Genomic DNA, 57,671 nt, shown 5'->3' with positions numbered 1-57,671 from the left:
GAATATGATGAATGGGGAAATCCAAACAAACTAGAGTATTATAATTACATGAAGTCTTATTCACCTTACGACAATGTAGAAAGTAAAAACTATCCAAACATGCTAGTTACTACAGGTTTACATGATTCGCAAGTGCAATACTGGGAACCAGCAAAATGGGTTGCAAAGCTTCGAGAATTAAAAACAGACACTAATAAATTATTACTTTATACTGATATGGATTCTGGTCATGGTGGCGCTTCAGGACGTTTTGAAAGTTTGAAAGAAGTAGCCTTAGAATATGCCTTTTTATTAGATTTAGAAGGAATCCATGGTTAAGTAAAAAAAAAGTTTTACTTTTGTCAGGTTTTAAGTTACAAATATTTTCACTAATATTACAGTAACTTTCCTAAAAGGCATTTATGAAACACAGAAATCAAGTTTTTGATAATGTATTAGATTTAGTAGGTAATACACCACTTATTAAACTTAATAAAGTAGCTTCAAAATTTAAAGGAAACTTCTACGCAAAGGTAGAATCCTTTAATCCAGGACAATCTTCAAAAGATAGAATAGCAACCTACATAATAGAAGAAGCAGAACGAAAGGGCATTTTAACACCAGGTTCTACTATCATCGAAACAACATCAGGTAATACAGGCTTCAGCATTGCTATGGTAAGTATTATTAAAGGTTATGATTGTGTGTTAGCAGTAAGTTCAAAATCATCTGCCGATAAGATTGATATGCTTAAAACCATGGGTGCAAAAGTATATGTATGTCCTGCGCATGTTAGTGCAGACGACCCAAGGTCTTATTATGAAGTTGCAAAAAGACTGCACAGTGAAATTAAAGGTTCAGTTTATATTAACCAATATTTTAACCAATTAAATATAGATGCACATTACGCTTCAACAGGTCCAGAAATTTGGAAACAAACTGAAGGTAAAATAACGCATTTAGTTGCTTGTAGTGGAACAGGTGGTACCATTTCAGGAACAGCAAAATATTTAAAAGAACAAAATCCAAATATTAAAGTGATTGGTGTTGATGCTTTTGGCTCGGTAATTAAAAAATACCATGAGACTAGAGAATTCGACGAAAAAGAAATTTATCCATATAGAATTGAAGGTTTAGGAAAAAATTTAATACCTACTGCTACAGATTTTGATGTAATTGATGAGTTTGTAAAAGTAACCGATGAAGAAAGTGCACATACCGCTAGAGAATTAGCAAGAAGTGAAGGGCTATTTGTAGGTTATACTTCTGGAGCTGCAACACAAGCACTTAAACAACTAGGTGAACAAGGTGAATTTAAAAAAGATGATTACGTTGTAGTTATTTTTCCAGATCACGGTTCGCGTTATATGAGTAAAGTGTATAGCGATAAATGGATGCAAGAACAAGGCTTTTTTGATAGTAAAAATGAAGCCACAGTACAAAATATAGAATACATAAAATAGTATAAATATTACATAATAAAGAGATGACATTTGTTTTTATAGCAAAAAGTCATCTCTTTTTTTATTTTATAAATAATTGAACACTAAAAATTATGTACAAACAATATAAATATTTAATTTTGCCCGAACTGACTAGAAACTAATAAATCTTTACTTCATTTCTTTTTAAATAGAATTTAGTAGAAGTAGCACAGTAATACCATTTCAAGTTTAAGTTAGTTTTAATTTTAATAGCAACAAGTTAGAATAAATGAAAGATTTATTTGAAAGAATTCAAAACAATAAGGGACCATTAGGAAAATGGGCATCACAAGCAGAAGGTTATTATGTTTTTCCAAAATTGGAAGGCGATTTAGGCCCGAGAATGGAATTTCACGGTAAAAAAATCTTAAACTGGTCTATTAATGATTACTTAGGTTTAGCCAATCATCCTGAAGTTCGTAAAGTAGATGCTGAAACAGCACAACAATGGGGTGCTGCTTATCCTATGGGCGCTAGAATGATGAGTGGTCATACAAAATACCATGAACAATTAGAAAATGAATTAGCGGCTTTTGTAAAGAAGGAGTCATGCTATTTATTGAATTTTGGTTACCAAGGTATGGTGTCTATAATTGATGCTTTAGTAACTAAAAATGATATCATTGTTTATGATGTAGATTCACATGCTTGTATTATTGACGGTGTTCGTTTGCACATGGGTAAACGTTTTACCTATAAACACAACGATTTAGAAAGTATGGAAAAAAACCTGCAACGTGCTACAAAAATGGCAAACGAAACAGGTGGCGGTATTTTATTTATTACAGAAGGTGTTTTTGGAATGCGTGGTCAACAAGGAAAACTTAAAGAAGTTGTTGCCATGAAAGAAAAATATAATTTCCGTTTATTGGTTGATGATGCTCATGGTTTTGGAACACTTGGTAAAACAGGTGCTGGAGCAGGCGAGGAGCAAGGTTGTCAAGATGGTATTGATGTGTATTTTTCAACATTTGCAAAATCTATGGCTAATATTGGTGCTTTTGTTGCTGCCGATAAAGATGTGATAGATTATTTAAAATACAATTTACGTTCTCAAATGTTTGCTAAAGCGTTACCAATGATTCAAACAATTGGATCGTTAAAACGTTTAGAATTGTTGCGTAATTCATCTGAAATTAAAGATAAATTATGGGAAAACGTTAATGCGCTTCAAAATGGATTAAGACAAAGAGGATTTAATATAGGCGATACAAACACTTGTATTACACCAGTGTATCTAGAAGGTTCTATTCCAGAAGCGATGGTAATGGTGAATGATTTACGTGAAAACTACGGTATTTTCCTTTCAATTGTTGTGTATCCAGTTATTCCTAAAGGTATTATTTTGTTAAGAATGATTCCTACGGCTTCTCATACATTGCAAGATATAGAAGAAACGTTGGCGGCTTTTGAAGCAATTCGTGAAAAATTAGTAAACGGAACGTATAAAAAAATTGCTGAAGTTAGTGTTGAAAACGTAGGTTAATCAACAAAACATATAAAATTTAAAAAGGTCATTTATTTAGTAAATGACCTTTTTTGTTATAAATTCTTTCTATAAGTTACACGTCGCTTATATACTTCAGGATCAAAATGTTTCCAAATTTGATGAATAGCATAATTATCTTCTAATTCAGGAGTTCTTATACAATTTTGAATACCTTTTTCTCTAAACGTGTTATAATATTCATTAAAAATAACAGCATGCACACCTTTGTTTTGATAGTCTGGATGAATGCCAATTAAATAGAAAATAACATCTTTACTATGCTTTTTTGCTTGTAAAATATGCATAAAGCCAAAAGGAAATAATTTGCCTTTCATTTTTTGTAATGCTTTGGCAAAAGCAGGCATTACTACTGCAAAACCAATAAGTTTATCATCTTTGTCTACAACAAATTTGATGTATTCAGGGTTTATGAAGCTTATGAATTTCTTTTTAAAATATTCCTTTTGTATATCTGTAATAGCAACAAATGATGATAAGGACGCATAACTTTCATTAAATAAGTCAAACATTTTATCGGCATAAGGCATTACTTCCGATGTTTTAGTTAGGTTTAATGCCTTTAGTTGGTAGCGTTTTTTTATAAGTTCTTGCGCTTTAAAAAAGAATTCAGGCTTCACATTTTTAAAAGGAAACTTACTTTCAGAATACTTTTTTTCAACTATATAATTTGCGTTTTCATAATGCTTAATATAATACGGATAGTTGTACCATGTAATCATTGAAGAAATGTGCTCAAAACCTTCAGTCATCACACCAACTTTATCTAAATTTGAAAACCCAACAGGACCTTCAGCAAATTCTAAACCGTGTTCTTTACCAATAGTTTCAATTTGATTAAAAAGTGCTTTTGAAACTTCAAAATCATCAATAAAATCAAACCAGCCAAAGCGCATTTTTTTTATGCCTTGGTGTTTAACTTCTAATGAATTGATAATGGCAGCAACTCTACCAACAATTTCATTATGTTTGTAAGCTAAGAATAATCTAGCTTCGGCATCATTAAAAACAGGATTTTCTTTGGTGTCAAATGTTTTTAATTCTTCACTTATTATAGGTGGAACCCAATATTTTGAGTCTTTGTATAGTTTGAACGGAAATTTTACAAAAGCTTTTAATTCACTTTTTGTTGTTACTTCTTTTATTGAAATCATTATGTTGGTTGGCGTAAATCTTTTAATTGAAATTTTGATCTTTTCTTTTATGCTTTTTATTGTATTCTTCTATAACATCGGTGGTTTTTTTCGATTTGTTTTTTCGTCTTTCACCTTCATCTTTTGCTGATGTTCCGTTATCTATCTCTTTATCTTTATGAAAATCTAAACGGTACGACATACCAAAATTAACACCAAAAACTGATGGCGTATCTTTAGTATTGAATGTTACAGCGGTATCTAATTGAAAATCTTTAGTCCATAAATAACCACCACCAAACCTAAAAAGGTTATCGGCATAAAAATCACTTTTAATACCTTGGGTTTCGCCAAAAACAACCCATTTTGGGCTAAACGAATGCGTTAAGGTTAAAATATATTGAAAATCAGATTGGTCTGTGCCAATTCTGTCTTTTATTAAATTCATTACAAACACCCAACCACCATTAAAATTGTTTTGGGTTGCAATCATAACTTTTGGACTAAAACCTTCTATACCCTGTGCAGTATAAGGATTATTTTTAGTGTCGTAATTTGCGCCTGCATATATTGATACTGCTGGAATTAAAGTTTTCCATTTAAATTTATGGTTTGCTTTCCAACTGTATAAATTGGGCTTGTCTTCACCTTTTTTATAAGGGTCATAAATTAAATATTTAGCACCAATGGTAAGAAATTTAAAATTTGCACGTTTGTCTTCAGCAGTTATGCTAGAGTTATAGGTTTTAGTATCGCTTTGAAATGAGCCTTCAATATTAAGTTCTAATTCTTCCCAAAGTAAGCCATATCGTGTAGCAAAATCAACACCAAAACCATCAACTTCATAACTTGTAGCAGGCGTACGCTTTTCTTTTAGCATATATGGACCAACCTCAAATTGAGCAACATTGGTACCAACTGAAAAAGCGCTTCTTGAAACACCTGGTCTGTTTGAGTTTATAACATCGGTGTACTGTGCAAAGGCCAGAGATGAAATAAAACTTATAAAAATAAATAGGGTAGATTTGATTGGGTTCATAGTGGTGTTTTTAAGTTATCGTAAATTATTTTATTTACTGATGATTAAAAAAATAGTATATAAGGCTATTCAAATATAGATATTTTATACATTTTTTATCATTTTTGAACGTTTTTTAAGCAGATAGAATTGTATTTTTGTTAAAAAATATTTTTTATGTTACAACAAGCATCTGTAACTGGTCTTTTAAGAACGCTATTAATTATCCTGCTTATTTACTACGGATTAAAAATTCTTTCAAGGCTTTTTGCACCCTTATTACTTAAATATATTGCTAGAAAAGCAGAAGAAAGATTTGGCGGACAATTTGGTCAGTTTCAACAAAAAACACAACAAGACACAAGAAAAAAGGAAGGTGAAGTAACTATTGATAAAATGCCAAACACAAAAACTTCAAATAAAGATGTTGGCGAATATGTGGATTACGAAGAAATTGATTAATTTCACAACCATTGTTTTTTAATATACTTTCATGCAATTTTCAATAAAAAAAGCACTTCCGCACCTATTAGTTTTAATAGGTTTTATAATTCTATCTTTAGCGTATTTTAATCCAGTTTTAAAAGGAAAACAAATTTTTCAAAGCGATATCATGCAGTATATAGGCATGAGCAAGCAGCAAAATGATTTTAGAGAAGCTACTGGCGAAGAAACCTATTGGACAAATAGTGCGTTTGCAGGTATGCCAACATATCAATTAGGTGCAAAATATCCGCATAATTATATTAAAAAATTAGATTCTGTTTTACGATTTTTACCTCGTCCAGCCGATTATTTATTTCTGTATTTTTTAGGGTTTTACGTGCTTTTGTTAGTACTTAAAGTCGATTTTAAACTCGCCGCACTTGGTGCAATGGCATTTGGTTTTTCAACGTATTTAATAATTATTTTGGGTGTTGGGCACAATAGTAAAGCCCATGCTATTGCTTACATGCCGTTAGTTTTAAGTGGTATTTTACTAACGTTTCAAAAGCGTTATATAGCTGGTTTTTTACTAACAGCTATTGCAATGGGTTTAGAAATGGTAGCAAATCATTTTCAAATGACTTACTATTTATTGCTATTAGTTGGTGTTTTAGGTATTGCTTATTTAATTGATGCCTATAAAAAGAAAATGCTTCCTCATTATTTTAAATCGGTTGGCATTTTGGTTTTGGCTGTTGTTTTAGCGATAGGCTTAAATGCTACTAATGTACTAGCAACAAAGGAATATGTAAAAGAAAGTACCCGAGGAAAAAGTGAATTAACAATAAATCCTGATGATTCGCCAAAAGAGATAACTTCTGGTTTGGATAGAGATTATATTACCCAATTTAGTTATGGTTTTGCTGAAACTTTTAATTTATTCATTCCCAGGTTTATGGGCGGTGGTAATGGTGAAGATGTTGGTAAAGATTCTGCGACTTACGAAGCTTTTAGAAAACTAGGCGCCACTACAACCCAAGCAGCTCAAGAAGCTAAGCGAGCACCTATGTATTGGGGCGATCAGCCTATTGTTGAAGCACCAGCATATATTGGAGCTGTTGTATTATTTTTATTTGTTTTTGCGCTATTTTTAGTAAAAGGACGTTTAAAGTGGTGGCTTGTTGGTGGTTCTGTTTTTTCTTTACTATTATCTTACGGAAAAAATTTAGGGTTTTTAACAGATTTCTTTATCGATTTTGTGCCAATGTATAATAAGTTTAGAGCGGTAACGTCTATTCAAGTTATACTAGAATTATGTATTCCTGTTTTGGCAATTTTCGGATTGGTAAAATTATTTAATGAATTTGAAAAGAAAGAAGAAAAATTAAAAGCATTAAAATATTCAGCAATAATTACAGGTGGTTTAGCAGTGTTGTTTTTACTCTTCAAAACATCTTTGTTTGATTTTGTTGGCGGTAATGATGGTTTTTACAGTCAGAATTACGGAGAAGCCTTTGTTGATGCTTTACGAGAAGATAGAAAATCTATTTTCACTACAGATACTTTAAGAACTCTCATATTAGTATTGCTTTCTGCAGGTGCTATTTATATGTATTTAACAGACAAGTTGAAAGAGAAATGGGTGATTTTAGTTTTTGGAATTCTTATTTTGTTCGATTTAGTTGGCGTAGATAGACGCTATGTTAATAATGATGATTTTATTTCGGCAGTTGAAGTAAATAAACCTTTTAAAGCTACTGAAGTAGATAGCTATATACTAGAAGATAAAGGTTATTATCGTGTATTCGATTTGGTTGGTGGTGCTGCAAAACCATCTTATTTTCATAATTCACTTAATGGCTACAATGCTGCAGAGTTAAAACGATACAGTGAATTATTCGATTTTTATGTTGCTAAAAACAATATAAACGTGCTAAATATGCTTAACACAAAGTATATTATTGCCCAAGACAAAGAAGGTAATTTATTTCCTTATGAAAATGATAAAGCTAATGGACATGCTTGGTTTGTTAAAGAATTAAAGCGCGTTGCTTCAGCAAATGAAGAAATAAAAGCTTTGGATAGTTTAGATAATAAAAATAAAGCGGTTTATAATTCTGAGGTATATAAAAACTTAAAAACGAACTATTTGGTTGATTCTTTAGCATCTGTAAAATTAGTGTCATACAAACCAAATTACTTAAAATACGAATCCAATAATTCAAATAATGGCTTTATAGTGTTTTCTGAAATTTATTATGGTAATGGTTGGAAAGCGTTTTTAGATGGTAAAGAAGCAACTCATATGCGTGTTAATTACACTTTACGCGGTATGGAAGTTCCTTCAGGGAAGCATACCATTGAGTTTAAATTCGATCCTGATGTTGTAAAAACAGGAAGTAAAATAGCCTTAGCAAGTTCTGTTTTATTTGGGTTGTTATTTTTAGGTGGTTTATTTTACGAGTTTAAAAAGAAAGCAAAAGAAAGTGCGTAAAAAAGCACTCATAATAACTTATTATTGGCCACCAGCAGGTGGTCCTGGAGTACAACGTTGGTTAAAATTTGTAAAATATTTGCCAGATTTCAATATTGAACCTGTAGTTTACATTCCAGAAAATCCTAATTATCCGATACTTGATTCTAATTTAAGTTCGGAAGTTTCAAGTAGTCTTACTATTTTAAAACAACCTATTAAAGAGCCTTATAAGTTAGCGGGGTTGTTTTCAAAAAAAACATCAAAAACTATAAGTAAAGGCATTATTTCTGAAACTAAAACCCAGAGTTTTGTTGAAAAAATTATGCTTTACGTTCGTGGAAATTATTTTATTCCAGATGCTCGTAAAGCTTGGGTAAAACCATCGGTAGTATTTCTTTCAGAGTATATATCAAAAGAAAACATAAAAACTATTATTACTACTGGACCACCACACAGTTTGCATTTAATTGGTTTACAACTAAAAGAACAACTAGGAGTGAATTGGATTGCCGATTTTAGAGATCCATGGACAACCATTGGCTATCACAAAGCGTTAAAACTTACTGAAGCTTCAAAAGCAAAACATAAAGCTCTTGAAAACCAGGTTTTAAATGCTGCCGACCAACTAATTGTTACCAGTTTCACAACCAAAAAGGAATTTCAGAAATTAACAAATAAGCCTATTAGTGTTATTACGAATGGGTATGATTATGAGCCTGTTTTACCGTTTGAAATGGATTCTAAATTCTCTTTAGCACATATTGGGTCGTTATTATCAAAACGAAATCCAGAAAATTTATGGCAAGTTTTAAGTGATTTGATTATTGAAAACGAATCCTTTTCAAAAGATTTTCAGCTTAATTTAGTAGGTTTTGTTAGTGAAACTATTCTTAATTCAATAGAAAAACAAAATTTAAGTGATTATGTAAATAAAGTAGGTTATGTTTCACATAAAGAAGCTATTGTATATCAAAAAAAATCACAAATTTTATTACTTATTGAAATAGATTCCGAAGATACCAAATGTATTATTCCTGGTAAATTGTTTGAATACATGGTCTCTAACAGACCAATTATAGCTATTGGACCAAACGATTCTGATGTTGAAAAAATAATAAAGGAAACTAACACCGGAAGCTACTTTAGTTATAATGATTATGATGTTTTAAAAACCACTATCTTAGAGCATTATAACGCTTTTAAAACAAATTCATTAAGCGTATACCCAATTGGGTTGCAACAATATAGTAGAAAATCGCTCACTGAAGCATTATCTAAATTAGTATAATGGGTATTGTAACGTCGCAATCATTTAAAAATACAGTAACAACCTATCTTGGTTTTGGTATTGGTGCACTTAATACCTTGTTTCTATACACATATTTCCTTACTGATGTTTATTATGGTTTGGTTGCTTTTATTTTATCTACAGCTAATATCGTTATGCCTTTAATGGCTTTTGGAGCTAACAATACTATTATAAAGTTTTATTCATCTTTTAAAACAAAAAATTCGCTTAATAGCTTTTTAACACTTATGCTGTTTTTGCCTTTAGCAATGATTATTCCAGTTGGTTTAATAGGTTGTTTTACGTATGAAATCATTGGCGAATTATTATCTCAAAAAAACGAAATAGTTAAAGGTTATGTGTGGTATATATTCGTAACTGCAGTAGCTATGGCGTATTTTGAGGTGTTTTTTGCATGGTCTAAAACGCAATTACAAACGGTGTTTGGCAACTTTATGAAAGAAGTATTTCATCGTGTTGGTGTTATGCTTTTATTGTTTACAGTATATTTTAAATGGCTTGATGTAGAACAGTTTGTAGTTGGTGTTGTTTGGGTTTACATTATTAGAATGATTATAATGAAATTATATGCCTTTACTATAAAATTTCCTGTTTTAAAATTTAATAGAATTGAAGGTGTAAGTGCTATTTTGAAATATTCATCGTTAATTATAATAGCAGGTTCTATTGCTACTATAATTTTGGATATTGATTCGTTCATGCTTGGTATGTATATTCCAATAGAAGAAGTGGCTTACTATGGTGTTGCAATTTATATTGCTACGGTTATTGTTGTGCCTTCTCGTTCTATGCAGCAAATTCTTCAACCATTAACAGCACAATATTTGAATGAAAAAAACAAAGTTGCACTTAAAGATTTATATGTACGAAGTTCGCAAACTTTATTTATTATAGGTGGTTTTATATTTCTTATCATCATAATAAACATCAACACGATGTATCTTTTAATTCCTAATGAATTTAGTGGTGGACTATTAGTTGTTTTTCTTGTTGGTATAGCAAAACTATACGATTGCTTAATGGGGTGTAATAATGTGGTATTGTTTAATAGTGATTATTATAGAATAGTATTATTATTCGGTGTTGTTTTAACAGTATTAACGGTGTTTTTAAATATGCTTTTTATACCCATGTTTGGTATTAATGGTTCGGCATTTGCAACGTTTTTGGCTATTTCAGTGTATAATTCTATCAAAATTTATTTTGTAAAACTTAAGTTTAATATGATGCCTTTTAATAAAGATACAGCCAAAGTTTTAGGAGTAATTGCTTTAAGTACTATACTACTTTATTTCTGGGATTTTCCGTTTCATCCCGTAATTAGTATTGCTTTAAAAAGTATTTTGGCAACATTAATTTATGTGTTTGCTGTTTTAAAGTTGAATGTGTCTGAAGATATTTCTTTGGCTTTAAAGAAGTATTTAAGACTTAGGTAATAGTTTTAAGAATAATTCTGTAAAAACAGAAACCCCCACGATGTTGCTTTGAGGCAAACGTATCGCAGGGATTTCCAAACTAACCAACCAAACTTGTTATGATCGTCTTCTTGTTGGAGCTTCCGATCTTTTATTGTTATTATCAGAATTACTTCTACTTTGTGAAGCCATTGGTTTGCTTTGAGTAGATCTGGTAACTGTTCTACTTTCAGATGTTCTTGTAGTAGTACGTTGTGTTACCTGTGGTGTATTTCTGTTTGTATTATTGCTGTTATCATATGTACGAGAATTTGAGTTGTTTGGTTTTCTAACAACAGTAGTTTCTCTTGTACGCACATCGTTATTTCTTGAATTATCGTTAGATATTAGAGTTCTATTAACGTTTTCTCTTGTTCTTTTAGTATCATTTGCATCAGAATTATTTTTAGAAACCCTATTATTAGAATTATCATATCTAGTATCATTTCTATTTGCTGTTTGCGTATTTCTATCAGAATTTCTATTTGAATAGTTGTCATTTCGTCTAGAATCATTGCTGTTTGATTCGTATCTAGAACTTGAGTTTCTATTAATTTGAGTAACATTTCTAGAACTTCTGTTTACAGTAGCGTAATCTCTATTTCTTGAAATTATTTCACCACGTCTGCTTGCAATAGCTGTTGTAGGTCTGTAATTGTTATAAAATGGTCTGTTATAAACATAACGTACAGGTGTGTAATATTGTCTATACGGTCTATTATAAACTATACAGTGATTGTAAGAAGGAACGCTATAGTATCGGTGCCAAGGTCTGTAAACATAATGTCTGTTATATACATTTATATATCCTGTATAGTGTGAAAACACATTATAATTATTATAATGAACATATAGACCGCCAACTCTAGAAATATAACCACGGTTGTTATAATATATATTTACATTTCCTGCTTGAACAATACGTCCGTAATAATCATAATAAATAGGTGTGTTTTCAATTTGAATGATAGCTCCAAATTCATCGTATTGTACATACGCGTTATAATCATAACCAGAGTTGAAACTAATATTTACATGAGGCGACCCAATAGATACACTTAAATGTGAATTATTGCGAAGCATGTTGAAATCAAACTGTCCGTCAGGGAAAACTGAAAATTCAATACCGTCCTCTACAAAAATGAAAGAGTTTCCATAACCTCGGTTATAAATAGTATTGTTATCATGAGTATTTGTTTTGGCTGCATTAACGGTGAATCCTGTTAAGATTACACTTGCTAATAAAAATAAAAACTTTTTCATAATCTTATGTTTTAATTGTGATACGATTATGTATTTACAAACAGCGTGCCAAAAAAATATTTTACAATATAACCAGTTGTAAATGAATTAAATAATATTTATTTGGTTTTATTGCATAAAAAAGGAGGCGAATATATTCGCCTCCTTTTAATTATTTTTTAGTGTATTAGCTAAAAATTATCTGGTTAATAATTTTACGGCTTTTTCACCTTCAAAAGTTTTTACTGTAGCAATCCAAAGACCTGTTTTGAATTCAAAGTCTATGTCGCTGTTTGTTTTAAATGATTTTACCAAAGCACCAGTAATGCTATAGATGTTAACTTCTGTAGAAGATTTTACGTTAGATACATAAATTCTTTTTCCAACAGATTTAACGTTAGAAGAAACATTTGAAACTTCACCAGCTTTATCTATACCTAAAGTAAAATTAGGATTAGCAACTAGAGTTGAAGGAACTGATAAACCAGTTAGCATATAAGCTGCATTTCTCCAAATAGTTAAAGCTTGAGGGCTAATATTTGTACCATCACCCATAATGGTTGCACCATAACTAAAAGCTAATGCAACAGCATTTACATTAAGTTTGTCGGTTGTAGCTGTGCCTAATTGAGTGCCAGAAGGTAAATAGTTTATTACCATAGACGTAGCAGGGTTCGTAGCGTAAGATGTTGTAGCTAAACTTTCTCCGCCAGTTGTAATATCTAAGTCAATTACGGCATCAATAGATTTTGTGCCGCCACCAGCAGTACCATCATCTGAAGCAGTAGCAGCTCCAAAAATATTAAAAGTATTACCTCCTGTAAAGCTAATTCCTTTGAATAATGGACTAGTTTGATTAGCAGGTGCTACAGTTACAGTTACATCAGTTTGTCCATTAGGAACCGAAGCATTAGCATCAGTAACTGCTTTTCCGTTTCTAAACGCATAAGATTTGTTATAAATAATTGGAATTGTAACATCTTTAACTCCTAATTTTCCACCTGGTTTAAAAACAGCAGCGCCAGAACTAAAAGTTTCTTGAACTATCACTAAATCAAATCCAGAAAGAGCAGGTATTTGAGTGCCACTTTGGTCAGACTCTATATAAGTTACATTAAAGTTAGGGTCAGCTTCTAACATGGTAATAACAGGATCCGCACCTGGAGCAGAAGCACCAGCACCTTGTCCAACACCTATTTGATTTAAATAAAGAATTTCTTTAGGCTTAGCTTGTAATAAGTTATATGTTACTTCAACATAAGGTATAAAAATATCTGTACCTCCGTTAGTAGCATCAGCAGTAAGGACAAGATCTTGAGAATTTCCTGTAGTAGAATAAATATTGTATGCTAAGTCTGTAACAGTAGATGCAGTACCATCAATAACTAAATTAACAGCTACTGTAGAAGGACCATTATAGCTTACGCCATTGATTGAAACCCATGATTTACTGTTGATGTTAGGAACAGATAGTGCATAGTCAAGATTAGAAGCTGCATCTAATGGAACTCTAACTGATGCTGTTCCCCAAGTTTTAATATGTATTTTAGAGCCAGTTTTTAAGTTAAGTCCTCTTGTTGCGTCATAAAAATTATCACCATTAACATCATAATCTAGTCTAACATCTTTTGCACGAGCAAATACAAAAGGGTTTGCATCAGCATCAGCATAATATCTGTATTTAGGTGAAGCACCTGTTCCTGTTATGTCATTTAAAGCAAAAACAGGATTAGAATTTACAGAGTTGTGTACAATAGAAGATAATAATGTGTTATTTGTAGTTGTATTAATAAATGAACCATTTCTGAAATCGTATGTATAGGTGTGAGCAACCATTTCATAGCTATTTGCTGTAGGGTTTGCAATCATACCTGATGGAATAGTTTGACCAGTAAGCATGTAAGCTGCATTTCTCCAAATAGTTAAAAGTTCTGGGGTTATGTTGCCGCCGTCTTGTTTTACTGTAGCTCCCCAAGAAAAAGGTAATACTATGGCATCTTTAGCTAATATACCAGATGCATCAGTACCTAGTTGTGTATTGGTTGGAAAGTAGTTAATACCAACTGCAGTTTGACCAACACCTTGCGCTGTAATTTCAGGTACAGTAGCTAATAAGGTGTTTGTAGCACCAGATATTTCAAGACCATTGATAACATCAATTGCTTTTTGTCCTGACGCAATCCCATAGTCATCTGAGGTTGTTCTAAATAAAGGAATATTACTACCATTAGACACTGTAATACCTGTAAAGATTGGGCTTGTAGCATTTACCACTTGCATGGATAAGTTTTGCGTTGTGATAGATGTAGCTGTTGTAGAAGTAACTAAACTACCATTTTTAAAAAGAATCGATTTGGCATAAATAATAGGGGCTGTTAAGTTACTTGGAGCCAGAATTCCAGGTGTTGCACCTCCTTTGATGAAGTTGAAACTACCTGATACGTTTTCAGTAGCAATAATTAAATCAAAGCCAGCAGTATCTATGTTTCCGTTAACGGCAAGTGTATTGCCGCTAGGTAATCCTGCGCTTCCAACGGTAAGACTTGTAACTTTTGCTAAAGGTACGCTAGCTCCATTTGTTGCTGTGATATAAGTAACACTAAAATTAGAATCTGCTTTTAACATTTTTAAAACAGGGTCATTACCAAAAAGTGAAGATTTAGTAACTATTCCATAATTTTTATCAGAAGCATTTTTTCCATAATAGTTACCTGCAACTGCTACGGCATCGTCATTGTAAATTTTAACTCCGTCTGCCATTACATACAGAACGTGTTTTTGTGCCATCATTTGACTGGAGGTCAAAGCAAAAAGCAGCGTGAATAATAAAAAAGTAATTTGTTTTTTCATAATAAATAGTTTAGTTATTTTAATAAAAATCCTTAAATGAGGATAATTATTATAAAATTAATAAAATAAATAAAAAACAGGTTTAACTTTTGAACTGTGGTCGATTTTGTAACTTAGTGTAAGTATTATAAAAAAGTGTATAAAATATTTAGATTTCTTAAAAAGATCATGTAATGTTTTTAAGAAACCGAATAAAAGAAAATAAAGATACCAACGTCCATATACCTTCCAAAATAATAAAAGGCCAATAGTTTAAGAATATGGATGCTAAACAAGTCATGGCAGCACCAATTAAATTCAATATTATAAATGCCAAATGCTTATTGGAAATTTTCCCAAAAACATTTAAACAATAAGCGAGTAGTATTTGAAAAACACCTACAAATCCTATCCAATCAACTATTGTCATGTGTTTAATTTTTGTTTTTCTGGCTAGTAAGAATAAATTAAAATACTATTTCAATAAAAATGATTTTAATTCATTGTATGTAGAAATAACCACCGATACTTTATCTTTACCCATAACCGCTTGTATTTGTTCTGGTAATGGTTGTTTCTCTTTAATAACATCTTCAACAACATCTAAAAACTTGGTTGGATGTGCTGTTTCTAAAAACACACAATGTGCGCTTGGGTTGTTTTTTAAATAATCTTTACAACCTAAATAACCAACAGCACCGTGTGGATCTGCCACATAGTTGTAATTTGTGTACATTTCTAACATAGCTGCTTTAGTTTCTTCGTCGGAATAACTATACGATGTTAGATTTTCTTTTAATGACTCAAAATTATTTTTGTAAATTTCTTGAATACGAATGAAATTACTTGGCGCTCCAACATCCATGGCATTGCTTATGGTTTGTATCGATGGTTTTGGTTCGTATAATTGCGATATTAAATAACGAGTTACTACATTATTTGCATTATTTGATGCCACAAAATGATTGATTGGCAAGCCTAATTTTTGAGCCATCATACCTGCACAAATATTTCCAAAATTACCACTTGGTACTGAAAACACAATGTTTTTATGTTTTTTATGAAGTTGTTTGTAAGCAAACATAAAATAAAATAATTGTGGTAGCCAACGAGCTACATTAATAGAGTTTGCCGACGTTAATTGCATTTGGCTAGTTAGTTCTTCATCTAAAAAAGCGGTTTTAACCATATCTTGGCAATCATCAAACGTGCCGTTAACTTCTAGTGCTTTTATGTTTTGCCCCAATGTAGTTAACTGCATTTCTTGAATATCGCTTACTTTTCCGCTTGGGTAAAGTATTACTACATTTACACCTTTCACACCTAAAAAACCATTTGCTACAGCGCCACCAGTATCGCCAGATGTTGCTACTAAAACAGTAACTTCTCTATTGTTGTTTTTGTTGAAATAACCTAAACAACGCGCCATAAAACGTGCACCAACATCTTTAAATGCCATTGTTGGACCATGAAACAACTCTAAAGTTGAAATGTTTTCATTTAAATTTACTACTGGAAATTCAAAAGACAATGTTTCTTCTACAATTGTTTTTAAAACAGCATCTGGTATTTCGGGAGATACGAATTGTTTAATAGCTTCAAAAGCAATTTCAGTATGTGTTAAATGGTCTATGTTATCAAAAAAAGCTTTTGGTAATGGTGTAATTTGTTCTGGGAAATACAATCCTTTATCTGGTGCTATTCCTTTTACAACAGCATCTTTAAATGATGAGTTTGGTGCTTGTTTATTTAGAGAGTAGTAATTCATTATATTTAATTCAAAATCTTAATTCCTTGAATGTTTATTTTCGAAACATGAATATCAAAATCAATTCCTGTTTTTGAATATGTGTTTTTCATAGCATTTGCCACATTTTTAGCATTTTCCAATCCTTTACTTAAAGAAAAAATAGAAGGTCCAGAACCCGAAATTCCAGCACCTAAAGCACCTACTTTAAGTATTTCTTTTTTAACTTCGTTGTAATGGGGTATTAATTGACTTCTATATGGCTCTACAATCACATCGTTAAGTGAACGTTGAATTAATTCAAAATCACTTGTATGTAACGCGTGTATCAAACTACCAAAATTTGCCCATTGTGTAACGGCTTTACTTAAAGCAACATCTTTTGGAAGAATAGCTCTGGCCTCAGAAGTTTTTACTTCAATTTGAGGATGGATGATGGTAGCATACAAATCATTTGGTGTTGGAATTTGTAATATTTCTAAAGGAGATAAACTTTTTACCAATGTAAAACCACCAAACATGGCAGGAGCAAGGTTATCGGCATGTTCGCATTTACTAGCTAAAGCTTCACCTTTAATTGCAAATTCTGTAAGTTGTGTTTTGTTGCATGGTTTTCCTAAAAGTTCGTTCATACCAAAAACGCTACCTACAGCACTAGCAGCACTACTACCAATACCACTTCCTGGTTTAATTTTTTTATTGATTTCAATTTCAAAACCACAATTAGGTTTTAAAGCGTTATACATGGCAAGGGCAGAAACACCAGCAACATTTAATTCGGCTTCAAAAGGCAAATTGAAACCACCATCAATTTTAGTAATAAAAATACCTTTTTTATCGGTTTTTCTTATTACCATCTCATCACCAACACTATCTAAGCAAAATCCTAGAACATCAAATCCGCAAGCTACATTAGCTACAGTTGCTGGTGAAAATAGTTTTATTTCGTTCATTTCTTATTTAGATATAAGATTTTAGATAATAGACTTTAGATTTTTTCTAATATATAACGCCAAAAGTCTATCGTCTTAATTAATCATTTCCAATTCTAATAATATCTGCAAACAAGCCAGAAGCTGTAACATCGGCACCAGCACCAGCACCTTTTATAATCATAGGTTGTTCTGGGTAACGTTGCGTGTAAAACATTACGATATTATCTTTTCCTTTTAGATTGTAAAACGGATGATCGCTTGGTATTTCTTGCAAGCTAACACTTGCTTTTCCGTTATTAAATTGCGCAACATATTTTAATTGGCAGTTTTTTGCTTTGGCAGAAGCATATAAACTTTGATAATGTGCTTCATCTGTAATTAAGGTTTGATAGAAATCATCAACAGTATCACTTTCCATACCAGATTCTGATAAAAAAGGTGTGTTTTCAATGTCTTCTAAATTCATTTCAACACCACTTTCTCTAGCAAGAATTAATATTTTTCTAGCAACATCAACACCACTTAAATCAATTCTTGGGTCAGGTTCAGTATAACCTTCTGCAGCAGCTTGTTTTACAACATCGTAAAACTTGGTTTTGTCTGTAAAATTATTGAAGACAAAGTTTAAACTACCCGATAATACCGCGTGAATTGAAGTGATTTTATCGCCTGAAGCAATTAAATTTCCAAGTGTATCAATAATTGGTAACCCTGCACCAACGTTAGTTTCAAACAAAAATGGTGCGTTATATTTTAATGATAAACGTTTTAATAATTTATAGTTTTCAAAATCGCTAGAACATGCAATTTTGTTACAAGCTACAACACCTATACTTTGGCGTAAATAGTTAGTATATAAGTTTGCAACTTCTTTATTTGCAGTTACATCTACAAAAATACTGTTGCGAAGGTTTAATGCTTTAGTGTTTTCAAAAAAGCCTTCTAATGTTGCTTTTTCTCCTTTAGCTAATTGGTCTTTCCAAGTGCTTAAATCGATGCCTTCTTCATTAAAAATCATCGTTCTAGAATTAGACAATCCTGCAACTCTAAGGTTTATTTTTAAATTCTCTTTTAAATATTGACGTTGTTGTTTTATTTGTTCAACTAGCTTTTCGCCTACATTTCCAACACCAGTAATAAACACATTAAGCTGTTTTGTTTTACTTTCAAAAAACTGTTCATGCAAGGTGTTTAGCGCTTTTTTTACATCACTTTGTAAAATTACTGCTGAAATATTTTTTTCTGAAGCACCTTGTGCAATCGCTCTAATGTTAATGTTGTTTTTACCTAAGGTGCTGAACATTTTACCACTAATACCTTGGTGATTTTTCATATTATCACCTACTAAAGCGATGATTGATAGATCTTTTTCAACAATAATCGGGTCAATTTTATGCAATGCAATTTCGTTATCAAAAGCAGCATCAATGGCAGTTTTTGCTTTTTCAGCATCGGTTTCATCAATTCCTAAGCATATTGAATGTTCTGATGATGCTTGCGTAATTAAAATAACATTTATTTTTTCTTGAGAAAGAACTTCAAACAAACGTTTTGAAAACCCCGGAATACCAATCATGCCACTACCTTGCAGTGTTAATAAGGCAATATTTCCAATATTACTAATACCTTTTACAGGTGATGTAGATACAATTTCATCATTAGAAATTATAGTACCAACAGCTTCAGGTTGTAATGTGTTTTTTATGTGAATTGGGATATTTAAATCTAAAACAGGCTGCACTGTTGGTGGATATAAAACTTTTGCACCAAAATGCGATAATTCCATAGCTTCTTGATACGAAATTTCATCAATAGGGTAGGCTTGTTTAACTAATTTTGGGTTGGTTGTAAACATACCACTTACATCAGTCCAAATTTCTAATTGCTTCACTTTTAAAGCTGCAGCAACAATGGCAGCTGTAAAATCGGAACCACCACGACCCAATGTTGTTTGTTCACCTAAAGCAGATTTTGATATAAAGCCAGGAAGAATCGTTGTTTTTTGTGAAGCCGATTTAAAATAGTCTTGTAAATTTTTATTTGTGATTGCGTAATTAACTTCAGCTTTTGAAAAGTTTGAATTGGTAATTACCAAATCTTGTGAATTTTTATAATCGGCTGAAATACCACGATTTTTCATAGTTTCAGCAATGATGTATGCTGATAATAATTCGCCAAAACTCACTAATTTATCGGATGTTTTAGGCGATAATTCATTGATTAAGAAAATACCATCTAATAAACTTTTAAGTTCATTCAATTTAGAATCAGCATAATTTATGATAGATTCATTTTTATTAGGGTTTAATTCTTCAATAATTGTTAAGTGAATATCCTTAATCGTATTAAACGTTTCTGTAAAGCTGTTTTCTTTATTTTGAGCTTGTTTTCCAGCCAAAAGTAGCTTATCTGTAATACCACCAACTGCCGAAACAACGCATACAACCGAATCTTTTGTAGCATAATCTTCTAAAATGCTAATAACACTATTTATGTTTTTTGACGAACCTACAGAAGTTCCTCCAAATTTTAAAACCTTCATGTTTTAATGAATTGATAATTTAAAAAAATATTTGATGAGTTGTAATTATAAAAATTACAAATATAGTACGAGGAATATATAATTAACAACCCCAAAGGGTGGTAATACTAGTTGTAGTACCAAAAAAATATGCTGTTCCTTTTATAGTTAAAGGAGCTAATCTTACTGTATTTTGGTGTAAATATTTCATTATTTGTTGTAATAACAATTACTCAAAAGTATTACAATTAAGTTTATAAAAAAACTAAATTATTTTTTTTATGGTATTCTTATATGGAAGCTAATTTCTTTTAATAAAATGAACTTATTTGATTTTGAATTAAAAAAATGATAATCTGAATTTAGTTCTAACACTATTAATCTTCTATTACAATTCATCTTTTAAACTTATTCAAATCTTATTAAAAAGTAAGATATGTATTATATTTTATTTATTTTTAATCGATTAAATGTATATTTTATACGATAAAGTGTTGTTTTTTTAAAAAATATCTTATATTTGTGTGTCTCAAACCTAAAATCCTTCAAAATGAAACCTAAAATCCTTCAAAATACCTTATTGATAGTGCTTTTGTCAATTACTGTTTTTTCACAAGCACAGGAAACTAAATCTAAACGGCAAAAATCAAACAAAAAACTTATTACATTAGCTGTTATTAGTGGAAATGCGGTTTTAGATACTGAATTGAAGCAAATTGATTTAACAGCAGATATTATTAATAATGGTAACACAACTATTACAGAACGCGGTTTTGTTTATAGTTCAACTATAGAAATACCAACAACTTTAGATAATAAAATTGTAGTAGAAAGTGACGATTATATATTTAACTCAAAACTAGAAAATGTAATTCCAAACACTATTTATTATGTAAGATCTTATGCTATAAATGCCAGTGGAATAGCTTATGGAAACGTAAGTAGCATAGAAACAAGTAGTTTAGCAGATATTAAAATAGATTTAAAAGCTAGAATTAAAACATATCCCAATCCATCCACCAATTTTATTAGTCTTTCTGGTTTAGCCGAATCTAAAAATTATACTATTTATAGCATGCAAGGAAAAGAAATGGCTAGAGGAACTATTTCAAATGATAATAAAATTGATGTTAGGTTTTTAGCAAACGGGTTATATATTCTTAAATTAGAGAATCTAGAAATGGTGAAATTTATTAAAGAATAAAGTTGTTTATTTTCAAGATATTATATTAAAACACACATAAATCCTTAGTCAAAATGTAGCTAAGGATTTTTTTATTCCCTAAATTGTGGCTTTATTTTATAAATACTTTTTATTAATGAAGCTATTTTCAAAAGAACAAATTTATGAAGGTGATAAACTAACTGTTGAACGCCAAAGCATAAGTTCAACCGACTTGATGGAACGCGCAGGTGAACAAATTTTTAATTGGATGCATTTACGTTTACAAGGAGCGCAAGTACCAATTCATATTCTTTGCGGCATAGGTAATAATGGTGGCGATGGTTTGGTGTTGGCTAGACATTTAATTTTAGATGGTTACAACGTAAAAACCTATGTAGTAAATTGTAGCGACAAACGCTCAAAAGATTTTTTGATTAATTACGATAGAATTAAAAACGTTACCAAAAAATGGCCAACACTTTTAAGTTGCGAAGATGATTTTCCTGAAATTAATACAGAAGATATTATTGTTGATGCTGTTTTTGGTATTGGATTAAACAGACCTATTGATGCTTGGGTGAAAGCCCTTTTTGTTCATTTTAGAAAAACACGGGCATTTACATTATCAGTTGATATGCCTTCGGGTTTAAGTACAGATAGTATTCCTAAAGATGAAGATGCTGTGGTTTGGGCAAATTTCACCTTAAGTTTTGTAACGCCTAAATTAGTTTTTTTCTTGCCAGAAACTGCAAAATACACACAACAATGGGAAGTTTTGGATATTGGTTTTGATCCAGAATATTTATATAAAACAGAAACCGAAGCAATTTTAATAGGTAAACACGAAGTACTACCAATATACATACCCAGAACCAAATTTTCTCACAAAGGCGATTTTGGTCACAGTTTAATAATAGGCGGAAGCTACGGAAAAATTGGTGCAGTAACCTTAGCTAGTAAAGCAGCATTGTCTATTGGTGCTGGTTTGGTAACAGCTTATGTTCCAAAATGTGGTTATATTCCATTACAAACAGCTTTTCCTGAAGCTATGGTTATTACTGATGCAGATGAAGAAATAATAACCAATATTTCTTATGAAATTTTGCCTACCGTTATTGGTTTAGGTATTGGTATAGGTACAAATTCAAAAACGGTTGAAGCTTTTGAAACTTTTTTAAAAAAGAATAAAATACCTTTAGTAATTGATGCCGACGGTATTAATATGCTATCAAAAAACAACGATTTATTAAAATTATTACCAGAACAAACTGTTTTAACACCGCATCCTAAAGAATTAGAACGTTTAATTGGCAAATGGAAAAATGATTTTGATAAGCTTGAAAAAGCTAAACAGTTTTCAAAAAAACACCATATTATTTTGGTAATAAAAGGTGCAAATACAATTACTGTTTTTGATAACAAATTATATATTAACACAACAGGAAATCCTGGATTAGCAACAGCAGGTAGTGGCGATGTGTTAACAGGAATTATAACAGGTTTAATATCGCAAGGATATAAACCACTAGAAGCAACTATTTTTGGTGTGTATTTACATGGAAAATCGGGTGATATTGCACTTGAAGATTTTGGTTACCATAGCTTAATTGCAACGCATATTATTGAGTATTTAGGTGAAGCTTTTAAAGAATTATTTAAACATCCTGAACTTCAGCAAGAACAAGATGATATTGTTGATAATAACAAATAGCTAAAAAGCCACAAATACACTAATGTTAAATTATTTGTGTATTCGTGGCTAAATTTTATACTAAATTGAAAATTAAATATTTAAAGAAGTAAATAGTTCTATTAAACTTGCTTCCGATGGTCTTGGCGCATCAGGCGTTACAACATTACCATTTGGGTCTATTAAAATAAACCTCGGAATTCCATTAATTTTATAATCTAAAACAAATTGCGATTGCCATCCGTTTGGTGCAAATAATTGAATTCCAGATAATTGTTTATCAATAATCATTGCTTTCCAATTTTCGCGAGCTTTATCCCAAGAGCCACCATGACTTCTATCATCATCAATTGATAAGCTTACAAATTGAATGTTTTTTCCATGGTATTTTTTATCTAATTCCTTTAAAGCAGGAATTTCAGCTTTACATGGTCCGCACCAAGTTGCCCAAACATCAACATACACGTATTTTCCTTTTAAATCGGATAATGATGTTGTGCCTCCTTTATAGTTTTCATAATTTTCAAAAGCAGGTGAAGGCGAACCTTTTGCTAATAATGTTTTTAATGCTACAGTTTCTGCTAAATAATTTTTATAATAATTTAGCATTGGATCTAAGTTTTTATTTAAGGTATTTATTATGGAAGAATCTATAGCCTTGTTAGTATTATAAAACGCTGTTAATTTGGTTTTAATTTCTCCAAATTTTGATTCTAACCCAGCCATATCTAAATTACCTAGTGCATCTAAATCTAAAAGCTGTTCTTGCATTAAGTTATTTTTTGCTAAAAAGTTACTGTGTTCAGAACCTATTCCTGTGTATTTTACAGTTTCATCAAACTGTTTTGTATCTAAAGTAATGTCAATTTCAAAACCATTTTTAAGAAATAGTGCTGTAGATTCATTTCCATCAAAAAAATTATAAACACCAGTTTCAACTTTTAATGTATCTTTAAAAGTGCCGTCGGCATTTACTTTAATAGTTTTTGAATAGGTACGCGATCTAACTACTACCGAATCACTGCTTTTATCAATAATAGTTCCTGAAAGGGTAACATAATCTTTTGGTTCATTCTTACAAGCAATTATAGCAATGGCGGCAGTAAATAAAAGGAGTTTTTTCATAGTTTTTTTAATTTTTGAAATTCAAAAGTAACGGTTTAATAGTTTTTAGTTAATAGTTTTGAGAAACATTAACATTTTTCTAAAGTTTGTAAGTTAACTTTTCATAAGGAAGTGTTTCTGGAATAATATTTAAAGCCAATAATTCTTTTTGAATGGTTTTAACTGTTTTTTTATCTATTAATTTTTGCGACCATTCTGTAATGCTTAACCATTGTTGTACATCTTCAAGTTGTTGTTCGTAGCGGTTTGCTATGGTTTTATCAATACTAGGAATGTCTTTAAATTCAGAAGTTGTATTGTTTATTATTTCTAAAATAGTTTTTAAATCTGATTTGTTTGTTCCAATAAAATCCTCTCTCACAGCAATTACAAAACATGGCCAAGGTGTAGGGCAGTTGCCAATATTTCTAAATATACCATTATCAACTAAAGGTTTGGTGGTGAATTTCTCCCACATAAAATAATCTGCTTTGCCGCTTGTTAAACCTTCAATAGCGCCATTTAAATCGTTAATAACTTCAAATTTTAAATCTTCTTTTAAGTTCCAACCATTATTTTCAGCATTTATATAAGCCATTAAATGAGAACCAGAACCATATCTGCTTATTGCGGCTTTTGTGCCTTTTAAATCGTCAATTATTTTATAGGAAGAATTTTTGGCAACATGAATGCCCCAGTTTAATGGTGTTTGTACAAAGGTTTGTACAATTTTACTAGGGTTGCCAGCAATAATATCTTTAATAATGCCTTCTGTTAAAATTACAGCAATATCTATATCTTTATTTCTAAGCGCTTTACACATTGCGCCTGTTCCTTCAGGAAAATCTTGCCAGCGTAGGTTAATGCCTCTTTCTTTATATTCGCCATCTTTTAAGGTTAAATACCAAGCTAAATTAAAATGCTCTGGTACGCCACCTATTTTAACAGTTTTCATAGAATTAATTGTTTATTCAATAATTTTATTAAGGGTGTAGGTAATAAGGTTTTCAACCACTTGCGACGGATTTTTGCTAAAAGTACCATTGGCTCTATTGGCAATTATCGCATTTAATGAAACCGCATGATGACCTAAAAGTTTTGATAACCCATAAATAGCAGAAGTTTCCATTTCAAGATTTGTTATTTTTAAACCGTTAAAATTGAAAGTATCCATTTTGTGGTTTAGTGCTTCATCTTGAATTGCTAATCGTAAAACTCTACCTTGTGGTCCATAAAAACCACCAGCTGTTGCTGTTAAGCCTTTAAATGTTGAAGCACTTTCTAACTTTTTTTCTAATGAATGGCTATTTTTAATTACAATAGGTTGGCTTTTTTTTGAATACCAATTTGTATGATTTATAAAAGCATTTTCAATATTTGGATTGCAAATAGAATCTATTTGATAGGAGTGGAGCATGCCATTTAAATCTAATCCATAGGTGCTTAAAACAAAACTATCAACAGGAATTTCGGCTTGTAAAGAACCCGATGTGCCAACTCTTATTATTTCAAGGCTGGTAAGATTGCTTTTTGGTTGTCTGGTTTCTAAATCGATATTAAAAAGTGCATCCAATTCGTTTAAAACAATATCAATATTATCTGGACCAATACCTGTAGAAATAACAGTTAATCGTTTTCCTTTATAAGTGCCAGTATGTGTTTTAAATTCTCTTTTTTGTGTTTCAAACTCAATACTATCAAAATGTTTTGAAACTTTTTGAACTCTATCTTGGTCGCCTACCAATATAATGGTTGTAGCTACATGTTCTGTTTTTAAGTTTAAGTGATAAACACTACCATCAGGATTTAATATGAGTTCTGAAGCTTTAATTAGCATTATATACTGTTTTTATGAGTTTGTTTTCTTTTTTATTGAATTGATATTCAAATTTATTTACGCCACCAAAAACCATACTATTATCAATTTCTAATGAAAAATTATGCTGCCCTAACAAAGCTTCATGACCTTTTCTGTTCAATTTTATAAGGTTGTTTTCTTCATTAAAAAAGATGCTAAGTTTTTCCATAATTCTAGAAATTTGTAAATCGCCATATCCATAATAACCTTGATAATTAAGCGCATAGCCTAATAAATGGTGTTTAGATTTTATAGTGGTATCTCTAACTATTTCTAAAATATTACGTTCCATAACGTTTAAACCATCTTTAGTTTCAGGAAAACGCTCTAAATGTGCTTTTAAACAATTACTTAAATATTTAAATGATGATTTTTTTACAATAAAAGGCTTTAGCAAATTATGGTCTTTACCACAATAAATACCCCAAACAGTGGTTGCCATTTCAATATCATCGGGTTTTAATTCAATTTTATCTCTGTAATGTTTTAGAAGTTGTCCAGAATTAAGTTCTGTTAAGCCTTTTAAGTTTTTATTTCTGTCAACTTTTCCACTACAAACTAAGTGTAATGGTAATTTAATTTTCTTTTGCTGAATAAGACTTATTACAGCAATCATATTGATGTGGCAAAACAAATCGTATTCAAACCAAAGTATAATTTCTGAATAATTTTCGGTATGATTTAGCTTATCAAGAGCTGTTTTAATTTCAGAAATATTTAAATCGATGTCATAAAACTCATTAAAAAACGATTTTCTAAGTTGCGAAAATTCATCTGAATATACGTGTTCTAAAGTTGGACCTTCACAAAGCATTTCTTGCCATGTAATGATGTCGCCCTCAATATTTAACTCATGTAAATAGTTGGTAAGCACATCGCCATTTGTAATATGAAGTGGTAACTTATTCATAAATTAACCGCCAACACGCTTAACATTAAACCCTTTTTCTTTTAGCATTTTCATAATTTTATCACGATAATCACCTTGAATAATAATTTTATCATCTTTAAAACTACCACCAACACTTAGTTTGGTTTTAATTTCTTTTGCTAATATTTTAAAATCGTCTGTTGCACCAGTGTAACCTTCTAAAATGGTTATGGGTTTGCCTTTTCTTTTTTCGTATTTACAAATAATAGGATCGTTTTGCATCCAAATGCTAGATGCTTCATTTTGATTTTCAACTGGTTCTTCCTGAATATGGTCTGGAAAAAGGTTCTTTAGTTGGTCTTGTAAATCCATTAGTGTAATTTATTTGACTGTTCGAGCGTAATCGAGAACTATTAAAAGATCTTGACTAAACTAGATAAAACAATGACGTTATTTTTTAATTAACCCTAATTCTATTAAACGTTCGGTTAAAAACTCGCCAGCAGTAATATCATCAAATGCTTTAGGGTTATTTTCATCTATACATGCATCTAAAACATTAAGTTTCATATCGCTTATTGGATGCATAAAAAATGGAATTGAGTAACGTGAAGTACCCCAAAGTTCGCGAGGTGGATTTATAACACGGTGTATGGTAGATTTTAATTTGTTATTGGTGTGTCTAGACAACATATCGCCTACATTAATCATTAATTCATCTGGTTCTGCAATAGCATCAATCCATTCGCCTTTATGGTTTTGTACTTGTAAACCACGACCTTGTGCACCCATTAATAAGGTTATTAGGTTAATGTCGCCATGTGCGGCAGCACGAACGGCATCTTTAGGTTCTTGAGTAATTGGTGGGTAATGTATTGGGCGTAAAATGGAATTTCCGTTAAGTATATAATTGTCAAAATAAGTTTCTTCTAAGCCTAAATGTAATGCCAAAGCACGCAATACATACTTTGCTGTTTTTTCAAGCATTTTGTAGGTTTCTTTTCCAACCTTGTTAAATTCTGGCAATTCTTCAACTATTACATTTGCTGGATATTCTTTTTCAAGCTTCTCATTATTTTCTACATATTGACCAAAATGCCAAAATTCTTTTAAATCACCTTCTTTTTTGCCTTTGGCACTTTCTTTTCCAAAAGACACATAACCACGTTGACCACCAATTCCGGGAATTTCGTATTTCTGTTTGGTTTCAACTGGTAAACTAAAAAAGTTTTTTACTTCGGTGTATAGTTTTTCAACTAAAGCATCATTTAAAAAGTGGCCTTTTAATGCAACAAAGCCAATTTCTTCGTAGGCTTTTCCAATGGCATTTACAAATTGTTGTTTTTTTTCAGCATCTCCCGAGATAAAATCGCTTAAATCTACGCTAGGTATAATTGTCATGAGGAATAAATTAAATATGTTCTTTAACAAATGTACAAAAACATTATATAGTTTACCGCAAATAGTGGTTTATAGTATTCTATATTTTTGATTTACTGTGCGATGCTTTATTAAGCATAAAACTTTATGAAAAATTGATAATTAAAATAATTTTAAATAACTGATATGTAGTTTGTTAAAATGAAAAATTGTCAGTTTTTATAAAATTTTTTCAGTTTGTTTTAATTGGTATTTTATTTGCAATTGGCATAGTAAAATTATTGTTTAATTTAAAATATTTAATTATGAGTACTTTAATTCCAACAGTAAAAAGCAGTAAAAAACCTGCAGAAACTAATTTTAACTTATTACCGAGCTTACCATCTTGGTTTGATGATATCCTAGGTAAAGGTTTAGGGACAGAATTTATGTCTAATTTTAACACTGGTATTACATTACCTGCTGTAAATGTTATTAATTCTGATAATGAATTTTTAATAGATATGGCGGTTCCAGGATTGAAAAAATCTGATTTTGACATTAATATTGATAACAATATTTTGTCTATTGGTGTAGAATCAAAAACAGAATCAAACGTGAAAAAGGAAAATTATACACGTAGAGAGTTTGGTTATTCATCATTTAAACGAACATTTACAATTCCACATTCGGTTAATACCGATGAAATTTCGGCAGATTATGCAGACGGTATTTTAAAAATTCATCTTCCAAAGAGAGATGAAGCGAAAAGAAAACCAATAAAACAGATTAAATTATCTTAAAAAAGGAGAGCTAATTGGCTCTCTTTTTTTATTTCGTGTTTCCAGTATTACTAATTTTGTATATTTAGTTATAAATTTTAGTTGATGGATAGCAAAGTTTTTTTAGTATTAGGATTGTTTATTTTATTAGGATGCAAAAAGAAAGAAACACCTTTTGAAGAAAACTATACGTGGCATAAACTTAAAGTTACGGCTTCTGCATATAATTCGGTAAAAAATCAAACCGATTCAAATCCACACATAACGGCGTTTGGTGATAGTTTAAAACCGGGTTTAAATTACATTGCTGTTTCAAGAGATTTATTTCGAAAAGGTTTAAAGCATAACACACCTATTAAAATTGATGGTTTTGATAGTATTTATTTTGTAAAAGATAGGATGCATAACCGTTGGAAAAACAAAATAGATATTTATATGGGAACCGATGTGAAAGCTGCAAAAAAATGGGGACGAAAAAAAATTACCATTCATTACGGCATTCTAAAACCAGTAGATAGTATTTTGAAATAAGTTAGTTTTTTTCAGCTTCAATAAGTGTAAAAGGGTAGGCGTCTTTAACCAGTTTTAATTCTTCGTTGGTTAATTTATCTGAAGATTTTTTTAGCACTTGTTCACAATAATTAGTTCGTAATTCGTAATAAGCTTTTGTTAATTCATTTTGTACTGCTACATATTGTTTGTAGCTAGTTTGTTGTTCGTTTTCTAAAGAAATTACGGCTTTTTTTGGGTTTTCAGATAAATTTGAAGCAGTATCTCCGTTGCAATAAGTACAACTACCATCACCATTATTGTCAATAAATTTTTTGGTTGTTTTTTTTAATTCAGCAATGGGAATAATAGTTTCATTAACCATAATATCGTCGTTATTATTGATATGAATTTTTAGAATATTTCGCTCAATAAAAGGTTTAGAACAATCTATACCAGGCGGACAATCTTGAGGTAAAACCCTATTAATACCTTCATCTGAAGAAATTGTTGCTGTTACTAAAAAGAAAATGAGTAATAAAAATGCAATATCTGCCATAGAACCCGCATTTACTTCGGGCATTAATTTTGAATGTCTCATGTGTGAAAGTTTAAATGTTAATAAAAACTTAAATCACAAAAACAATACCACAATTTTATAACATTTTGAAAATTAGCTAGCTAGCTTGTATTGCTTATTTCCTTTTCGTTTAGATTCAAAATTTGTGTTTAAAATTTCGTTAAAGTAACAGATAGTTAAACTTTTTTCAAAAGAAAAAATTTGACGGTTTGGTATTTTGATAGTTGAATACATTGTTTTTTTTGATTGATTGATTGATTTTTTTTGAAAATAAAGACGTTACTATCTGTAACGTCTTTTACTGTTCCATGTGTGACTCTTTGTGTTTTTTAAAGTGTCTGATAATTGATTGGTGTTTAAAGTTCTCATAATTGTTTGTTTTTAATTGATTTATATAAAGTAGACGACAGCAATTAAAATTTGTTACAGTACTATGTATAACAAAGTAATAAATTAACATTTTTTAACTTTTGTAACCCAAAGTTGAGTAGGGAATAAGAAGAAGAAATATTTTTTTAATTGAATTCAGGAACGATTATTGTTAAAAAGAATGTAAAATATGTCTATTTAAATGCTAGATTTAAGATAAAAAAATATCTTTGAAACTAATTTGAGTTTTTAAGTAGTACGGAAAACCTATTTAATACGCATTATGAAATTTTTTTTAACTTTTATAGCAACGTTATCGTTAGTATTTGTTACCAATGCACAAATTGATAGTAACAATAAAAAATCTACAGCTATTCCTGCGGTTGAAAGTAAAAAAGAAACTAACGAAACACCTAAAATCACACCTTCGCAACCAGAAAAAACACCTGAAACTTATGGAAGTTTGAATGTACCAAACCTTTCAACAGGTGTTGAAGCACCTAAAAAAGAGTTTAGCTTGTTTGGTGAAAAATTTGGTAATCCTGGAGAACTTTACCAAAAACAAATAGATAAAAATATAGCCAATATGAAGCTTACTCCAGAAGAAGTTGAGCAACTAAATGGTAGTTTAACCGACCAATATTTTGGAGATTTTAAAAGTAAAGCAACATCGGTTAATATTTCGTACAGAGATCATGGTTATGTTGATGGCGATTTAATTCAAGTTAGAGTGAATGATGATGTAGTGCAAGCAAGTGTTTTTTTAAACGGTGGTTTTAGCGGTTTTAAACTCGATTTACAAAAAGGATTTAATAAAATAGATTTTGTAGCTTTAAACCAAGGCGAATCTGGACCAAATACCGCAGAATTTAAAGTAATTGACGATTTAGGTAACTTGGTATCTTCAAACCGTTGGAATTTAGCAACTGGTGTGAAAGCTACTATTATTATTGTTAAGGAGTAGTTTTTTAAGAAACTATTTTATCAATCAAATCCAATTCTTCCTTACTAAACTGTAAATTATCTAAAGCTTTTACGTTTTCTTTTAATTGATTTGTAGAACTAGCACCTATTAAAACCGATGCTACTTGTGGTTGTCTTAAAATCCAAGCAAGTGCCATTTGCGACAATTTCTGATTTCTGTTTTCAGCAATAGCATTTAGTTTTGTTACCTTTTCAATCGTACTATTTACAGTTTCAACATTTAAAAATGTTAAGTCTTTCGCTGCTCGCGAATCTTTTGGGATGCCTTTTAAATACTTATCTGTTAACATACCTTGTGCTAACGGCGAAAAAGCAATACAACCAACACCGTTGTCTTCCAAGGTGTTTAAAAGTCCATTTTCAACCCAACGGTCAAACATAGAATATCGTGCTTGGTGCAATATAAAAGGCACATTTAAGTGTTTTAAAATTTGGGCAGCTTCTTGCGTTTCTTTGGGTTGGTAATTAGAAATACCAACATATAATGCTTTTCCTTGGCGCACAATATCAGCCAAAGCACCCATGGTTTCTTCTAAAGGCGTATCTGGGTCTGGGCGATGATGATAAAAAATATCAACATAATCCAATCCCATACGCTTCAAACTTTGGTCTAAACTAGAAATTAAATATTTTCTGGAGCCAAAATTACCATAAGGACCAGGCCACATATCATAACCTGCTTTTGAAGCTATAAATAGTTCATCTCTATAATTTTTGAAATCTTTTTTTAGAATAGTTCCGAAATTTTCTTCAGCAGAACCATATGGTGGTCCGTAATTATTTGCTAAATCAAAGTGGGTAATACCCAAATCAAACGCACAGCGCAACACGTTTCTAGCGTTTTGAATACTATCAACAAACCCGAAATTGTGCCATAAACCAAGTGATAACGCTGGTAAAAGAATACCACTTTTTCCTGTTCTATTATAAGTCATGGCATCATAGCGTTGCGAATTAGCTAAGTATTCTTTGGTTTCAGATTTATCGTTAATTTGCATATTCAGAAAATTTATAGTTCAAATATAGAAATTACTTTTTTAAGGAATTAAGCTTCTTTAATCTTTAATACAAAATTTTAATAAAATAAAATTTCATAGAAATTTTACAGCAAACATGCGGTATAAACCCTTTAAAGATGTTATTTTTGCACGCCTTATATTAAGAGATACATGTCTATATCAAGAACAGAACAAGAAGAAAGAAATACTGGTAAAGATTTATACAGCTACCAAAAAGGAGCTATTGATAAAATTTTTAAAGCATTTGAAGAATCGCCAGACGACTATCATTTACTATACCAATTGCCTACGGGTGGCGGTAAAACCGTTATATTTTCTGAAATTGTAAGACAGTATCTTAAACATCACAAAAAGAAGGTGTTGGTAATGACGCATCGTATTGAGTTATGTAAACAAACCTCAAACATGCTTACAGAATTTGATGTTGTTAATAAGGTTATTGATAGTAAAGCAGATTTAAGTGATCAAGCCAATTATAGCTGTTTTGTGGCAATGGTTGAAACCTTAAATAACCGTTTAAATGATGATAAATTAGATATTTCTGATATTGGTTTGGTAATTATTGATGAGGCGCATTACAATTCATTCACCAAATTATTTAAGTTTTTTAGTCAGTCGTTTATTTTAGGTGTAACAGCAACACCTTTAAGTTCTAGTATTGATTTGCCTATGACCGATAATTACGATGAGCTAATTGTAGGTGAAAGCATTGAATCTTTAATAGACAATGGCTTTTTGGCTCGTGCCGAAATGTTTACATATAATGTTGGTTTAACTTCGTTAGTAGTAGGTGCAAATGGTGATTATACTGTTAAATCTTCGGAAGATTTATATACAGCCGATGATATGCTTTCTAAACTTATACAAGCTTATGAAGAACGTTCAAAAGGCAAAAAAACCTTAATATTCAACAACGGTATTAACACCTCATTACACGTTTATGATACGTTTAGACGTGCTGGTTATCCTGTTGCTCATTTAGATAATACAAATACCAAAAAAGAACGAGCCATGATACTTAAATGGTTCAAAAAAACACCCGATGCTATTTTAACATCGGTAAGTATTTTAACTACTGGTTTTGATGAACCTACTGTTGAAAGTATTATTCTAAATCGTGCTACAAAATCGTTAACCCTTTATTATCAAATGATTGGTCGTGGTTCACGTATCCTAAAAGATAAAAAAACTTTTTCGGTAATAGATTTGGGTAACAACTTTCATCGATTTGGCCCTTGGGGTGATAATTTAGATTGGCAACGTATATTTAAATCGCCAAATTATTACTTAGATTCTATTTTAGGTGATGAAGAATTAGAAAGCAATTTTAGATATGAAATGCCTGATGAACTTCGTGCAGAATTCTCAAAATCTAGAGATGTGTATTTTGATATTCAAAAAACCTATGTAGATTCTATTAGAAATGGCGAATCTTCAAAAGTAGTTCTAGAGCGTTCTATTGAGCAGCACGGTAAAATTTGTGTTGAAAATAGCGAAGATGTGTATGATGCATTAGCCTTAGCAAAAATGTTGGGTGATGATATCGATTTCAGAATTCAACGATACACAAAATGCATCAGCAAAAGTACTTACAACTTTGTGGAATGGTTAAAAGATGATTACAGAAAGAAATTGAACGCTTATTTACGTGCTAATTTTGATGAAGTTTTTGAAAGTATTCATGGATATCCACCAGAAGATTAATATTTTTTTTGACATCAATTACACGAATTTTTACAAATTCTAAAATCGTTAATCGTTAATCTTCTTCGTTAATTATTTTCATTGTTAATTATCAATTATTAATTATTCATTCAGTAAAATAAGGCGTACCTTTGCAGCATCGTAAAAACAAGTATGCCAACATTTTTAGAATTAGGAGTTCAAAAAGACTTTATAAAAGGCCTTAAAGAATTAAATATAATAACTCCAACTAACATACAAGAACAAGCAATTCCTGTTTTGTTAGAATCTTCAACCGATTTTATAGGATTAGCACAAACAGGTACAGGTAAAACTGCAGCCTATGGATTGCCTATTTTACAACATATTGATATCGCTTCAAACGATGTGCAAGCACTAATTTTAGCACCAACACGCGAATTGGTTCAACAAATTAAGAAGCAATTATTCAAATTCACTAAGTATTCCGATTCTAAAATATTTGCTGAAGGTGTTTATGGTGGCGAAAAAATAGACAAGCAAATTTCAGCTTTAAGACGAACAACACACATTGTTATTGCAACACCAGGACGTTTGTTGGATTTAATAGAACGCGATTGTGTAAACATAAAAAACGTAAAAACCTTGGTGTTAGACGAAGCCGATGAAATGCTAAGCATGGGTTTTAAAGAAGATTTGAATAAAATATTGAAGTATAACACAGGAAAACGCCATACATGGTTGTTTTCGGCTACCATGCCAGAAGAAATTCAACGTATTATAAAAACATACATGTCGCCAAATGCGGTTAGAGTAGAAGTGAACAAGGAAAGTTTGGTAAATGCCAACATTTCGCATCAGTATATTTCAACAACTATTAAAGAAAAATTCAATATCTTAGTAACATTGTTAGGAAAACAAAAAAATGATAGAGGTATTATTTTTTGCAGAACAAAAGCTGGTACTAAAGATTTAACCGAAAAATTACAAGACGAAGGTTTTTCAGTAGGCGCTTTAGAAGGCGATATGCAACAAAAAGAACGCGATAAAGTAATGCGTGCTTTTAAAAATGGCTCGTTACAAATTTTAATTTCAACCGATGTTTCAGCAAGAGGTATTGATGTTGATAATTTAGCATTTGTAATTCATCATCAACTTCCAGAACAGCTTGAATATTACACACATAGAAGTGGCAGAACAGCACGTGCAGGAAAAAAAGGAAATTCCATAGCTTTAATTATCCCTGGCGAATTACAAAAAGTACTTGATATTCAAAAAGCATTGAATATTCAATTTAAAGAAATAATTATATAACTAATTTAAAACCCGCTACTGTAAACAATGGCAAAATCACAAGTAACCTTTAACAAAATTGAAAAGGAAAAAAAGCGCTTAAAAAAACGAGAAGAAAAGCAAAAAAAGAAAGAAGCTCGTAAAGCAGAAGCAAAAGAAAACCCACAAGGTATTCAATTTGCTTATGTAGACCATAATGGAAATTTAACCGATACGCCACCAGATCCTTCAATGAAAGTTAAGGTTGATGCCGAAAGTATTGAATTGGGAATTCCTAAAAAAGAAGATAGAGGCGAAGAAGAATTTAAGCCTAATGAAGGCAAAGTGTCGTTTTTTGATACTTCAAAAGGCTTCGGATTCATTATTGACAACAACAATCAAGAAAAATATTTTGTACATGTTAGTGGGTTGTTAGAGCCAATACAAGAAAACGACAACGTAACATACGAATTAGAGCGTGGTCAAAAAGGTATGAACGCCGTTCGTGTGAAAAAAATTTAGTTATATAATTACATTAGTTTATTTTATAAAAATTTATGAGTATTCCTCGTAAAACCTTTCTTATCATATTAGCTTTTTTTGCTATTTATGTTATTTGGGGTTCCACGTATCTACTAAATAAAATAGTTGTTACCGAAGTTGCGCCTTTATATTTAGCATCTATTCGTTTTTCAACAGCTTCAATTTTAATATTTATTATCTCTAAAGCTTTAAAATTCAAACTAGTAATAAGTAAAAGACAATTTTTAAATAATGTTTTTGCTGGTTTTTTATTTTTAGTTTACGGTAACGGTGTGTTTGTTTGGGCGTTAAAGTATGTTGATAGTGGTTTTGGTGCTTTAGAAGCATCCATACAACCATTAATGGTATTAATAATGATGCGTTTGGTTGATGGAAAAAAAATAAAAACCAGTTCCATTATAGGTATTTCGTTGGGTGTTATTGGTATGTACTTATTGGTAAATCAGCAGCAAATAACATTTCAAGAAAATAGCTTTATAGGTATTATCATGATTTTCACATGTGTTATAAGCTGGAGTTGGGGTAGTTTATTTGTAGCTAGAGCAGAATTAGGTCCTAATTATTTTGTAAATACTGCCTACCAAATGTTATGTTCTGGTATTATTCTTTTTATAGTTAGTTTTCTGTTTGGTGAAACGTGGTTGTCGCCATTTCAATGGAGTGCATCAGCACAATTTTCAATGGTTTTACTTATTGTTTTTGGTAGTATAGTGGCATTTACAGCGTTTAATTATTTACTTAAAGAAGTTTCAACCGAAAAAGTATCTACATCTGCCTATGTAAACCCAGTAATAGCCTTAATTTTGGGTTGGTATGTTTTAGATGAACAAATTACAGGACAATCCATACTTGCAGCTATCATTTTATTAACAGGCGTGTACTTTATAAATTCAAAACGCACCATAAGACCACGAATGAATGGACGTTAGAAATGCTATAAAATTTATGATTATTAGTGCATTAGCATTTGCTTGCATGAATATTATTGTGAAACATTTAGAGAATGTTAATTCGTATCAAATAGTGTTTTTTAGATCGTTAGGATCATTGTTTTTTACATTTGGTTATCTTATTAAAAACAAAATTCCTTTTATTGGTAATAAAAATAAACTGCTTATTTTAAGGTCGTTAGTTGGTGCTGCATCTATGGTGTTTTTCTTCATGTCTTTAAAATACCTTTCCGTTGGTACGGCAGTTTCATTACGATACATTGCACCTATTTTTGCTGCTATTTTTGCTGTTTTCATTCTTAAAGAAAAAATAAAACCGTTTCAATGGGTATTTTTTATAGTATCCTTTATTGGTGTGCTTGTTTTAAAAGGATTGGATACGCAAATTGATACACTTGGCTTAATTTATGTGTTAATTGCCGCTATTTTAAGTGGTTTAGTTTATATAATGATTAACCAAATTGGGCAAACCGAACATCCTGTGGTAGTGGTAAATTACTTTATGTTTACTGCCATGGTTTTAGGCGCAGTACTTTCAATTGGTAATTGGGTAACACCTAAAGGTATGGAATGGCCTTTACTTTTAGGATTAGGTGTTTTTGGATATTTTGGTCAAATTTATATGACCAAAGCGTTTCAAACAGCATCAACAAATATTATTGCACCTTTAAAATATGTAGAAGTGGTTTTTTCAATGCTTTTAGGTGTCGCTTTATTTAATGAAGTTTATACATTTTGGAGCATATTAGGAATTTTATTAATTATTACAGGTCTTATTTTAAACGTTTGGTACAAAGGAAGGCTTAAGCAATAATTTATAGATTTAGCTATACCAATTAGTGTCTAATTTGTAATTTGCACAGCAAATATTTTTTAAATTAAATATATATTATGGGATTTAAACAACGCATCAATCAGGTTAGAAGACGATTAATGCACCAAATTACCAAACGTATAGGAAGTACACATTCTGAGCCTAAAATAAAGCCTGGTGAACACGTTAATATTAAAAAAGTTTTAATTATTCGTCCTAACCACAGATTAGGTAATCAATTGCTTTTAACGCCATTGGTTCAAGAAGTTATAAATACCTTTCCAAATTGCACAGTCGATTTGTTTGTAAAAGGTGGTGTAGCTTTTCCTGTTTTTGAAAATTATAAACAGGTTAATAAAATTATACAACTACCAAGAAAACCATTTAGCAACTTATTTAAGTACGCTAAAGGCTGGATATCTATTAAAAGTACTAAGTACGATTTGGTAATTAATGGCGATAAAAACTCGTCATCTGGACGTTTATTAACACAAATAGCCAATGCACCATACAAGGTTTTCGGAGATGTTAATGAAGAAATTCAAACGCTATTTGCAGACCATAAGCATATTTCAAAATACCCAATTTACAATCTTCGTTATTACTTAATGAAATTAGGATTACCTAAAAATGAAAGTGAATTACCATTGTTAGATATCAAATTAAGTGAATCTGAATTAGCTAAAGGGAAAATTATACTAGATGATATCATTAAAAATGATAAGAAAACCATTTGCATTTATACCAATGCTACAGGCGATAAATGTTATTCTGAATCGTGGTGGGAAACCTTTTATGCGCGTTTACTAAAGGAATATCCAGAATACAATATTATTGAAATGCTTCCTATTGAAAACATTTCAAAAATAAACTTTAAAGCTCCTAATTTTTATAGTAAAGACGTTCGAGAAATGGGTGCTATTATAAAAAACACAGCCATTTTTATAGCTGCAGATAATGGTGTAATGCACTTAGCAAGTGCATCACTTACACCAACTGTTGGTTTCTTTTCGGTAACCGATGCTGATGTATATGAGCCCTACGGCAACGGTAGTTTTGCTTTAAATACGAACAACACTACAATTGATTATTGGATACAACAAATAAATACAATTCTTAAATAAGCAGCAATGTTCATAAAAGTTGAAGGTAATCAGTTTTTAAAAGCTAATAAACCCTATAATTTTATAGGCACTAACTTTTGGTACGGAGCGCATTTAGCGGCAAAACAATCGGGTGATAGAGTAAGACTACTAAAAGAGTTAGACACCTTACAAGTACATGGTATTACCAACTTAAGAATTATGGCGGGTTCGGAAGGTGCAAACCATTTGCCTTACAGCATTCCTATTGCCATGCAACCCGAATGTGGTGTTTATAACAACGATATTTTAGAAGGTTTAGACTTTTTACTTGTTGAAATGCAAAAACGAAACATGCATGCCGTGGTTTGTTTAAGTAATTTTTGGTATTGGTCTGGTGGATTGTCTCAATACCTATCATGGGTTACGGGTGAAAATATTCCGTATCCAAATGATACCGATAACTGGGAAAAATATATGCGATTTACAGCTAAGTTCTACACAAATAACGAAGCAATTTCAGCTTATTTAAACCACGTTAAAACTATTATAATGCGTGTTAACTCTATAAATAACAAACCTTATTTTGAAGATTCAACCATTATGAGTTGGGAATTAGCCAATGAACCTTATGCCATTCAAAACCAAGTTGAATACTTAAAATGGATTGAAAACGCAAGCGTGTTTATAAAAAAATTAGCACCAAATCAATTAGTTACTATTGGTGGCGAAGGTAATACACCATTTCCGTGGTTTACAAATAACAATAGTTTAACCGATTATTGTTTGGGTTGTTTAGATTATATAACCATACACATCTGGATTCAAAATTGGGAATGGTACAACCCAAATAAACACGATAAAACCTATAAAAATGCTTTAAAGAAAGCCGAAAACTATATTAATGAGCATTTAGCTATTGCAAATACATTAAATAAACCGGTAGTTTTAGAAGAGTTTGGTGTTTCAAGAGATAATGCAGGTTATACTAAGCAAACATCTGTAAATAATCGTGATATGTATTTTAAAGATATATTCAATCTGCTTTTAGAAAGCGTTAAAAACAATAGTAATTTTGTAGGTTGTAATTTTTGGGCTTGGGGTGGTTTTGGTAATGTAAATACACCAGGTACAGTATCTAACAATCAAATGGAATTTATTGGCGATCCAGCGCACGAACCACAAGGTTGGTATAGTGTTTTTGAAAGCGATACCTCAACCTTACAACTCATTAAGCACTACAATGAAGCCTTGAGTAAGCAAAATAAAAGTATTCTGTAATAGTAGTATAAAAAAGCGGTATAAAATTTACTATCTTCATTTTAACTTTTTGTTATTACTTTATTTTACAGGTATTTAGTAACTTAGTTATATGTATATATGTAATTAAAATGAAGTTTTTTTATCTTTTTTTAAGTCTTAGTTTTTTAACTATAGTATCGTGTAAGTCACAAAAAACCGTTATTACACAAGCTGAGTTAGATGGGTTCAAAACAATGGTAAATAGTCAACATTTTTTCATAGAATCAAGTTGGGCGTATCCGCTTAATACGAATGCTATGCAGCAAGTTTTAAATTCAGGATTACTACAACCTGGAAATAGTTCTGGTAATATTAGTTTAGTTGGTAATTATAACTTTTTAAAAGTAGCAGGCGATAGTGTAACATCACATTTACCATATTATGGCGAACGTAGAATGCAGGTTGCTTATGGTGGTACAGATAGTGCAATAGAATTTAACGGTATTGTTAAAAACTACAAAGTACAGCAAAATAAAGATGCTAGTTATACCATTTCATTTGAAGCCAAAAGTAATACTGAAAACTTCAATGTTTATATTAAACTATTTTCAAATAATAAAAGCGATATCATACTAACGAGTGCTTCTAGAAACTCTATTAGTTATTCTGGTGAAGTTAAACCAACCAAACCTTTAGAATGAGTTTTTTATTTATAACTAGTTATTGCTTTATAAATTTAAATTGACTTGTTTGTGTTCCTATTTGAACTTTTAAAAGATAAACACCTGTTTTGTATTGTTCCGTAGCAATACGAATTTTTCCATTTTCAAGGGTATTACTTTTTAGATCAAGCGTTGTTAATTTACTTCCTAAAATGTTGTAAATAGATATTTTAGCATCTTCAATATTGTTTGTTCCTAAATTGATAAACAATTCAGAGTTTACAGGATTAGGATAGTATTTTATATCCAAACTATTACCAGTTTCTAGTTCATTCACAGCCAAAGTAGTATCCGTTTGGTTGTCGCTAATACCTGCAACAAGGCTGTTAATATAAACTTCTACGTTTGTGTATTTTGGGTCTAAGGTATACGTTATACCATCCGCAGCATTGTTACTGTTTAAACCTTTTGAAGCTTCCCAGTCATCTGGCATACCATCATTATCTGTATCAGTAGGAGCAGTGGTGCTATTATAAATTGGCCAACCTCCAACATCACTTTGTGTATCAATTAGTCCGTTTGTACTTCCGTTAGAGCCTGTAAACGTGTAAGTACCTGTTTGGGTTTCGTTTACAATTCTAGCATCTACAGCATCTCTTACTAAACTAGCGCCTACATAGTTTAACACTTTATCATAAGCAACGGCTGCTGTACTTGTTTTTGTAGAACCTGCATTAAATTCGGTATCCGATTTTAATTCGCTTTTACTTTTAGTTGATGGGTTTGGGTGTATACCAACCCAATTATCGTTTGTAACAGTAGCATTTCCATTCATGTAATTGCCACTTACGTAAAATGTACCCCAAGTACCTGCTGGTTGCGCATTGCTACCATCATCTGCATTAGGTGAAAATATTCTAGAGCTAACCCCAGATTTTGTTGCTGGACCAGGTTTGTAGTAGTTGTTAACCATATCGTATCTACCGCCTTCGCCTGCATAACCGCTGTTTCCACCCCAATTATAAAGCACATTATTACGAAAATCTATAAGTTCAGCTCCTGGTTGATTAGAATAGCGACTACCACAAAAACGCGGATTTCTACTATCATGATGCGCTAATAAGTTATGGTGAAAACTTGCACCTTTGCCACCCCAAATACCGCCATAACCATGTGTGCCTTTTGCGTGTACAGATACTCTTAAACTTTCAGACAGTACACACCATTGCATAGTAAAGTTTGTATTATCATAAAATGAAGCACACTCATCAGTACTCCAACTCATTGAACAGTGGTCTATAATAATATTGCTTTTATTTCTACCATTTATTGCATCATTTTCATTAATAGTTTCATCACCCATTCTAAAGCGCATATATCTAATAATTACATTATTTGCATTAACTACAACGGTATAATTTTTTATGCAAATACCATTACCAGGTGCTGTTTGTCCTGCTATGGTAATATTATCATTATTAATGCTAATATTAGAGTTAAGCGCAATAATACCAGATACCTTAAATAGTACTATTCTTGGTCCACTAGCGGCAATAGCAGCTCTTAAGCTACCAGCACCAGAATCGTTAAGGTTAGTTACATAAATTACTTGACCACCTCTACCACCTGTCGTATTTTTTCCATAGCCATCTGCAGTTGGAAATGCCAATGAAGGTGTAGCAACAGGTACATCATTAACCGTTATCGTACCACTTTTGCTAGTGTTTAAATTACCACCAACGGTTGTAATGGTATATGGAAATACGCCTGCTACCGTGGGTGTACCACTAAAAGTAACACTACTTTGACTTGTATTAATAACTACCGATATACCTGCGGGCATGCCAGTTACTGTTACAGTAGTTGCATTTTCCCAATTATAATAAAAACCAACAATTGGTGAACCTAAATTAATGGTTTGCGATGAACTGCCTGAACCATGTTTTATTAATACAGCATCAACAACTGTGGTGCTTGCATTAACTGTTAGTCCAAAAAAAGCAACTAAAATATAAGGTAAAAATGATTTCATGGTATTCGTTTAATGGTATTAAGTTTATTGGTTTTCAAATATATTCCAAAAAAGAATAACATGGCTAAAAACAACTAAGTTATAGTCCTAATAAATAGGCAGTTTATCGGAATTTTTATGGTTTTATACATCTCAGAAATCCGTTTATCGTTTATTTCAATAGTTCATATAGTTTTTAGGGTGGTTTTATTCTAATTATTTAGTTTTGAATTAATTAAAAAATATAGCCCTATGAAAAATCTATTAACCTACAGTTTTCTTATTGCTTTTGTGAGTACTTGTTTTACAATACAAGCACAAGAGTTTTCAAGCATTTTAGATGATGTGCCAAGTAATTATAAAAAACAAAACCCCATTTATAATATTGCAGAGCATCATTTAAACAATGTAGATACGGTTCCCGATTTTAAAATAAAACTAAATAAGCTTAAAATAACAGGTACTATTTTTCAAAGTGATGGAAAAACACCTGCTAAAGATGTTGTATTGTTTATATATCAACCAGATGAAGAAGGCAATTACGAGATTAAAAAAGATGCTAACCGTAATCGTTATGTGTATCACCGTGCTTGGATAAAAACAGATGTCGATGGAAAATATACCTTTTATACTTTTATGCCAGGGAAATATTTGCGCAATAAAGAATTAAAACAAATACACCGCGTTATTAAAGAACCCGGAAAAGCTGAGTATGATATGGCTTCGTTTTTCTTTAACGACGACCCATTACTACCCGACTTAACACTTGCTTGTCGTGCAAAAGCAGTACAAAGCATGCTTAGATTGGAGAAAGAAGGCGATATGTATGTAGCTACCAAAAACATTACACTTAAAAAAGATTTACCAGCCTACGAGCAATAACACAATACCAAATAGGTGTTGAAGGTTTATTTTAATTACATTTGATGTAAATCTTTAAACACACTTTATGGAGATAGTTTTATTAATCGCGATTCTAGTAATCGTTATTATGATTTTTAACAGAATCAATGCACGTTTTGAAGAAATTCAAGAAAGAATTAATTTATTACACCAAAAACTAAATACTTTAAAAGTTGAGCAGAAACCTGCTGAAATTCCTATAAAACAACCTGAAACAGCACCTATAAAACCTGTTGAAGTTCCAAAACCTATCATTACTGTTGTTCCGCCAGCACCTATTAAGGAAACTATAGTACCAAAACCAGAACCCATCATTATAAAACCTGCGGCACACGCTATTAATACACCAAAAGCTGTGCAGGTTCCTAAAAAGTCGTGGTACGAAACCTTTAAAGAGAACAACCCAGATTTAGAAAAATTTATTGGCGAAAACCTAATCAATAAAATAGGGATTCTTATCCTTGTGTTAGGGATTAGCTTCTTCGTTAAATTCGCTATTGATAAAGATTGGATTAATGAACCCGCCCGTGTAGGCATTGGCGTGTTATGTGGTGCGCTTGTTATGGGTATTGCTCACAAACTCAAAAAGAACTATGCAGCCTTTAGTTCGGTGTTGGTGGCTGGTGCTATCAGTATTTTTTACTTCACTATTGCTATTGCATTTCATGAATATCAGTTATTTAGTCAAACCGTTGCCTTTGCTATTATGGTAGTTATTACGGCATTTGCGACGTTGGTTTCGGTGTCTTATAACCGACAAGAACTAGCCGTTTTATCACTTATCGGTGGCTTTGCAGTACCGTTTATGCTAAGCACGGGCGAGGGTAATTATATTGTATTATTCACCTATATAGCCATTTTAAATGTGGGTATTCTTGCAATTTCCTACTTTAAAAAATGGAAAATAGTTACTGTTTTGGCCTTTGCATTCACCAGTTTACTGTATGGCTCTTGGTTAGGTATTGAGTTATGGGATAAGAAACTACCACATTTAAACGCCCTACTATTTGCAACCCTATTCTATTTTATTTTCAGCGTTACCATTGTACTACATAATATTAGAAACAAAGGCGCACTTTCCGTTATTGAATACATCATTTTAATAGCTAATACCTTCTTATTTTTTAGTGTTGGTATGACGATTATCCATAGTTGGGGTAGCAACTTTAAAGGATTATTCACACTGCTATTGGCGTTCTATAATATGATATATGCGTTTATTCTGTATAAGAAATTCGGCTTAGATAAAAACGCTATTTATCTGTTAATTGGTTTAGCACTTACCTTCGTAACTTTAACTATACCTATTCAGTTTGAAGGCAACCAAATAACCTTATTTTGGGCTGCGGAAGCGGTACTACTATTTTGGTTATCTCAAAAATCCAAAATCAATTCCTTTAAATTTGGTGCTATTGTTGTACAAGGCTTAACGTTATTTAGTTTGTTAATGGATTGGGGTAAATATGCCTATCCAGAAAAACCACTAAGCATCCTATTAAATCCGTTATTCATAGCAGGTATTGTGGTATGTGCATCCTTAATTTTTACCCAATTCGTTCTTAAAAAAGAGGAGGGAAGCTCTAAAATTTTCGGCATTGCCTTCAATCCATCGTTATATTCAAAAGCGATAGGTATAGCTGCTATTTTGGTTGGTTATATCACAGGTATTTTAGAAATTACCTATCAAGCAAATCAATACCTATCCAATAGTGCTTCGGCATTGTCGTTTTCAGTTGTCTATCATTTTGTGTTTTCCACAGTGCTATTGTTTGTTGTTTCTAAACAAAACAAGCGTGTTTTTACAGATTTAATGCTCATGGTTGGCATCATCAACTTAGTGCTTTATATAGGGTACATGTACAAGTTGCCTAATACTGAATTGGTAGAAAACATTGTAGAAACTTCAACCACAAAATACGCCTTTTATTTCCATTACATCATTTTAGCTTGTTTGGTGTATGTGGAGTATCAACTATTCAAACGCACACAAATAACACCTAAATTAAACCTATTGCACCTTAAAATTATGCCTTGGCTTTTTGCATTTGCCATTGTGTATGTGTTAAGTAATGAAGTGATGCTTCATAGTTTAAATTTTACAAGCAATGTGGTTAATAACACCGAACTTGCGAAGCAATTCCCAAATGAAAATGCCACAGATTACTATTATAATCTAGATAAAACCGACTTTATAGAAGCCCAATACTCAAGCGTAAAAAGGCAAATCATTAAAATTGGCTATCCTATTTTATGGGGTGTGTTTGCCTTTGTTTTTCTAATAATAGGTATTAAACGCCAATGGAAAACCCTGCGTATTATAGCATTATCCTTATTAGGTTTAACCATTGTAAAGCTTTTTGCTTATGATATAAATAACGTTTCTGAAACTGGAAAAATAATCGCTTTCATCCTTTTGGGTGTTTTAATTTTGATTATTTCATTCGTTTACCAAAAAATCAAGAAATTAGTTGTTGATGAAACGCCTAAAAACACCGAACCTAATGAAAACTAGTCTAAGTATATTTATTGCCATTTTCACATTGCACTTGGGGTTTTCACAAAGCCATAAAGGCACTATAAACCCAGTTACTGAAAGTGGTTTACACAAAGTATTGGTATCGCCAGAAATTCGTTCTGCAAGTAAGGAAAACACAAGTCATTTTCGAATTTTAGATGCAAATAACAAGGAAGTGCCTTATGCAGTATTAAATACTGAAGATGCACAAGTATCAGAATTCATCTCTTATATAATACAGTCTCACGTAGTTATAAAAGATTCTGTAACGTCTTTGATGATTGCTAACGATGCAAAACGAATTCAGAACAAATTAGTATTACAAATTGCGAATACATCTGTAAATAAACACTACGATATTAGTGGTAGTAATGATGCAAAACAATGGTTCGGACTCGTTTCAAACGCGACATTAATCAATTTAAACAACCCAGATAGTACCTTTGTTGAAAAAACTATCTCGTTTCCTTCAAACCAATATCAGTATTTACGTATTGATTTTAAGGATAAAAAATCCTTACCTATCAATGTGCTTGCTGTGGGTGAGTACAACAATACTTTGGTAGGGCAACAGCCTATCGTTTTTAAAGGATTTAAGTACATTATAAGTGAAAACGCTAAAGAGAAAGTAACAACCATAAACTTTAAAGCTGCAAACGCTTACCAGATAGACGGCATTGCTTTTAACATCAAAACACCGAGTTATTTTCGAAACGCACAATTGCTAGTTAAAAATACACAATCCATTAAAAATAAAGAAGTTACTTATGATGATGTGTATGTAAACTTTCAGTTTAATTCAGCAGAAAGTAACATTATAAACCTAACCTATTTCACACAAAAACAGTTCAGCATTACTATTGAAAATAAAGACAATCAACCTTTAGAAATTACAGATATCATTTTATTCCAAAACCCCTTGTACGTGGTTACCAACTTAAAAGCAGACCAAAATTATACTGTGGTAGTAGATAGCACCTACAATAAACCGTCCTACGATTTGGTTAATTTTATACCAGCTACCACAAACAACCTACCCGAAGCACGTATTAAATCATTCACGAAAGTTAAACAAGCAACACTACAAGCCACCCAAAAAGCCTTTTGGCAAACCAACGCCTTTATGTGGGGTTGTATTAGTATTGGCGTTTGCGTGATTGGGTATTTTGCTATGGGCATGTTAAAAGATATGAAAGGGTAAAAACACAACGCATAAAGATACTAATCAACAAAGCAATTACTCATTTTTTATCAGTCCATTTCCAAGCAACAAGTCTACTTTGCTTATTACCTTGTTCCATGGTAATGGTTTTATAAACAGCCTTTAGTTTATCTAATTGCTTGTAAATTGCCGCTAAGTTTTCTTTTTTTGAAACCAGCGTGGTGAACCAACCTACCTGTGTTTTAAAAGCAACACTCTGTTTTATCATCCGCTTAATAAACAAAGCTTCACCGCCATTACACCACAGTTCATTGGCTTGTCCGCCAAAATTAAGAACAATCTCTTTTTTGTTTTGTGAGGAGGTTAGCTCTCCAAGGTTTCGCAATTTCCGCAACGTGCCTTTTATAGCATCTTCTTCTGAATTATGAAACGGCGGATTACATGCTGTGAAGTGAAAATAATCATCCTTTTCTATAATGCCTTCAAAAATATTGGCATTGTTCACTTGCTGTCTTATTTCAATAGCCTCTTTTAGTCCTTTAGTGGCGTTTACATTGCTTTTGGCAGATGTAATGGCTGCTGGGTCAATATCAACACCTACCATATGCCAATTATAAATACGGTTTGCAAGAATAGGGTATATACAATTAGCACCAACACCAATGTCCAACCCTTTAATGTTTGTTTGTACACCTGTTTCCGTAAGCAAATCATGGATGTAATGAATATAATCAGCACGACTAGGAATGGGCGGGCAGAGGTAATGCGGTGGAATATTCCAATCGGTTACCCCGTAATAATGTAGTAATAAGGCTTTGTTTAAATGCAATACAGCCTCGGCATCAGTAAAATTTATGGTATGTACATCTGCTTTTCCTAAATAAACAAATGTGCTTAAAACAGGATGTGCTTTTATTAAAGCATTAAAATCGTAATTGGCATTGTGTATGTTGTTGGGATGCAAAATGGTGTTTTAATTAGTTGTGAAACTACAACTTTTGAAACAGTTTTTTGAAATTAAATATCGATAAAAAACAATAAAATAATATACAACTGATAAATCTCATATTTGGTTGTAAAATATGCGTTTACTTTTAAACTCTTAATCAAACCTTTTTTTAGAAAGTAAATTTTAGCATATGATATTTTTTAAAATTAAAACCACTAGTATTTTTTTAATACTTGTAATAAGCTCGTTTATAACTTCTGCACAAACTAAAGACCTAAACTCCATAATAACCATTGGTGGTTACATAAGTACCGATGCTAGTTTAACCACACGCCAAACGGTAAACGCTAGGGAAGAGGCTATACTGGTTTTAGTACCAAAACCTGTTGTGCTTGACAATGAAGGGAACGATATAAACAAAACACCATCCTATAATTTTACGGGTATAAACTCCAGACTTAACTTAAAAATTAGTGGTCCAGATGCCTTTGGTGCAAAAACATCAGGCTTTGTTGAAGGCGATTTTTTAGGTATTAGCAACGAAACAAAATTTAGTTTTAGGTTGCGTCATGCCTATGTAAAACTAGATTGGGAACAATCGCAACTACTAGTAGGTCAATATTGGCATCCAACCTTTATTACCGATTGTTTTCCGGGTATTGTTTCATTTGGTGCTGGTGCGCCATTCAATCCGTTGTCCAGAAATCCACAATTTAAATTCACCTACAAACTAGGTAAGGTAGCATTAAGTTTTACGCAATTAACCAACGGACATTTTGCCAATGTAGGTGCCGCAGATTCGCAATTAAACGCCTTAGTACCAGAACTACATTTACAAGCCAACTATAAAAGCAATCGGTTTATAAGTGGTGTAGGTATTGGGCATAAAATATTACGCCCAAAAATAGTAACCGCCAACAATTATGTAACCAAAGAGCGCGTACATAGCAATACATTATATGCCTTTGCTAAATATACAACCAAAGCACTAACTTATAAAACCTATGGTATTTATGGACAAAATAACGATAACCTTGTTATGATGGGTGGTTATGCCGCTTTAAATAAAAACTATACTGCAAGCCAACTAACCAAAGGCATTGTAGAGTATACACCGTATAATAACCTGTCGTCGTGGGTAGATGTTTATACCAACGGTACAAATTTTATAGCAGGTATTTTTGCAGGGTATTCCGAAAATTTAGGCGCTTCAAAGCCTGTAGATGTTAGTAGTTATACAGGCAGATGGGGCAATGTAAAAAACATGATGCGTATTTCTCCTAGATTGGTATTTGTATCAGGCAAAACCAGTATAGGTACCGAAATTGAATACTCGTTAGTTCATTACAACAAAGCAAACCCTAATGGACAAACACCCGAAGCACAAACGGGGTACGATGCTTATGGTAAAGTTACAAACTACCAAGCCGCTAATAACCTAAAGTTTTTATTAAATGTAACGTATTATTTTTAGTTTAAAAATTATAGTAAAACAAGTAAGTTACACCACAAAACTACCCAAATACTTGCTGGTAGCCGTAATTCCCAAATCGGTATTAGTAAAGGTAGCCCATAAGTGAACCGTTTCGCCAATAAAAACATTGGCAAAATCTAGTGTAACGCTATGTGCATTGCGTTGGCTATTGGCTATAAAATAATCAAAATCGTTTAAAGAAGGCGCATAAGCAATTACCAACAACTCATCGTTTGGGTATGCCAAACCTTGAAGGCTATTATCATCCCAAGCCAAATTAAGGGCATGTGTAGCAGTGCCATACACTACGGGGTTATCAATACTACACAAACCACCCATGCCAATTAGTACTTTATTATACGCCATAGCAAACCCTGTATTAGTTATACTTACTGCCTGTTTCATGTGGTAAGACATGGCATTGTTAAAAGGTGTTTTGCTGCCAGTGTTAGCACCAAAAGTTTCGGTAAGAATACTTTTTAAAGGCGTTAAAAACTGCAACACAAATTTAAATTTATCGCGTTGTAGCTGTTGTGCGGTACTTATAGGTTTTTTAGATTTACTTGGTACAGACCGTATAATGCTTTTACCACGCCAGTTGCTACCTATTACAGGGCCAACCTTACCCGAAAAACTACCTAAAATACCATCGTTATATGTTCCCATAAGGCTTCATTTAAAGTCTTTAACAGGTGCTAATATAATAAAAAAAACAACGTAATATCGATTAAATGTATGTTTTTATCGATTAAATGTATTATTTAATTCGTGCCTTATTCGAGATTTCTTCGAGGATTCTTCGGGAATCCTTCGTAAAATGGGGGTTTTTAGGGAGAATCCTCGAAGGAATATAGGAGGAGAGTGGGAAGAAACCTGATAATAAGGTATCGATAAACGGTAGATAGGTGCTACAAGAAAACTAGATTTTGTAAGTTAATATTTATTATATTCGTGAATGAATAAAAAAATGAATATAAGCTATTGTTTATATTTTGAAGTTAATGGTAATTTTAAATAATACCAGCAGTTAAATGAACCAAATTGAAATTCAACTTAAAAATTGCTTTGGAATTGGAAAATTTGACCAAAAATTCGACTTTGGACAATTAAAAAGCAATTCCATTCTTATATATGCGCCCAATGGGACAATGAAAACCTCATTTGCAAAGACTTTAGACCTTATTGCTAAAAATGATACAAAATCAATGCCTTGTGACAAAGTATATGGAAATAGAATAACCTCACATATTATCAAAGTAGATGGAAATACTATTTCAGATAAATCAATTTTAGTTGTAAATGCTGAAGACAATAGCTATGATTCTTCAAATAAAATTAGTTCGTTTATTGCAAGCCAAGACCTAAAGAAAAAATATGATGATATTTATTCAGAATTAGAAAAACAAAAAAGTGAATACATTAAAAAATTAAAACTAGTCTCACAAAGTTCAGATTGTGAAGCTGAATTTGTTAATACTTATAGCCAAACTCCGAAAGATACTTTTTTAGAATTGTTGCTTAAAGTTTCCAAATCATTAGTTTCTAAACCTGAAACTCATAAATTTAGGTATAATGATATTTTTGATAAAAAAGGAAACGTAAAAAAATTTCTAGAAAAAAATCAAAAACTTTTAACAGAGTATGTTAGCAAATACGATGAATTGTTAACTAAATCCAAATTCTTTAAAAGTTCTGAAAATTCTTTCGGAACATATCAAGCAAATGAATTGTTTAAATCAACAGAGGACAATTCTTTTTTTGATGCTGGACATAAATTTACTTTAAGTGATAATGTTGAAATCAAATCAGCAGAGGAATTAAAACTTTTACTTCAAAATGAAATCACTGCAATTGTGAATGACGAAAAGCTAAAAAAATCTTTTGACCAAGTTGACAAATCAATAGGAGCAAATGTAGAATTAAGGTCATTTAAATCAGCTATTGAAAAGGACAATCTTTTACTAATTGAGCTTGAAAAGTATGAAGACTTTAGAAAAAAAATATGGTTAAATTATATTTCATCATTAACAACTGAAACTCAAGAGCTTGTCAAATTTTATGAAAGTAAAAAAGCAGACCTTGAAAAAATAATAAATGATGCAAAAAAAGAATTTGCAATTTGGGAAGAAATTATAAAAACTTTTAATGAGCGATTTTATGTTCCTTTTGAAATAAAACTTGTAAACCAAGAAGATGTTGTTTTAAAAGAGGAAACCGCAAATCTTGAATTTGATTACAAAGACCAAAATGAAACTCCTGTAAGAAAAGATAAAAATTCATTATTATTAATTTTAAGTAAAGGAGAGCAGAGAGCATTTTACATTCTTCAACTTCTATTTGATATTGAATCACGCATACAGCTTAATCAACCAACATTATTAGTTTTAGATGATATTGCTGACTCATTTGATTATAAAAATAAGTATGCAATAATTGAATATCTCAAAGAATTACATAACAACTCAATTTTCAGGCTATTAATTCTTACCCATAATTTTGACTTTTACAGAACAGTTGCTTCAAGGCTTTCTTTAAATAGGAAAGCTTCATTTATGGCAACTAAAAATGGTAATAGAGAAATTCAGTTATCAATTGGTCAATATCAAAAAGACGTTTTTATTTATTTTAAACAGCATATTTCAAATCCAAAGATTTTTATTAGTATTGTTCCTTTTCTTCGTAATATAATTGAGTATAGAGAAGATAGCTCTTGTGCGAATTATTCTTTATTAACTTCGTGTTTACACATTAAAACCGACACTAGTTCAATTACTTGTGACCATATTTTTAAATTAGCACAAAATAACTTTCAATCTACTGCAAATCAAAATATTTCATTTAAAGCAAAAGCAATAAAAGAATTAATTTATGAAACAGCGAATTCAATCGAAAACGAAAACCCAATAAATGAAATATTGCTTGAAAATAAAATAACTTTATCTATTGCTATACGATTGAAAGCTGAAGAATATATGTTGGCTAAAATCCCTAATTCCGCAACATTGGTAATTACTTCAAACCAAACTTCAGAACTTTTGAAACACTTTAAACTTAACTATAATGATAAAGAAATCATATCAACTTTAGAAAGAGTAAACTTAATAACACCAGAAAATATTCACGTAAATGCCTTTATGTATGAACCTTTAATTGATATTTCAGTATTCCACTTAGTTGACTTGTACAAAAAAATAAAAACGTTAAATTAAAAATATTAAACAAAATCTTAATTGAGTAATATAAATTAATATATAACAACCTAATACATCTTTTGTACTATAATTAATATTATGTAAAATAGAATATTTACAACCACCTCTATATTAATCACATAATAAGTTCGTATAACTTTTTTAAAACCGATATAATCTATATCCCCTTTTTGTTCGTAACTATAATTAAACCCAAATAAATTATATTATGAAAAGAATTTCGTTAGTAGTATTAGCAACCATTGTATTATCAGCATGTGTATCAAAAAAGAAATACATGGCTTTAGAACATGAAAATGGCGAAGTAAAAAGCGCATTAGCTAAAACACAATTTGAAAAAGAAGAATTAGAAACCAAGTTTGCAAAAATTGAAGCACGTGTTGAGGCTTATAATGCAAAAATAAATGCCTTAACCGATGAAAACGACGTAAAAATGGAAACTGTTGGCGATGTGGCTGTTATTTCGAACGAAACCAAAAAGCACATGCGTACTACCTTAACAAAGGTTGACCCAAATAAATTAAAACAAGCTACTACCCTTAAAGATTCTATGAATTTGGCGGTGGCGTACAACTTGCAAAAGTCGTTAGATACCAGTACCTTAAATGAGGACGAAGATATTGCTATTGATATTGATGAAACGGTGGTAATGATTTCAATTTCAGATAAAATGCTATTTGATACCGCTAGTTACCGTGTAAGCTCTAAAGCAAACAACATCCTTCAAAAGTTGGCAAACGTTATTAATTCGGAGCCTAGTATTGAAGTTATGGTTGAAGGTCATACCGATGCACGTTCTATAAATACTGCTAAAATTGCCGATAACTGGGATTTAAGTGTACTACGTGCAACATCGGTAGTTCGTGCGTTACAAAACAAATACAATGTAGCGCCAGAAAAGTTAATTGCCTCTGGTAGAAGCAGCTACTCGCCTGTTGCAGGAAACGACACTAAAGAAGACCGCTCTAAAAACCGTAGAACGCGTATTGTTATTTTACCAAACATTAATAAATTTTTCGCGCTTATGGCTTCGAATGAACAATAAAATCCCTCTAAATTAATCCATTAAAAGGCTGTTTGTATTTCTATAAACAGCCTTTTTTCGTTTACTAATAAGGTGTTTTTGCAATTATAAACAAGTGTTATAATATTATTAAAATTGGATAATTTACAGAGCTAAACCTTTATTTTAGGTTATCTTTGTGCTCTCAAAAAAAGACGCTATTTAATGAAACCCAAGTCGAAATCCAAAACAGAAAAAAAGCGCTGGAAGCTATTGCACCAGTATTATAGCTATACGGGGTTTTATAATTTTGTATGGCAAGCGGTAAAAAAAGCTTTACCGTTTATTATACTTATTGTGGCGGCTATATATGTGGTAAACCATTATTACGATATAAATGCAGCTTTAGTACACCTTACTGAAACACTACCAGCTTATGGTGTGTTGGGGTTTTTCTTTATTTCTGAAACTATTTTAGGTTTAGTACCACCCGAAATATTTATTGCTTGGGCTGGTAAAATGGATTATCCGTGGTTGTTTTTAGGGTTGTTGGCAAGTTTATCGTATTTAGGTGGTTTGGTATCGTATTACATAGGTCATATAATTACCAAAATACCAAAAGTGCATAATTACTTAGAAGTAAAAATGGCGAAACAACTAAAAAACTCTAAAAAATGGGGTGGTTTCCTTATTGTAGTTGGTGCTTTGTTGCCACTACCCTTTTCAATATCATGTATGGCAGCAGGTATTATAGAGTTTCCGTTTAAAAATGTGGCATTGTACGGTGCGTTACGCTTTTTACGATTCTTAATTTACGGACTGGTAATTTTTCATGTGTTTTAATTAAAAAAGAAATTTATATATGTTTTCATTCCTTAATATTTTCAGAATTACAGCACTTTTAGAAGGTGTATCGTATATTTTATTACTGTTTATTGCAACACCAATTAAATATCTTTTAAACGAGCCTCAATACGTAAAACTATTAGGTATGCCACATGGCATCTTATTTATGGCGTATATAGTTATGGCAATAATGCTTAAAAAAGAATTAAACTGGAATACCAAACAGTTTACTGAAATAGTTTTGGCTTCAATTATTCCGTTTGGTACGTTTTATATAGATAAGAAATATTTAAAACCATTGCGTAATGGCTAATGTAAAACACCTTACTTACGAGTATCTTTTAACTTTAGGAACTACTGAAAGTGTTGCAAAATATTTGAATATGTTAGGCTTACTAATAGCTTTACTAATCATTATTTTTTGCATCGATTTTATTATTAGAAAACTACTTATTGGTGTGTTTTCGCAATTCGCATCACGTTCTAAAACAAATTTTGACGATTTATTAGTCGCCAATAAAGTACCTAGAAACATTGCACACATTATTCCTTTACTAGTTGCATTAGAGTTTATTTCTGATGTATTTTATGATTTCCCAGATTTTGAAATGGTAGTAGAACGTGGCTTAAAAGTATTTGCCATTGTACTTACTTTATGGATTGTACGCAGTATTTTAAACACCTTAAAAGACTATTTTAAAACCTTACCAAATTTAAAAGACAAACCTATAGATAGTTACATTCAAGTATTCATGATTTTTGCTTGGGTAATTGGTGTGCTTTCGGCCATTGCTATATTAACACGAACACCGTTTATACATTTTTTAACTGGTTTAGGTGCTGCATCGGCTATTATTATTCTGGTTTTTAAAGATACAATTTTAGGGTTTGTAGCTAGTATTCAAGTGTCTATAAACGATATGGTTCGCATAGGCGATTGGATTACCTTTCAAAAATACGGTGCCGATGGTGATGTTATTGAAATAAACCTTGCCACAGTAAAAGTGCAGAATTTTGATAAAACCATTACTACCATTCCAACCTATGCCCTTATTTCCGATTCGTTTCAGAACTGGCGTGGTATGACCAATTCGGAAGGCAGACGTATAAAACGTGCATTATTTATTAAGCAAAGCGGTGTTAAATATTTAACAGAACAAGATGTTGAAGATTTAAAGAACATACAACTTTTAAGTTCATATTTAGAAACGAGACAATCTGATATTAAATCGTATAACGAAACCAATAGTATTAATAAGGAACTTTTGTTAAATGGAAGAAACCTTACCAATTTAGGAGTCTTCAGAAAATATATTGATACCTATTTAAAGCACCATTCAGCCATCAATAAAGATATGATGATTATGGCGCGTCAATTAGCACCAACCACACAAGGCATTCCTATGGAAATTTATGCCTTTAGTAGTGATAAACGTTGGGAAAATTATGAGTATATCATGTCCGATATCTTCGATCATTTATTAGCAGCACTACCCTACTTCGATTTGGAGGTTTTTGAGCTGCCTAGTGGTGGGCATTTTATTCAGTAATAACTATCTTTTTGTATGTTTTTAGTTTATTATTTAGTATTAAAATCTAATTTATTAAATAAATTAAAATGCGCTTAAAATCGATTAAATGCATTTTTTTAAAGTTAAAATGATTTATTTGTTTTTTTTGTCAGAAAAAAAATATAGATTTGTAAAATGAAAATTTAACCTATAAATCCCAAATTTTATGAAACAAAGAATTACTTTAATCTATCTTGTTGTTCTGTTACTCTTTTCTGTTAAAGGAGTTTCGCAAACAACTTATGATTTTTCAACAAATGCCTCTTTATCGGGTTCTCCTTGGCTTACTCAAGCAGATATAACTATTGGAGGTGTAGCCTATAGAATGACTTCAGGAGGAAATGGAGGCTTTAGTAATGTTACTACTGGTGGTGCATCAAATAGTAAATGCATTAGAAAAGACGGTTCAGGAGGCGATACATTTTCTTTACAGAGAGTAGATGGTCTACCTTTTCAATTCTATGGAATTTGGGTAAGCCACCAAAGTATGAACTCTTATTCTCAATTTTATACTTTACCACCCTGGTACACCCTAACAGCAGGTACTTATAGTTATCAAGACATGACTCCAATGAACGGTGGAACGGGAAACACGGAATATACATCATCTTCTACTTCAATTTCATCTGGTGCAGGAGGAGTTACTGTAACATCAGTTAATATTAATTTTCCTGCAATTTTATATTACGCGATTGATAATATAATTATTGATAATAACCCATTAACTGCTTCAACAACAAAAACAAATGTGTCTTGTAATGGAGGTTCTAATGGTTCTGCAACCGTTACTGCTTCTGGTGGTGCAGGTGGATATACATATTCATGGACGCCTTCTGGTGGAACTAGTGCATCAGCTACAGGTCTATCTGCAGGAAGCTACACTTGTACTATAACAGATTCTAATAGTGCTTTTATAACGAAAACTGTTACTTTAACACAACCTTCAGCTATATCAGTAACACCTGCATCTCAAACAAACATATCTTGTTTTGCTGGTAGTAATGGTGCGGCTAGTGTAAATACACCAACTGGTGGATCTGGTGGATACACTTATAACTGGACACCAGGTAACCCAACAGGAGATGGAACAAAATCAGTTACTGGTTTAACCGCAGGCACATGGACTTGTACTGTAACAGATTCTAATGGCTGTTCATCTTCACAAAGTTTTACAGTTACGCAACCAACTGCTTTAGTAGCAACAGCAACGTCTCAAACAAATATATCTTGTAATGGAGGTTCTAATGGTTCTGCAACCGTTACTGCTTCTGGTGGTGCAAGTGGATATACATATTCATGGGCTCCGTCTGGTGGTACTGGAGCAACCGCTACAGGATTAAGTGCTGGTGTTTACACAGTAACAATTACTGACGCGAATGCTTGTACTACTACAAAAAGTTTTACTTTAACACAACCATCGGCTTTAGTAGCAACACCTGCATCTCAAACAAATATATCTTGTAATAGT

The 57,671-nt window shown here is 31.6% G+C and carries 48 protein-coding genes and 1 pseudogene (1 of these 49 only partly in view); 30 read left to right on the top strand and 19 right to left on the bottom strand.

What is annotated here, in order from left to right; all coding sequences use genetic code 11:
- From ACFQ1R_RS01540 to ACFQ1R_RS01530, 3 genes are all read left to right on the top strand, one after another.
- Window positions 1–318: the final stretch of a S9 family peptidase gene (locus ACFQ1R_RS01540; protein WP_379924341.1), read on the top strand. It extends 1,749 nt beyond the left edge of the window; the window shows 318 of its 2,067 coding nt (coding positions 1,750–2,067); its start codon lies off the left edge, out of view; its stop codon occupies window positions 316–318.
- Between the two features lie 83 nt (window positions 319–401).
- Window positions 402–1,442, top strand: a complete 1,041-nt coding sequence (locus ACFQ1R_RS01535) for a PLP-dependent cysteine synthase family protein (protein WP_379924340.1) — start codon at window positions 402–404, stop codon at window positions 1,440–1,442.
- Window positions 1,443–1,692: 250 nt separating this feature from the next.
- Window positions 1,693–2,949: an aminotransferase class I/II-fold pyridoxal phosphate-dependent enzyme gene (locus ACFQ1R_RS01530; protein WP_379924339.1), complete on the top strand. Its 1,257-nt coding sequence runs from the start codon at window positions 1,693–1,695 to the stop codon at window positions 2,947–2,949.
- A 56-nt stretch (window positions 2,950–3,005) separates the two neighbouring features.
- Here the strand turns inward: ACFQ1R_RS01530 and ACFQ1R_RS01525 are convergent, their stop codons facing one another.
- Both ACFQ1R_RS01525 and ACFQ1R_RS01520 read right to left on the bottom strand, forming a co-directional pair.
- Window positions 3,006–4,124, bottom strand: coding sequence for a GTP cyclohydrolase (locus ACFQ1R_RS01525; protein ID WP_379924338.1), 1,119 nt, complete (start codon window positions 4,122–4,124; stop codon window positions 3,006–3,008).
- 22 nt (window positions 4,125–4,146) lie between these two features.
- Entirely contained in the window at window positions 4,147–5,142 is a 996-nt protein-coding gene (locus ACFQ1R_RS01520; RefSeq protein ID WP_379924337.1) for a transporter, read from the bottom strand.
- A gap of 156 nt (window positions 5,143–5,298) precedes the next feature.
- On the opposite strand from ACFQ1R_RS01520, the gene ACFQ1R_RS01515 reads away from it, so the two are divergent.
- Genes ACFQ1R_RS01515 through ACFQ1R_RS01500 form a run of 4 tightly spaced genes read left to right on the top strand, consistent with a single transcriptional unit; the run spans window position 5,299 to window position 10,768 of the window.
- Window positions 5,299–5,583 carry a DUF4834 family protein gene (locus ACFQ1R_RS01515; RefSeq protein ID WP_379924336.1) on the top strand — a complete coding sequence of 95 codons (285 nt, stop codon included), beginning with the start codon at window positions 5,299–5,301 and terminating at the stop codon, window positions 5,581–5,583.
- Between the two features lie 31 nt (window positions 5,584–5,614).
- Window positions 5,615–8,041, top strand: a complete 2,427-nt coding sequence (locus tag ACFQ1R_RS01510) for a YfhO family protein (RefSeq protein WP_379924335.1) — start codon at window positions 5,615–5,617, stop codon at window positions 8,039–8,041.
- Window positions 8,034–9,311 carry a glycosyl transferase family 1 gene (locus ACFQ1R_RS01505; protein ID WP_379924334.1) on the top strand — a complete coding sequence of 426 codons (1,278 nt, stop codon included), beginning with the start codon at window positions 8,034–8,036 and terminating at the stop codon, window positions 9,309–9,311. The genes ACFQ1R_RS01510 and ACFQ1R_RS01505 overlap by 8 nt, the downstream gene beginning before the upstream one ends.
- Window positions 9,311–10,768: an oligosaccharide flippase family protein gene (locus tag ACFQ1R_RS01500; protein ID WP_379924333.1), complete on the top strand. Its 1,458-nt coding sequence runs from the start codon at window positions 9,311–9,313 to the stop codon at window positions 10,766–10,768. Before ACFQ1R_RS01505 ends, ACFQ1R_RS01500 begins: the two co-directional genes overlap by 1 nt.
- A 96-nt stretch (window positions 10,769–10,864) precedes the next feature.
- Here ACFQ1R_RS01500 and ACFQ1R_RS01495 read toward each other — a convergent pair whose 3' ends face one another.
- The 6 genes from ACFQ1R_RS01495 to thrA form a co-directional block, all read right to left on the bottom strand.
- The gene (locus ACFQ1R_RS01495) at window positions 10,865–12,049 is read right to left on the bottom strand and encodes a hypothetical protein (RefSeq protein ID WP_379924332.1); all 1,185 of its coding nucleotides are present in this window, start codon (window positions 12,047–12,049) and stop codon (window positions 10,865–10,867) included.
- A gap of 177 nt (window positions 12,050–12,226) precedes the next feature.
- Window positions 12,227–14,878, bottom strand: coding sequence for a hypothetical protein (locus tag ACFQ1R_RS01490; RefSeq protein ID WP_379924330.1), 2,652 nt, complete (start codon window positions 14,876–14,878; stop codon window positions 12,227–12,229).
- Window positions 14,879–15,044: 166 nt separating this feature from the next.
- Window positions 15,045–15,287: a CBU_0592 family membrane protein gene (locus ACFQ1R_RS01485; RefSeq protein WP_379924328.1), complete on the bottom strand. Its 243-nt coding sequence runs from the start codon at window positions 15,285–15,287 to the stop codon at window positions 15,045–15,047.
- 45 nt (window positions 15,288–15,332) lie between these two features.
- On the bottom strand, window positions 15,333–16,625 hold the full coding sequence (thrC, locus tag ACFQ1R_RS01480) for a threonine synthase (RefSeq protein WP_379924327.1): 1,293 nt from the start codon (window positions 16,623–16,625) through the stop codon (window positions 15,333–15,335).
- A 5-nt stretch (window positions 16,626–16,630) separates the two neighbouring features.
- Entirely contained in the window at window positions 16,631–17,557 is a 927-nt protein-coding gene (locus tag ACFQ1R_RS01475; RefSeq protein WP_379924325.1) for a homoserine kinase, read from the bottom strand.
- A 79-nt stretch (window positions 17,558–17,636) separates the two neighbouring features.
- Window positions 17,637–20,081 (bottom strand): bifunctional aspartate kinase/homoserine dehydrogenase I, encoded by a 2,445-nt coding sequence (thrA, locus tag ACFQ1R_RS01470; protein ID WP_379924324.1) that lies wholly within the window; start codon window positions 20,079–20,081, stop codon window positions 17,637–17,639.
- Window positions 20,082–20,610: 529 nt separating this feature from the next.
- Between thrA and ACFQ1R_RS01465 the strand changes: the two genes are divergently transcribed.
- Together ACFQ1R_RS01465 and ACFQ1R_RS01460 are read left to right on the top strand one after the other, a co-directional pair.
- Window positions 20,611–21,264 (top strand): T9SS type A sorting domain-containing protein, encoded by a 654-nt coding sequence (locus tag ACFQ1R_RS01465; RefSeq protein WP_379924323.1) that lies wholly within the window; start codon window positions 20,611–20,613, stop codon window positions 21,262–21,264.
- A gap of 115 nt (window positions 21,265–21,379) precedes the next feature.
- On the top strand, window positions 21,380–22,936 hold the full coding sequence (locus ACFQ1R_RS01460) for an NAD(P)H-hydrate dehydratase (protein ID WP_379924322.1): 1,557 nt from the start codon (window positions 21,380–21,382) through the stop codon (window positions 22,934–22,936).
- A 72-nt stretch (window positions 22,937–23,008) separates the two neighbouring features.
- Here the strand turns inward: ACFQ1R_RS01460 and ACFQ1R_RS01455 are convergent, their stop codons facing one another.
- From ACFQ1R_RS01455 to ACFQ1R_RS01430, 6 genes are all read right to left on the bottom strand, one after another.
- Entirely contained in the window at window positions 23,009–24,040 is a 1,032-nt protein-coding gene (locus tag ACFQ1R_RS01455; protein WP_379924321.1) for a TlpA family protein disulfide reductase, read from the bottom strand.
- 79 nt (window positions 24,041–24,119) lie between these two features.
- Window positions 24,120–24,974 (bottom strand): substrate-binding domain-containing protein, encoded by an 855-nt coding sequence (locus ACFQ1R_RS01450; RefSeq protein ID WP_379924320.1) that lies wholly within the window; start codon window positions 24,972–24,974, stop codon window positions 24,120–24,122.
- Between the two features lie 12 nt (window positions 24,975–24,986).
- Window positions 24,987–25,856, bottom strand: a complete 870-nt coding sequence (locus ACFQ1R_RS01445; protein ID WP_379924319.1) for a nucleoside phosphorylase — start codon at window positions 25,854–25,856, stop codon at window positions 24,987–24,989.
- On the bottom strand, window positions 25,846–26,787 hold the full coding sequence (locus ACFQ1R_RS01440; protein WP_379924318.1) for a DUF1835 domain-containing protein: 942 nt from the start codon (window positions 26,785–26,787) through the stop codon (window positions 25,846–25,848). Before ACFQ1R_RS01440 ends, ACFQ1R_RS01445 begins: the two co-directional genes overlap by 11 nt.
- A 3-nt stretch (window positions 26,788–26,790) precedes the next feature.
- A complete protein-coding gene (locus tag ACFQ1R_RS01435; RefSeq protein WP_379924317.1) occupies window positions 26,791–27,120 on the bottom strand; it encodes a translation initiation factor in 330 nt (109 codons plus the stop codon).
- A 78-nt stretch (window positions 27,121–27,198) separates the two neighbouring features.
- Window positions 27,199–28,149, bottom strand: coding sequence for an isopenicillin N synthase family dioxygenase (locus ACFQ1R_RS01430; RefSeq protein ID WP_379924315.1), 951 nt, complete (start codon window positions 28,147–28,149; stop codon window positions 27,199–27,201).
- A gap of 284 nt (window positions 28,150–28,433) precedes the next feature.
- On the opposite strand from ACFQ1R_RS01430, the gene ACFQ1R_RS01425 reads away from it, so the two are divergent.
- Both ACFQ1R_RS01425 and ACFQ1R_RS01420 read left to right on the top strand, forming a co-directional pair.
- Window positions 28,434–28,910 (top strand): Hsp20/alpha crystallin family protein, encoded by a 477-nt coding sequence (locus tag ACFQ1R_RS01425; RefSeq protein ID WP_379924314.1) that lies wholly within the window; start codon window positions 28,434–28,436, stop codon window positions 28,908–28,910.
- Between the two features lie 84 nt (window positions 28,911–28,994).
- Complete coding sequence (locus ACFQ1R_RS01420; RefSeq protein WP_379924313.1) at window positions 28,995–29,420, top strand: 3D domain-containing protein; 426 nt, start codon at window positions 28,995–28,997, stop codon at window positions 29,418–29,420.
- 1 nt (window position 29,421) lies between these two features.
- Here the strand turns inward: ACFQ1R_RS01420 and ACFQ1R_RS01415 are convergent, their stop codons facing one another.
- The gene (locus ACFQ1R_RS01415) at window positions 29,422–29,979 is read right to left on the bottom strand and encodes an ExbD/TolR family protein (RefSeq protein ID WP_379924311.1); all 558 of its coding nucleotides are present in this window, start codon (window positions 29,977–29,979) and stop codon (window positions 29,422–29,424) included.
- A 631-nt stretch (window positions 29,980–30,610) separates the two neighbouring features.
- Between ACFQ1R_RS01415 and ACFQ1R_RS01410 the strand changes: the two genes are divergently transcribed.
- On the top strand, window positions 30,611–31,291 hold the full coding sequence (locus ACFQ1R_RS01410; RefSeq protein WP_379924310.1) for a hypothetical protein: 681 nt from the start codon (window positions 30,611–30,613) through the stop codon (window positions 31,289–31,291).
- A gap of 4 nt (window positions 31,292–31,295) precedes the next feature.
- Here the strand turns inward: ACFQ1R_RS01410 and mgrA are convergent, their stop codons facing one another.
- Complete coding sequence (gene mgrA, locus ACFQ1R_RS01405; RefSeq protein WP_379924309.1) at window positions 31,296–32,309, bottom strand: L-glyceraldehyde 3-phosphate reductase; 1,014 nt, start codon at window positions 32,307–32,309, stop codon at window positions 31,296–31,298.
- Between the two features lie 171 nt (window positions 32,310–32,480).
- Here mgrA and ACFQ1R_RS01400 point away from each other — a divergent pair, with 171 nt between their 5' ends.
- From ACFQ1R_RS01400 to ACFQ1R_RS01365, 8 genes are all read left to right on the top strand, one after another.
- The gene (locus ACFQ1R_RS01400; protein ID WP_379924308.1) at window positions 32,481–34,034 is read left to right on the top strand and encodes a DEAD/DEAH box helicase; all 1,554 of its coding nucleotides are present in this window, start codon (window positions 32,481–32,483) and stop codon (window positions 34,032–34,034) included.
- 153 nt (window positions 34,035–34,187) lie between these two features.
- On the top strand, window positions 34,188–35,306 hold the full coding sequence (locus ACFQ1R_RS01395) for a DEAD/DEAH box helicase (RefSeq protein ID WP_379924307.1): 1,119 nt from the start codon (window positions 34,188–34,190) through the stop codon (window positions 35,304–35,306).
- 27 nt (window positions 35,307–35,333) lie between these two features.
- Complete coding sequence (locus ACFQ1R_RS01390) at window positions 35,334–35,786, top strand: cold-shock protein (protein ID WP_379924306.1); 453 nt, start codon at window positions 35,334–35,336, stop codon at window positions 35,784–35,786.
- A 35-nt stretch (window positions 35,787–35,821) separates the two neighbouring features.
- A complete protein-coding gene (locus ACFQ1R_RS01385) occupies window positions 35,822–36,736 on the top strand; it encodes an EamA family transporter (protein WP_379924305.1) in 915 nt (304 codons plus the stop codon).
- The gene (locus tag ACFQ1R_RS01380; protein ID WP_379924304.1) at window positions 36,726–37,571 is read left to right on the top strand and encodes a DMT family transporter; all 846 of its coding nucleotides are present in this window, start codon (window positions 36,726–36,728) and stop codon (window positions 37,569–37,571) included. Before ACFQ1R_RS01385 ends, ACFQ1R_RS01380 begins: the two co-directional genes overlap by 11 nt.
- Before the next feature lie 77 nt (window positions 37,572–37,648).
- Window positions 37,649–38,695 (top strand): glycosyltransferase family 9 protein, encoded by a 1,047-nt coding sequence (locus ACFQ1R_RS01375; RefSeq protein ID WP_379924303.1) that lies wholly within the window; start codon window positions 37,649–37,651, stop codon window positions 38,693–38,695.
- 6 nt (window positions 38,696–38,701) lie between these two features.
- The gene (locus ACFQ1R_RS01370; protein ID WP_379924302.1) at window positions 38,702–39,934 is read left to right on the top strand and encodes a glycoside hydrolase 5 family protein; all 1,233 of its coding nucleotides are present in this window, start codon (window positions 38,702–38,704) and stop codon (window positions 39,932–39,934) included.
- A gap of 110 nt (window positions 39,935–40,044) precedes the next feature.
- Window positions 40,045–40,596 (top strand): DUF4251 domain-containing protein, encoded by a 552-nt coding sequence (locus ACFQ1R_RS01365; protein ID WP_379924301.1) that lies wholly within the window; start codon window positions 40,045–40,047, stop codon window positions 40,594–40,596.
- Window positions 40,597–40,615: 19 nt separating this feature from the next.
- On the opposite strand, the gene ACFQ1R_RS01360 is transcribed toward ACFQ1R_RS01365, so the two are convergent.
- The gene (locus ACFQ1R_RS01360; protein ID WP_379924300.1) at window positions 40,616–42,589 is read right to left on the bottom strand and encodes a T9SS type A sorting domain-containing protein; all 1,974 of its coding nucleotides are present in this window, start codon (window positions 42,587–42,589) and stop codon (window positions 40,616–40,618) included.
- Between the two features lie 231 nt (window positions 42,590–42,820).
- Between ACFQ1R_RS01360 and ACFQ1R_RS01355 the strand changes: the two genes are divergently transcribed.
- The 3 genes from ACFQ1R_RS01355 (at window position 42,821) to ACFQ1R_RS01345 (ending at window position 47,187) form a co-directional block, all read left to right on the top strand.
- The gene (locus tag ACFQ1R_RS01355; RefSeq protein ID WP_379924299.1) at window positions 42,821–43,450 is read left to right on the top strand and encodes a dioxygenase family protein; all 630 of its coding nucleotides are present in this window, start codon (window positions 42,821–42,823) and stop codon (window positions 43,448–43,450) included.
- 109 nt (window positions 43,451–43,559) lie between these two features.
- Window positions 43,560–45,983 (top strand): DUF2339 domain-containing protein, encoded by a 2,424-nt coding sequence (locus tag ACFQ1R_RS01350; protein ID WP_379924298.1) that lies wholly within the window; start codon window positions 43,560–43,562, stop codon window positions 45,981–45,983.
- Window positions 45,973–47,187: a DUF3999 family protein gene (locus tag ACFQ1R_RS01345; protein ID WP_379924296.1), complete on the top strand. Its 1,215-nt coding sequence runs from the start codon at window positions 45,973–45,975 to the stop codon at window positions 47,185–47,187. Before ACFQ1R_RS01350 ends, ACFQ1R_RS01345 begins: the two co-directional genes overlap by 11 nt.
- A 40-nt stretch (window positions 47,188–47,227) precedes the next feature.
- On the opposite strand, the gene rlmF is transcribed toward ACFQ1R_RS01345, so the two are convergent.
- Window positions 47,228–48,112 carry a 23S rRNA (adenine(1618)-N(6))-methyltransferase RlmF gene (gene rlmF, locus ACFQ1R_RS01340; RefSeq protein WP_379924295.1) on the bottom strand — a complete coding sequence of 295 codons (885 nt, stop codon included), beginning with the start codon at window positions 48,110–48,112 and terminating at the stop codon, window positions 47,228–47,230.
- Window positions 48,113–48,287: 175 nt separating this feature from the next.
- Between rlmF and ACFQ1R_RS01335 the strand changes: the two genes are divergently transcribed.
- A complete protein-coding gene (locus ACFQ1R_RS01335; protein WP_379924294.1) occupies window positions 48,288–49,571 on the top strand; it encodes a hypothetical protein in 1,284 nt (427 codons plus the stop codon).
- Between the two features lie 27 nt (window positions 49,572–49,598).
- On the opposite strand, the gene ACFQ1R_RS01330 is transcribed toward ACFQ1R_RS01335, so the two are convergent.
- The gene (locus ACFQ1R_RS01330) at window positions 49,599–50,237 is read right to left on the bottom strand and encodes a DUF6266 family protein (protein ID WP_379924293.1); all 639 of its coding nucleotides are present in this window, start codon (window positions 50,235–50,237) and stop codon (window positions 49,599–49,601) included.
- Between the two features lie 365 nt (window positions 50,238–50,602).
- Here ACFQ1R_RS01330 and ACFQ1R_RS01325 point away from each other — a divergent pair, with 365 nt between their 5' ends.
- The 6 genes and pseudogenes from ACFQ1R_RS01325 to ACFQ1R_RS01300 all read left to right on the top strand — a co-directional run.
- Window positions 50,603–52,780: a hypothetical protein gene (locus tag ACFQ1R_RS01325; RefSeq protein WP_379924292.1), complete on the top strand. Its 2,178-nt coding sequence runs from the start codon at window positions 50,603–50,605 to the stop codon at window positions 52,778–52,780.
- 211 nt (window positions 52,781–52,991) lie between these two features.
- Window positions 52,992–53,828, top strand: coding sequence for an OmpA/MotB family protein (locus ACFQ1R_RS01320; RefSeq protein WP_379924291.1), 837 nt, complete (start codon window positions 52,992–52,994; stop codon window positions 53,826–53,828).
- 183 nt (window positions 53,829–54,011) lie between these two features.
- Entirely contained in the window at window positions 54,012–54,629 is a 618-nt protein-coding gene (locus tag ACFQ1R_RS01315) for a YqaA family protein (protein WP_379924290.1), read from the top strand.
- Window positions 54,630–54,648: 19 nt separating this feature from the next.
- A complete protein-coding gene (locus ACFQ1R_RS01310) occupies window positions 54,649–54,945 on the top strand; it encodes a DUF3817 domain-containing protein (RefSeq protein WP_379924289.1) in 297 nt (98 codons plus the stop codon).
- Window positions 54,938–56,182 carry a mechanosensitive ion channel family protein gene (locus ACFQ1R_RS01305; protein WP_379924288.1) on the top strand — a complete coding sequence of 415 codons (1,245 nt, stop codon included), beginning with the start codon at window positions 54,938–54,940 and terminating at the stop codon, window positions 56,180–56,182. Before ACFQ1R_RS01310 ends, ACFQ1R_RS01305 begins: the two co-directional genes overlap by 8 nt.
- Window positions 56,183–56,369: 187 nt before the next feature.
- Window positions 56,370–57,671: pseudogene (locus tag ACFQ1R_RS01300) on the top strand (hypothetical protein); the annotation flags it as partial.

It is taken from the genome of Mariniflexile jejuense, assembly GCF_042675665.1.
Lineage (GTDB): Bacteria > Bacteroidota > Bacteroidia > Flavobacteriales > Flavobacteriaceae > Mariniflexile > Mariniflexile jejuense.
The sequence above is the reverse complement of the archived record's forward strand: the minus strand, read 5'-3'. Positions and strand labels throughout refer to the sequence as shown.

Excerpts from the sequence above, each read along its gene's own strand:
- ACFQ1R_RS01400 (WP_379924308.1), top strand. The coding sequence starts at position 32,481 with ATGTCTATATCAAGAACAGAACAAGAAGAAAGAAATACTGGTAAAGAT.
- ACFQ1R_RS01355 (WP_379924299.1), top strand. The coding sequence starts at position 42,821 with ATGAAAAATCTATTAACCTACAGTTTTCTTATTGCTTTTGTGAGTACT.
- ACFQ1R_RS01500 (WP_379924333.1), top strand. The coding sequence starts at position 9,311 with ATGGGTATTGTAACGTCGCAATCATTTAAAAATACAGTAACAACCTAT.
- ACFQ1R_RS01515 (WP_379924336.1), top strand. The coding sequence starts at position 5,299 with ATGTTACAACAAGCATCTGTAACTGGTCTTTTAAGAACGCTATTAATT.
- ACFQ1R_RS01395 (WP_379924307.1), top strand. The coding sequence starts at position 34,188 with ATGCCAACATTTTTAGAATTAGGAGTTCAAAAAGACTTTATAAAAGGC.
- ACFQ1R_RS01330 (WP_379924293.1), bottom strand. The coding sequence starts at position 50,237 with ATGGGAACATATAACGATGGTATTTTAGGTAGTTTTTCGGGTAAGGTT.
- ACFQ1R_RS01360 (WP_379924300.1), bottom strand. The coding sequence starts at position 42,589 with ATGAAATCATTTTTACCTTATATTTTAGTTGCTTTTTTTGGACTAACA.
- ACFQ1R_RS01385 (WP_379924305.1), top strand. The coding sequence starts at position 35,822 with ATGAGTATTCCTCGTAAAACCTTTCTTATCATATTAGCTTTTTTTGCT.
- ACFQ1R_RS01465 (WP_379924323.1), top strand. The coding sequence starts at position 20,611 with ATGAAACCTAAAATCCTTCAAAATACCTTATTGATAGTGCTTTTGTCA.
- ACFQ1R_RS01380 (WP_379924304.1), top strand. The coding sequence starts at position 36,726 with ATGGACGTTAGAAATGCTATAAAATTTATGATTATTAGTGCATTAGCA.
- ACFQ1R_RS01535 (WP_379924340.1), top strand. The coding sequence starts at position 402 with ATGAAACACAGAAATCAAGTTTTTGATAATGTATTAGATTTAGTAGGT.
- ACFQ1R_RS01345 (WP_379924296.1), top strand. The coding sequence starts at position 45,973 with ATGAAAACTAGTCTAAGTATATTTATTGCCATTTTCACATTGCACTTG.
- ACFQ1R_RS01365 (WP_379924301.1), top strand. The coding sequence starts at position 40,045 with ATGAAGTTTTTTTATCTTTTTTTAAGTCTTAGTTTTTTAACTATAGTA.
- thrC (WP_379924327.1), bottom strand. The coding sequence starts at position 16,625 with ATGAATTACTACTCTCTAAATAAACAAGCACCAAACTCATCATTTAAA.
- ACFQ1R_RS01510 (WP_379924335.1), top strand. The coding sequence starts at position 5,615 with ATGCAATTTTCAATAAAAAAAGCACTTCCGCACCTATTAGTTTTAATA.
- ACFQ1R_RS01425 (WP_379924314.1), top strand. The coding sequence starts at position 28,434 with ATGAGTACTTTAATTCCAACAGTAAAAAGCAGTAAAAAACCTGCAGAA.
- ACFQ1R_RS01420 (WP_379924313.1), top strand. The coding sequence starts at position 28,995 with ATGGATAGCAAAGTTTTTTTAGTATTAGGATTGTTTATTTTATTAGGA.
- ACFQ1R_RS01350 (WP_379924298.1), top strand. The coding sequence starts at position 43,560 with ATGATTTTTAACAGAATCAATGCACGTTTTGAAGAAATTCAAGAAAGA.
- ACFQ1R_RS01305 (WP_379924288.1), top strand. The coding sequence starts at position 54,938 with ATGGCTAATGTAAAACACCTTACTTACGAGTATCTTTTAACTTTAGGA.
- ACFQ1R_RS01375 (WP_379924303.1), top strand. The coding sequence starts at position 37,649 with ATGGGATTTAAACAACGCATCAATCAGGTTAGAAGACGATTAATGCAC.
- ACFQ1R_RS01370 (WP_379924302.1), top strand. The coding sequence starts at position 38,702 with ATGTTCATAAAAGTTGAAGGTAATCAGTTTTTAAAAGCTAATAAACCC.
- ACFQ1R_RS01475 (WP_379924325.1), bottom strand. The coding sequence starts at position 17,557 with ATGAACGAAATAAAACTATTTTCACCAGCAACTGTAGCTAATGTAGCT.
- ACFQ1R_RS01455 (WP_379924321.1), bottom strand. The coding sequence starts at position 24,040 with ATGAAAAAACTCCTTTTATTTACTGCCGCCATTGCTATAATTGCTTGT.
- ACFQ1R_RS01335 (WP_379924294.1), top strand. The coding sequence starts at position 48,288 with ATGATATTTTTTAAAATTAAAACCACTAGTATTTTTTTAATACTTGTA.
- ACFQ1R_RS01485 (WP_379924328.1), bottom strand. The coding sequence starts at position 15,287 with ATGACAATAGTTGATTGGATAGGATTTGTAGGTGTTTTTCAAATACTA.
- thrA (WP_379924324.1), bottom strand. The coding sequence starts at position 20,081 with ATGAAGGTTTTAAAATTTGGAGGAACTTCTGTAGGTTCGTCAAAAAAC.
- ACFQ1R_RS01525 (WP_379924338.1), bottom strand. The coding sequence starts at position 4,124 with ATGATTTCAATAAAAGAAGTAACAACAAAAAGTGAATTAAAAGCTTTT.
- ACFQ1R_RS01325 (WP_379924292.1), top strand. The coding sequence starts at position 50,603 with ATGAACCAAATTGAAATTCAACTTAAAAATTGCTTTGGAATTGGAAAA.
- ACFQ1R_RS01315 (WP_379924290.1), top strand. The coding sequence starts at position 54,012 with ATGAAACCCAAGTCGAAATCCAAAACAGAAAAAAAGCGCTGGAAGCTA.
- ACFQ1R_RS01440 (WP_379924318.1), bottom strand. The coding sequence starts at position 26,787 with ATGAATAAGTTACCACTTCATATTACAAATGGCGATGTGCTTACCAAC.
- ACFQ1R_RS01460 (WP_379924322.1), top strand. The coding sequence starts at position 21,380 with ATGAAGCTATTTTCAAAAGAACAAATTTATGAAGGTGATAAACTAACT.
- ACFQ1R_RS01390 (WP_379924306.1), top strand. The coding sequence starts at position 35,334 with ATGGCAAAATCACAAGTAACCTTTAACAAAATTGAAAAGGAAAAAAAG.
- ACFQ1R_RS01490 (WP_379924330.1), bottom strand. The coding sequence starts at position 14,878 with ATGAAAAAACAAATTACTTTTTTATTATTCACGCTGCTTTTTGCTTTG.
- ACFQ1R_RS01530 (WP_379924339.1), top strand. The coding sequence starts at position 1,693 with ATGAAAGATTTATTTGAAAGAATTCAAAACAATAAGGGACCATTAGGA.
- ACFQ1R_RS01310 (WP_379924289.1), top strand. The coding sequence starts at position 54,649 with ATGTTTTCATTCCTTAATATTTTCAGAATTACAGCACTTTTAGAAGGT.
- ACFQ1R_RS01445 (WP_379924319.1), bottom strand. The coding sequence starts at position 25,856 with ATGCTAATTAAAGCTTCAGAACTCATATTAAATCCTGATGGTAGTGTT.
- ACFQ1R_RS01495 (WP_379924332.1), bottom strand. The coding sequence starts at position 12,049 with ATGAAAAAGTTTTTATTTTTATTAGCAAGTGTAATCTTAACAGGATTC.
- ACFQ1R_RS01410 (WP_379924310.1), top strand. The coding sequence starts at position 30,611 with ATGAAATTTTTTTTAACTTTTATAGCAACGTTATCGTTAGTATTTGTT.
- ACFQ1R_RS01520 (WP_379924337.1), bottom strand. The coding sequence starts at position 5,142 with ATGAACCCAATCAAATCTACCCTATTTATTTTTATAAGTTTTATTTCA.
- ACFQ1R_RS01450 (WP_379924320.1), bottom strand. The coding sequence starts at position 24,974 with ATGAAAACTGTTAAAATAGGTGGCGTACCAGAGCATTTTAATTTAGCT.
- mgrA (WP_379924309.1), bottom strand. The coding sequence starts at position 32,309 with ATGCAAATTAACGATAAATCTGAAACCAAAGAATACTTAGCTAATTCG.
- ACFQ1R_RS01430 (WP_379924315.1), bottom strand. The coding sequence starts at position 28,149 with ATGACAATTATACCTAGCGTAGATTTAAGCGATTTTATCTCGGGAGAT.
- ACFQ1R_RS01435 (WP_379924317.1), bottom strand. The coding sequence starts at position 27,120 with ATGGATTTACAAGACCAACTAAAGAACCTTTTTCCAGACCATATTCAG.
- ACFQ1R_RS01415 (WP_379924311.1), bottom strand. The coding sequence starts at position 29,979 with ATGAGACATTCAAAATTAATGCCCGAAGTAAATGCGGGTTCTATGGCA.
- ACFQ1R_RS01320 (WP_379924291.1), top strand. The coding sequence starts at position 52,992 with ATGAAAAGAATTTCGTTAGTAGTATTAGCAACCATTGTATTATCAGCA.